This is a genomic window from Hominimerdicola alba 8 (assembly GCF_000178155.2).
GTDB lineage: Bacteria > Bacillota > Clostridia > Oscillospirales > Ruminococcaceae > Hominimerdicola > Hominimerdicola alba_C.
Genome location: NZ_ADKM02000110.1, coordinates 1 through 57,671, shown reverse-complemented (window position 1 = coordinate 57,671; position 57,671 = coordinate 1). Strand labels below are relative to the sequence as shown.

The following is a 57,671-nucleotide window of genomic DNA, read 5'->3' as shown; positions in this document are numbered from 1 at the left end:
TTCATCCTGATATGACAGGCGGTCATAAAAAAAGCGGCATGCCCCCCGAACAAAACAGCGCTCACTGCAAAACGCCGCTTCGATGCTGCGAAAACGCCCCGCAAACGCTTGAAAATTACCGACCATGCTTTAAATATGATGCTCCCCCGCCTCCCGCCATCGCCGTAATATATACCCGCTCCATGTCAGCACACCGCTGTGTCCGTGACGGTTTCCGCTTTGGTTTGCGGCTTATGGACGATAACGACAATACTTTTTCAGCCCCGTAAAACTCTTGACAACGTCACTTTAAAGGTATATAATTTCCATGTAGAGGATCATCATACCTATTTTGTTGGTAAGAGTGGAATACTATAGCAATCCAACTTTTTAAATTCACAAAATCCAGTCGCAAAAGCTGGGATTTAATGTCGATGGTTCGTTGTGGCATTGGAGTGGTTCAACAAATAAAGGCAAAAATTCGTTAGGTGGAAAACAAGTGCCAACTGATATAAGGAATATGTTTAATTTACCAAAGAAAGGATTGTAATCTGTGATAATTGGAGATCCTTACAGGTTTTCTGTAATATTTGACAGAGTAGAAGAATGGAACGAAATAGAAAATGTAAATAATGGTTTCTTTGCACTGTGTCTGGACGGAAAGATCTTTCCCAAATATATGATCAACGCCATAATTGAAACATCTTTGCATGATGTTTTGAGTGTTTTAAAAGCTATCCCGGAAGATGGGGATATGTTTTGCTTGGAAACGGAAGTGTGTTTTAAAACTATCTATGACAGAGTGTTTCCTGATGACTATGATGCAGATGATGACTATAGATATTTATTATCACCGTATGCTCTGACAGATGAAAATTGTTTTATCTTTATATTGAAAAACAGAGATAAAGTTCGCATTATGGGCGCAGAATTAAAGTATGATATCGAAAACTCCACACACATTTTCGACGATGCAGAGATCAGCGTGGTCGAGTTAACAGAGAACGATATTCAGCAGATAATAGATAAAATAGAAGTTTATACTCATTGATTAAAAATTAGCCGCTTTTACAGATAATAACGCCAATACCCTTGTTGCCTGACAGATATTCCGTGAAACACTGCATGATGAAACAGTCAAGGTGTATAACTTCCAGGTCGAGGATCATCATACCTATTTTGTTGGTAAGAGTGGAATACTATAGCAATCCAACTATTTAAATTCACAAAATCCAGTCGCAAAAGCTCGGATCTATGGATTTTGTGACTGGATTTTGTCTGAATTTTAAGGCGGATTGCTATAGTACATAATGCAGTAAAATATGAAGTTCAATTGTCTCGAAGCAAGTATCCTGAATCGGCTAAACATATTGAAGAAGCAATTGCAGATGGTCAGCCGTCAGAGTTAACACTTGATAGAAAAAATGCGCGAAAGCCGCAATAGTAATAGTTGATCGAGGAGCACTGTAATGAATAACCAACTTTGGAATGAACTGAATGAAATAATCGGTAACTCTAAGTTTGAGATAAGACGAATTGAGGGAGATCAGGCAGAAGGTCATAAAGTTGTCAAAGAACTGGGACTTAATGAAAACACAACTCTTGCAGCTGTAATTAGTTGTTTTTCGGGTCTTACAATAGGTAAACTCATAAGGATACTCGGACAAGGCAATAGTGAGTCTCAAAGCATATGCGAAATCAATAACGTTGTAAATGGGATACCAAATACAATTAGAGGAACTTTGATCGTAGCAACAGATATATTTGGCGGTATGTATGCAATGAATGTCGAAGCGTTTGATGCTCCTGCCGGTCAGATATTCTATTTCGCTCCCGATACATTGGATTGGGAGCCGTTAGACATGAAATATTCGCAGTTCCTGTATTGGGCATTAAACGGCGATACCGATAAATTCTATGATACAATGAAATGGAATGGTTGGGAACAATATGCAGATATGACCAAATTCGATCAAGGAATATTGATATACCCGTTTTTGTGGTCAAAAGAGGTAAAAATCGAAACTGCATCAAAAAATATAGTTCCATTTGTAGAATTGATAAATGTAAATATGGAATACAGAAAAAAGTTTTTTGAATGAAAGGCTGGATACAGAATATGGATCTATATGATTCAGGTCAAAAATTGACAAAAGACATTATAAAGCGGTTTGAAAATATACTGGGTCTTTCTTTCCCCGATGACTATAAAGAGTTCATGATGAAAAATAATGGCGGAACTCCCGAAGAAGATCTGGCATACGGCTTTATTGATGTTGTAACAAATAAAACAAACGATTCTGATCTGAGAGAATTATTTGTCTTTTATGAAGATGAAGAAAATGACAATTTCGATGATATTATGCGAATATACAAAAGTATGGTAAATGAAAAGCTGATCCCGCCGTTTTTCTTTCCTATCGGTGATGATTCAGGCGGAGATCCGTTATGTATGAATTTATCACAAGAAGAATACGGATCAATATGGTTTTGCGACCACGAACTTGAAAATTCAGAAACAGGCTATCTTGCCGCCAGCAAGATAGCAAATAGTTTTACCGAATTCTTGAATTTACTTTACGAAATGACTTTTGACGGTGACGAAGATGACTAAACAATTTGAAGACGAATTCATGGATATACAGATACGTATGGTGTCAACATGTATGGAAGGTCTTGAAGATTCAGATCAGGCTTCTCCGGAACGCATGTATATCTACGCATTTGACAGTTCATCACAATCTTTTTTCAACGTGTTCTTTGTACGTAAAGGAATGGTGCTGTCGTTTGAAGAACTCGGCGTTCCCGATGACATAGTAGAACAGGTCTTTGATCTTGGCATCGACGATGTTCAGGAACTGACCGAACTTTGTGACAGCAGAGAGAAAAAAGCCCCGAATCAGTATAAACTGGTATATGATCTCATAAATAAAAAGCTGGACACAGAATATGGGTACGATGATCTGAAAAAATCAAATTCAAGCCCCATAGAGGAATTTCTCGCATGGCAGGAAAGCATTGAAAAATCACTGAAAGGTCGATAAGTATGACAGAACTGATAGAAAATATCAGAGATAAGATAGATAAAAAGAAAGTGACGAGCTTATGCAATAAGATCTTAAAGAAGTGCAGTTTTAAGTCTGGGAAAGACCTCCAGAACATATCCGCACTGGCGACATGGCTTTACATATACGGGTATTACGATGAAATGCTCAAAGTGTGTGATCTGCTTAAAGATATGGAGTTTGCGGGGGATTACGATATCTGGTTCAATCCCGATATGGTGATGTGCTTAAAGTCAAGAGTTCTCAGGGAGCGCGGAGAAACCGAAGCGTCACAAGTTCTGATAGATAAGATCAATGAGCACCGCCACCCCGAATTATACGAAAATCTGGTCGAGTCATATGTCGTTGACATGGATATAAACATAGCTGAGGAACTGAAAAACCGTCCCCGCTCTCTGGCGGACGGCTGGCGCTTCTGCAAACTGCAATCTGCAATAAGATACAGAGAAGCAGGAAAATTCCCTGTTTCTGATGAAAAATTCGATAACGATATTGAGGAACTGACTGCCATTTTGCGGCAGGTCAAATAGGTGATAAATATGATAGAAGATTTCAAAACAATAAAAGAAGTTGACAAAGAAACCATAGAAAAATATCGCGGTAAACTGCCCGATGAATATCTTGACATCTGGCAGGAACACGGTTACTGCACATTCTATGGCGGTTATCTTAAAATAATAGACCCCGAAGAATATCAGGAACTGCTTGAAAAGTCCTATTTTCTAGGAAATGCTTCAATACCGATAATGGTAACTGCATTTGGCGATATTATAACATGGGAGAAAGACGAATATGTCGGTATAGTCATGTATAGGTATGGTGAAGATGATATTATCCAAGCAGGCTTCAAGTATCTTATGATGGATATTGAGTATGGTGAATTAGATGAAGAATATCTGAGTATCGAACAATACAATGCCGCAGTAAAGAAATACGGCGAACTCGAATATGATGAATGCTTCGGCTATGTTCCGCTCCTTGCACTGGGCGGCAAAGAGTTGGTCGATAATTTGAGAAAAGTGAAAATGAAAGAACATATCGAGCTTATCTACAACATGGTCGGCGGGATATGAAAATACTCTGAAAGGTCGAAAAGTATGACACAACTGATAGAAAGTATCAGAGATAAGATAGATAAAAAGAAATGAGGGACAGATATGTTTGATAATTTTTACGGATTTGTCGGAGTATCAAACGATAAAGATATATCTTCCATCGAAAAGTTCAAAGAAGATGTATCGGGAAAAACTTTTTGCAGCGGATTGTTCAGATTTTTTAAGTCTGATGAAACAGAAAAATGGAATGGGATAGTGTCGGATTATTATTCTGACTATCTTGATAATATAGAGGTAATATGTTATGACTGGCTTGGGCGAGTGTTCGCATTAAGCAAGTTTACGAATACGATCGTATTTTTTGAGCCGGGAACAGGAGAAGTATACAATACCGATGAAACGTTTGAAGATTTTTTTGATATTACCATAAAAGAGTATACTAACGACTGCTTTGCCTCAAATTTTTTTGAATTATGGTATAAATATGCTGACGAATATCAATTGTCGGCAAATGAATGTGCAGGTTATATCGTCCCTCTGTTCCTGAGCGGGGAGGATACAGTAGAAAATCTTGAAGTGTGTGATATGGAAGTATATTGGGAAATAATGAGAGTTGCACACAATAATGATTAGCTATAATGCTGCTATGAGGTGTTTTTATGACGGAACTGATAGAAAGGCTTGTGTCCTGATGTATTAAGTCATAAGTAAAACGTAAGAGAGTATATGCAAATGAGAGATAAATTAAGAAAAAAAGAATACTTCGATACATTCATAGAAGAGGAGATCGAAGACATTCAGATGTTTGAAGACAGCCTTGCCGATGGTGAGATCGAAGAAGATAGAATTGATTCAATAAAAGACGAGATACTCCTGATAAAACTTGGTGTCATTATTGCGAGATATTCAAGATGCGATCCTATAGACGATATCAAGTCGGGATTTGAAGACATGATCGATATGTTTTGCGAATCATGGGACGGTGGTATATATGAAGATAATCTATGGTTTGCATCATTGGCTTATCTTCTGGGGCTTGACAGCGCAAAACTTGAAAAAATAAGGAAAAAATTGATGGAAAGCGACACGTATGACTATCTTATTGATTTTATCCTATCGGGTACTGAAAGCAAGTTTGACAACAGTAAGATATCTTTCCCGCGTTCATATAAAAAACTGGTCAAAAGCATAAATGAGAATGACAAAGAGTCGTTATTAAAATATCTGCGCGGCTGGTATAAAGGCAGTCAGGAAAGTTCCTGGTATGATACGCACAAGATCACAGACGACAACCTTTATTACGGCTACTGGTGCTTTGATGCAGGTGCAGTTGCAAAAAGGCTTGGTCTTGAAGACAGTGACCTGCAAAATGAACAGTACTATCCTTATGATATCGTTCATTTCAGCTGAACAACACATACATATACGCACGATGTCAATATGTATGGAAATGTCTGAAAATTGCTGGGGCTGTAAAGTTCTGTAAAGGCAGTCAGAAAATAAAGGAGAATTGAAATGATAAATAGTGTTTTTGGTGAGTTAACATACGAATATGGGTGGAATGGTGAAACCACAATTGATTGGTTTGGAAAAATAATAAATGTTAATGTGGTCGTTTCAGGTGAAGAAGACGAGGAAATCGATCCTCTCCAATGTGAATCATATGAAAAATTTAAAAATGCTTGGAATGACATAAAAGAATCCATTCTTGAAAGTGTGCTTTCCTACTATATTGACTTGAGAAAGGAACTTGGCTATGACGATGACAGCAATGAGGATTATCCTGAATTATCAAGTATTGAGGAAATCAAGGAAAAAATAGCATTGGATTCTATTGTTGTACCACTTTCAGGAATATATGATGGCAGAAGTATAGCGCTGGCATTTAATTGTGAATGGGATACTGAAAATGGTCTTGGAATTATACTTGTAGATGAAGAAATACAAGATATCGGATATCAAGATATTGTATTTTAAAATCCGGTTATCCCGCTGACACACCACAATTTGAATTGGTCTTGAAGACAGTGACCTGCAAAATGAACAGTACTATCCTTATGATATCGTTCATTTCAGCTGAACAACACATACATATACGCACGATGTCAATATGTATGGAAATGTCTGAAAATTGCGGGGACTGTAAAGTTCTGTAGTTATTACGGTGATACTTGTGTATAACACATAAAATATCAAACCTGATAAAAATTATTTTTTAGGAGGAGTTTTAATGAAAAAGACAGGCGCAAGAGCGGCGGGTATAATGCTTGCCGCAGGTATGGTGTTCACCTCAGCCGCAGGTGTTCTGCCGCAGATGCAGAGCAGTATGGTAGCTTTTGCAGGTGAGAACGATTTTAAGTGGTCTTCCTACTCAAAGAAAGACCAGTCATGGTGGAAAGGCTCGGAGGCTGCCGCACTTGCAGATGAGATGATAGCCTATCAGCTGTCTGACGGCGGCTGGCGCAAGGATATGAAGACCGCTACCACAGGTTCGTGGAACAAGTCTACCATCGACAACAACGCCACATGGGGTCAGATACGTTTTCTCGCAAACGTCTACAACGCAACAGGCACCCAGAAGTACAAGACTGCCTGCCTTAAAGGTCTTGATCTGCTGATAAACGGTCAGTACTCCAACGGCGGCTGGCCGCAGGTGTTCAACGATGCAGGCACTTACCATGCTCACATCACCTATAATGACAGCGCTATGGTACAGGTGCTTAACATCATGCTGGAAGTTTCCCAGAAGAAAGGCGCTTTTGCATGGGTAGACAGCAATTATCAGAGCAAGGCGAACAACGCTGTTGACAAGGGCATCAAATGTATACTCAACACCCAGATAAAAATAAACGGCACACTGACAGCATGGGGTCAGCAGCACGATGAGAACACCCTCGCACCCGCAGGCGCAAGAGCGTATGAACTTCCGTCTGTATGCACATCTGAAAGTGCGGGCGTGGTCGATTTTCTGCGCGCACTGCCTGAGTCCAAACAGAGCGCTGATGTCATACGCAGCATAAATGCGGCTGTAAGATGGTTCGATGCGGTAAAGATAGAAAACAAAAAGTTTGACTGGAACTCGGACAAGACCGACAAGGTGCTGACCACCTCAAACGGTTCTACCATCTGGGCGAGATTTTACGATCTCCAGAACAGCAAACCGCTGTTCTCTGACCGCGACGGCAAGGCGTACACCGACGTTTCCCAGATAAGTCAGGAGCGCAGGACAGGCTATTCGTGGTACGGCAACTGGTGTGCTAACAACATAAAGCTGGGCACTCTGCCTGAGCCGAGCACACCGTCACAGCCACAGACACAGGGCACACACCTCTATGTGGGCTACAGCAACAAGTCGAACAACTACAATACCATTCAGGCGGCTGTAGATGCGGCGGCAGCTAAAAACCCGACCTCCGAGCAGACCCGCGTGAATATCCACATCGCACCTGGTACTTACCGCGAACAGGTGCGCATAAACACACCCTATATCAGCTTTATCAATGATGAACCCACTAAGGAAGTCAAGATAACATGGTACTACGGCATCGGCTACAAGTACTACAGCATGGGCAGTGACGGCTACTACAATTCTTCAAACGCAAACTCGAAGTCATCAAAGGGCGAGGCGACACGCTGGGGCAGTGCTGTGGCACTCCACACAAAAGCATCTAATTTCCGCGCTGAATACATCACTTTCGAGAACTCCTTCAACCGCTATGTCACCGATGAAGAGTTAAAGGACGGCGTTGAGCCTTCGGGCAGTGAAGCTATCACATTCCAGCGTACAAAAGGTGCTGATGTCAAGAGCAAGACCGCTACCGAGCGTGCAGCTGCCATCGCTATCGAGGGCGACAACAGCGAATTCTACAAGTGTACATTTCTCGGCAGTCAGGACACCCTGTTCACAAGAGGTGCGCACGAGTATTTCCGTGAGTGCCGCATAGAGGGCAACACCGACTACATCTTCGGTCAGGGCACCTGCATCTTCCAGAACTGTGACCTCGTGTGGGCAGGCTACACCGACAAGGCTGTAGGCGGCTACATCACTGCGGCTAAGAGCGACGGCAAATATCTTTTCGCTGACTGCAATATCTTCGGCGCGAGCGGCATGAAAGTCGGCGCGGGCAACTTCGGCAGACCATGGGGCGCTGATGCAGATGTTGCATTCGTAAATACCAAACTCTCCTCCGAAAGCATGATAAACTCGGCAGGCTGGGCAAGCATGAGCGGCAACGCACCCGAAAACGCAAAGTTCAAAGAGTACAACACCACCGTAAACGGCAAGGCTGTCAACACATCGGGTCGTGTATCGGGTACTGTGAAGAGTTCTGCGAACGGACTTGATGTCAATACATACCTCAACGGCTGGGTGCCTTACTACTATACCAATTCGGGCACACCTTCCCAGCCCGTAACAGTTGACCCAATAAACGGCACTCTTATAAAGGCTCTCACTCCGCAGGCTAATGACTATTCTTCGCTTTGGGCGATAGATTCTTCTCTGGCAGTGGGCGACCTGCTTTATACCGACCGCGATAACATGACTTACACTCAGATCCCCGATACTCTGCTGGGCGCTGAAACGATCGTTACACCCTGCGATGCCAAGAAAATAACGGGCGACCTTGCCTCTTTCACCGCCAACGGCAATATCACTGTATACATAGCACTCGATAACAGAGTGACTTCGATACCCTCATGGCTTTCGGGCTACACAAGGACTTATCAGACTGTCACCAGCAGTACCGATGTCGTATACGACATCTACAGCAAGGAATTCAAGTCGGGCGAAAACGTAACACTCGGCACAAACGGTCAGTCAAGCAGCTGCACAGGCTACACCGTATTCGTCAAGAAGAATATCCCTGCGCCCATCAGCGGCAGCAGAGTACTGGGTCTTGCCGCAAACGAGAACGCACTCCCCGACCTGTGGAAGATAGACACCGATATAAGAGTAGGCGACCTTATCTATACCGACCGCGATGGCGTTACCTACACTGAACTGCCCCAGCAGCTTGTCGGCGCAGAAGCGATAGTTACTCCCTGTGATGCTAAAAAGATAGACTCCGACCTCGCCGTTTTCACAGCAGGCAGAGATATAACAGTCTATGTTATCTATGACAGCAGAATAACTGCTTCTACCCCCGCATGGCTCGCAAGCTACAGCAAGACAGGCATGACTGTCAAGAATGTTCAGGATGTTGCTTACGATGTTTACAGCAGAGATTTCAAGGCAGGCGAGAGGATCACTCTCGGCACCAACGGACAGACAAGCGGCTGCACAGGCTATTCTGTACTTGTCACCGATATGCAGACCTATTCCTACGAACCTGTAACAGGCGATGTCAACATGGACGGCAAATTCGATATTCTCGATGTTATCGAATTCAAAAAGTGGCAGACAGGCTACAGCAGCAGCATAAACTTTGATGCGGCAGATGTCAACAAGGACTACGCACTCAACAATGCTGATGCCGACCTTATGATGAACGTTATCGTCGGCAAAGCGACCTTCTGATATTAAGATTTTATACCATGCAATCAAATTAAACTTCAATCATAAGCTGACAGCTTTTGCATCACGCGCGAAGCTGTCAGCTTTTTGTTTGTACATTCCGCAGATAATTCAGGCTTTGGGAAACTTATTATATTTTTGTAAAAAAATGCCGCATGTCATTACAAACTTGAAAACACCGACCAAATATCAAAATATTAATGCGAAATCCAGTATATTACGTTTCTATTTTTGCTATAAATTCTGTTATTTATAACAAAAATTGCGCATTTTCGCTAAAACTCTTGACAAATATTCTAAAGGTATGATAAAATGAAAGCGTGGTTATATTACGGGTACATCGCAGATAAGCAGATGTACTGAACGTAAATGCAACATTTTAGGGAGGTTATCAAACATGAGATCAGATCTTATAAAAAAGCTGTCACTCATTGCAGTATGCGCTGCCATGACCTGTTCAGCTGTACCGAGTACTGTATTTACAGTCAATGCTGACACAAGCACGACCGTAAAGCTGGCGGCTTCAAGTGATGCCGCATTCTCGACCGACTTTGAGGACGGCGATGCTTCTATGTTCTCAAAGCGCGGTGACAGCGATACATCTGTCATCAAGGTCGTTGAGGACTCCGCTGCGCCAAGCGGCAGCAAGGTCATGTCCGTAACAGGCAGAAGCAAGAACTGGAACGGTCCTTCACTGGCAGTGGAGGGGATACTTGAACCTTATGTCAAGTATGACATCACTGTAAAGGTAAAGGCACAGTGGTATAACACTATCTGCGTTTCGATGCAGCATACGCCCGCAGGCTCAGACTCGCCCCAGTATACAAACCTTGTAAAAGCCGTTTCACAGGGCGATTATGTTGAACTTACCGCCAGCTTCTCCTACGGCTCCGATGAAAAAGATGTTTCGCTCTATATTGAAACAACAGGCGATGCCAATGATCTGTATATAGACGATCTCACCATATGCGAGTCGCCCAACAATCTTGATCTGAATGCACCGTCACTCAAATATGTTTATGGTGACATGTTCAAGTTCGGCACTGCAACTACTGTTTCCGAACTTGCACCAAAGTCTACTAAAACACTTATCAAAAAACACTTCAACAGCCTTACAGCAGGCAACGAACTCAAGCCCGACAGCGTCCTCGACCAGCAGGCATGCCTCGCACTTGCGGCATCGGGCAATGACGAAGACCCACAGGTAACTCTCGACGCTGCAAAGCCCATACTCGAATTTGCCCGCGACAACAATATCCCCATGAGAGGTCACGTCCTTGTATGGCACCAGCAGACACCTATCTGGTTCTTCAAGGAGAACTATGACCCCAACGGCGAGTGGGTATCTAAGGAGAAAATGCTCAGACGTATGGAGAACTATATCAAGAACGTCTTCACCGCAGTCAAGACCGAATATCCCGATATCGACTTCTATGCGTGGGACGTTGTCAACGAGTGCTTCACCGATGCGGGTGCGCCCAGAAATCCCGGCGTTCCTGATTCTTCCAACGGTTATCAGTCATCTCCGTGGGTACAGATCTTCGGTGACAACTCTTTCATAAAGCCCGCTTTCGAGTTTGCCAAGAAGTACGCTCCTGAGGGCTGCAAACTCTACTACAATGACTACAATGAGTATATGCAGAAGAGCGATGCTATCGTAAAACTCTGCGAAGAGATAAATTCCGACGGTCACTATATCGACGGCATCGGCATGCAGTCACACCTCAACGTTACCAACAACGGCGGCTCTGACCCATTCCCGAGTGTCAGCACTTACAGAAAGGCTCTGGAAAAGTTCAGCAAGACAGGTCTTGACATTCAGGTAACTGAACTTGATGCCACTGTCAACGACAAGAGGTTCGATCTTCAGGCTAAGTACTACAGCGACATCATGGACGTTCTCGTTGACTACAAGGACTATATCTCAGCAGTTGTCGTTTGGGGTACCACCGATGACCTCAGCTGGAGAGCCGACCGCGATCCCCTTCTCTTCAATGCAGACTACTCTGTAAAGCCCTGCTTCGAGTCCATTGTTGACGGCATCGAATACACCGAGCCTTCAGAGCCCGAAGTTCCCGCAGGTCCTACAGTATTGTACGGTGATGCAAACGGCGATAACAAGATAGATATCCTCGATGCAATACTGGTACTTAAAGCGGTGCAGGATCCAAGCAAATACGGTGTCAACGGCACAAGCGCCGACCATCTCACCAAATATGGCGAGATCGCAGGCAATGTTGACGGCATATCGGGTCTTACCGAAGATGACGCACTTGCTATACAGAAGTACGTTGTCGGCGGTGTACAGGAATTCCCGATAGCTAAATAATGCGAAAATTTTGCTCATATAAAGTATCCCCCGAAACGGTCTGCCGATCGCTTTGGGGGATATTTTTCATTATTGTCAGACCAAACGTTCAATGCACTGTGCATTCTGCCATGCCGCACCACTCTCAGCACCTTTGTCACCAAGCGCGAAATTCAGCGCAGCACTGATGACCACAGCGCATATCAGCCATATCAGCGGTTTCGGAGAATATTTCTTATCCTTGTTTTTCTGTGTCAGTTCACCAAGAGTATTTCCCGCCAGCACCCAGAACATAAGCATTGCAAGATTTTGCAGAATTATCAGCCATTCTGCGGTCGTGTAGTCGAGAAACGCAAAGTGCGACCTGAAAGTGATGTAATTCACTATACCGCTCTTAATGAACTGCCACAGTCCCGCACCCGCAAATGCTGTCAGCACCGCCTTGAATATCAGCCCGCCCCTGTCGGACAGCTTTGCAGTCATAGCTTTCACATGCAGACCGATATGCACACCCATCAGAATGAACGACCAGTAGGACATCGCAAGGTGAAGCGTCCGCGCAGTCATCACATTTATCAGCCCGTACATGAACGGCACTGCATGACCGCTCATTGACATTCCGCTGACCGCCGTCAAAGCTATCGACAAAAGCAGAAGCGTGTTCACCGCCGTCATGACAATACGGTACGGCAAATACTTACCCTTGAACACCGCCTTGTACCATCTGCGGTTGAGTATGTGGTGAACGATAAGCACCACCGTCATGCCGATGCCCAGCCATTCATGAAGCACATCACCCGTCACCTGAAAAGCCATAATAAACAGCAAAAGGACTGTCAGCACCACATCGACTATCCTTTTGATGATATTGGTCGTCTTTGCCTGCATAACAGTCCTCCTTGTTTAATTCATGTCATTTATCCAATCCTGTAATTCGCTCTCAGATATATTCGCATCGAGCCTGCCGCCGGCCAGCCAGTTTCCGCCGCCTGCCTGTGAAGCAAGGTTCTCTCCGCTCCTGCCGATGGAACTTCCGCCCGATGTGCAGAACGGTATGACCGTCTTGCCGTCAAAGTCATGCGCCTCTACAAATGTACTCATGATGCGCGGCGCTTCGCCCCACCATATGGGATAACCGATATACACCGTTTCATAGCCATCAAGGTCAACAGTATCATTTGCGATGGCGGGTCGGACATCGGGGTCGTTCATTTCGAGGGTGGTGCGGCTGTTCTTGTCGTTCCAGTCAAGGTCAGCATCGCTGTACGGTTCGGCGGCTGACAGTTCAAAAATATCCGCATCGGTCACCGATGCTATCCGTTCAGCAACACCCTTTGTTGTACCCGTTGCCGAAAAATACACCACTATCGTATCTTTATCCGAGTCATTTTCAGCATTTGTTTCGGGGGAGTTTTCCTCAGCCTGTCCCGCAGCTGCCGCATCATCGGCGGTCTGTTCTGTTTCGGATTTTTCGGCAGACTCTTCTTCCCCGACCGACTGTTCAGCCGCGCTTTTCTCAGCAGATGCAGAAGCCGCCGAATTATCCGCACTGTCAGTATTTCCGCAGGCGGTCAAGCCTACCATGCACACCGCCGCCAGTATCGGAAGAAAAAACTTTTTCATGGTCATATCCTCCTTATTCCGTCTTGTTTTTAAAGCTAAGGCACTTGCCTATCACATCGCCTGTCCTGAGATACTGGTAATTCGGGAACTCAAAAAGCACAGGCTTTATCGCAGTGTAGTCGGGCTTGCCCTTGTCATTCAGACAGCTTTCCTCAACATATGTGTTGTCGATGGTGCATATGAAACTCTCAAAATTCGGAGTCTTATAAATGTCAGCCACCGAACATTCCAGCGTGAGATTAGCCGCCTTTATGACAGGTGTGCCGCCCTCGCCCATCTCATATTCAAACAGTTCGGATTTATCGCCTTTTGCACCGCTCAGCGAACCCGCGATATCAACTTCGGCAAGCATCTCCTCTGTCACAAGGCTTATCGACAGCCTGCCGCTTTCCTTGATAAGGCGGTTGATAAAATGCGGTTCAGCCAGACTCACCAGAATGCGGTCATGCCCGATTATGCCGATGTGCGCCACCAGCGTCCATGTGGGCTTGTCGCCGTTCATCGCACCCACTATAGTCACAGGTGTGGGGTAAAGTGCAAGTTTTGTATCAATGCTTTTTTTCATGGATATCACTCCTGGTATTTATTCTGACACTGTGTCACTATAGATATTATAGCACCATTCTGACACAGTGTCAATACTCTGGAGCGCACTTTTTTAAATTCATTATATTGTACAACACAAAAGCGGCAAATTTATTGAAAGCGACAAATGTCATCTTCCAACGCTTCCGAAGGATATCATGCCTTTCGGACAGTGTTCAGCCTGTCCTGTCAGCATCATCTTCTCACAGATATTTGTATCTGATACCCGCAGATCGCATCACAAAAACAAGCCCCGACTGTCGTGGTACAGTCGGGGTCGTTTTAAGGAGAACTGTTTTCACATGGAAAACATAATAGGAATTATCTTACTCGATAGTAACACCAAATGCTCTGGAATTCAGTGCTCTGGTATCCCACTTGCCGTTTACCTTAGCGCAAACTACCATCTTGTAGGTGCCTGCTGCTACTTCGGGCGAAGTGAAAGAAGTTACATCGCCGTTAACGGTAGCCTTTACTACCCACTTGCCGCCCTGATATACAGCTATGCCGTACTTCTCAGCGCCGTCAACTGCTGTCCAGTCGAGCTTGAACTTGCTGCCGCTTACCTGAGTTTCAACCTTCGGGAAGCCTGCAGGCATTTCCGAATTAGCCTGAACTTCGATAGCATGTGTGAAGTCTGAGCACCAGATGTTCTGTACCATCGGTATAACGGTAACGGTGTACTTGGTGTCGGGCTGGAGACCTGTCAGAGTGTATCTGGTCTTGTAACCCTCTTCTATCTTCTTCCACTGACCGTTTTCCATGATGCAAATGCCATACTTTTCAGCGCCGTCAACTGCATTCCAAGTCAAGTTTACAGACTTGTCGCCGGGTGTGTAGGTAACATCTATAGGATCAGGGCTGTAAATGGTAACTTCCTTGCTGTCGGTGTAAACTACGCCGTCAGCCTCAACAGAAGCGGTGTAAACGTACTTGCCGTTCTCGGTGTAAGTAGGTGCAGTCTTGACCAGTTCAACTTCTGCATCGCGGGACTCTTCATAACCGCAGTCATTGCATTTGAAAACTGCTGTAACGGTGTTATTCTCGCCCCATACGAATGTAGGTTCGCCAAATGTGTGAACATCGTTAACAGGGATAACTGTGTCTTCTATAGCGATCTCAACATATTTGCCGTCCTCAAGAACATAGAACTTGCCGTCTGAGCCTGCATAATACTCTATGTTGCCTTCTTCGGAGCATGTAGCGTCCTTAGCGGCTATCTTCTTGACGGTAGTTGCGGGCATCTTGGTTATCTTGTGGTTGGTGTACTTTCTGCCGTTGAACTCAACAGTTGCAACGATGATGTGCTCACCCTTTTCACCGATCTTGCCTGCTGTGGTGCTCTCGGTGATAATACCTTCAAGAACAACGGTGTGCTCACTGTCGTTAGCGCAAACGAATGTTGCGGTAGCTTCCGACCAGTCTTCGTTCCATTCCCAGATAGGTCTTACATTGTAGTTATGACCCTTAGCCTCGATTATCCATGAATTCTCATCTATCTTAGTGAAGTCAGTGCCGTCGTAGGTGTAATAGAAACCGTCATCGCCTGTGTAGTACTCGGTGTTGCCGTCTTCATCACAAGTTTCTTCCTTAGCATCAGTTCTGGTGTACTTCTTGAATGTTGCGTTGAGGGTAACATCTTCGGTAACTTCATCAATGTCCTTATCCCAGCCGCTGAATACGAATACTTCGTTATCTTCGCCTGTCATTGTGGGCTCTTCGCCGTCATAAGAAGGCACTGTGCCAAACTCTACCAGCTCATCGGTCTCGATGGTCTTATCGCCGTTCTTCCAGGTAACTGTGAATGTGTTGTCGATGTTGACAACGATCGGATCCGTATCCACTTCATTCCAGTTTTCAGCGTCATCACCGAAGTTTACTCTGCAGTAAACAAAGTGATCGCCTGCATCTGTTGCCTTAGGCAGATCAGCTGACCACTCGCCCTCGTCAACCCTATATTCCATTACGCCGCCGCTGGTAGAACCTGCTTCAACAAGTGTCTGCTCCTCACGGTTGTACTTAAGACCCTCGATAGCCTTAGGCGCTGTTACCTTTGCGGTAGCCTTAGCTATTTCGACATCAACATCACCTGAAACAGGAACATAGTTATCCTTATCATCACCAAAGTTTACTCTGTAGTAAACAATGTGCTTACCTGCATCTGTTGCCTTAGGCAGATCAGCTGACCACTCGCCCTCGTCAACCTTATATTCCATTACGCCGTCGCTGGTAGAACCTGCTTCAACAAGCTCCTGCCCAGTGCCGTTAAATACCAGATCATCGATAGCCTTAGGTGCTGTTACCTTTGCATTAGCCTCAGCTATGGTAACAAAGAATCTACCCTCTGCGGGTTCTACGTTCCAGTTGTTCTCGTCAGCATCGAAAACTTTCCACTCAACAACGTATTCACCTGCATTTGTTGCAGTAGGAATGATAGTCTGCCAGTCGTTTTCAACATTCGACTGCTCCTTATCAACTATACGATATTTTATCTCGCCACTCTTGGTAGAGCCTGCTTCAACAAGATCATGCACATTGCCGTCAAATACCAGATCTTCAACAGCCTTAGGCTCTGTTACATGTGCATCAGCCTTTACAATATTAAACGTACCAATATTGTCAAACGTTACTGCCTTGTATTCCTCGTTCTCACCGTAAACTACCTTTATTGTAAACTTGCCTGCATTTACAGGAGCGCTGTCCAGCTTTACGCCCTCAGCGTTGTAGTACTCAACAGTGGCTTCGGGCATATCGGTATTATTATTTACCACGCCGAAGACCTTAGCCTTACCGTCATATACTAACGAGTCAGGGAGAATGAACTCGTAATCATCACGAGTAATAGTCTTCTTGACCTTAAGGTTTATCTCCATGCCTGCGGTGAGGGGTGTTATCTTAAAGTCTGCGTAAGCTGTTCCGCCGTAATAACCCTCAGTTTCAGCGACTTCCGCCTTGACGGTATATGCGCCCTCTGCGGTAGGCTTTTCGGTAGTGTAAGCGGAATCCTCTGCGCCCTGCGGCTTGTAGTAATAAGTAACATCGCCGTTACCCGTGTTGCCTGTCAGAACAGGTTCGCTTGCTTCGCTCTTATACGCCCAGTCTGCCATCTCCAGACTCAGATCAAGTGTACCCTTAACGTTCAGCGTAAGTATCATCTGACCGCTGGTGTTCTCATTGTTTATGGTGACAGTGTTGGTGTTCTCGTTATTGGTGTTGCTGTCATCGTTGGTATCAGCTATTGCGGTAGGCATCATGCTCGCTGTCAGTGACAGTGCCAGCAGACCGCTTATAATTCTTTTATATGTCATAATTTGCACCTCTCTTACTTAACATTTATCGCAAGGTCTATCTCCGCGCCGTTAAGGGGAGTTTTATCCTGCATCGTAAAACATTCGTACTTTAATTTTGCGGCGTACTCGCCTGCATCTAACGCGCGGGTGAGTTCCATCTCACCGACCTGTTCGCCCGGCGCTATATCATCGCTCTGCCAGATGGCTTCACCGTCTATGGTGAGGGTCATGCGGAAATAACAGCTGTTCTCTGCGGGGTTGTGTAACCTCGAAGTCTGCTTTGTTTCGCCTGCCTTAAATTCGAGTGACTCAAAGCCGGGAATATTTATGTTGCCGCTGTCCTGCACAGCGGACTGTCCTGCGGGAGCAGTTGTTGTAGTTGCGGGCTGTTCAGCCGAACTGTTCTCAGCTGTGCCGCCGCACCCGCTCAATATACAAGCGCTGAGTGCCGCCGCCAGAAAAGCCGCAAACACCCTATTCAGTTTGTGCATTTGTTCACGACCTTTCTCAGTTCAGTGGTTTATGGCTGTGGGATAAGCAGATAATCACTTACATCAACACCGTTTACAAAGAATTTACATGTGCAATCAACTTCTGAATTATTTAAGTGATCGTAAACTTGGTAATGGCAAAAATCATCTTCGATACCGAACTCGAAAATATACTCTATTTCATCCCGAGGTTTTATTACATGCAAAGAAAGTTCTCTATTCTCATAAACTTTTGCACGACCATCAAAGTATGCCTCAGTTACATTGTCACCCTCAAATGTCACATCATATTCACCGTTATTGTTCTTTACAATGATGTTTATTGTTTCAAAAGCACCATTTGTGCCGCCTGCATCGTAAGAAGCATCATAATCATTTGCCTTATATGTGCATGCTATCTTCAGCTCACCGCCATTTTCAAGTATCGGTGAGAGATTGCTTGCCTGCACTGTACCACTGCCATTATCGCCTGAGCCGCCCTCTTCCACACTAGCCGTAAACACCACATTATCCGAATAATTTCCTGCGGGGGCTTCATCGTAGTTCTCAACTATCAAGCCCGCTGTCTGTGAAACTCCGTCAGCGGTGAGGGTATCAAACTCCCATGTGGGGGCTTCTGCATTTGCGTTGTAGTCAGCATCTTCTTTCGCCAGATTGTAGCCAATGCTGTTATCGCCCGATTTAAGCGCCCAGCCGTTGTCAGACTGTGCTGTAACTACCAGCTTCTTGCCGTCTGCAAGAGTACCGCTTGCCGTTACGCCGCCCTCTATCTCGTTCCAGCCTGCATTCGCAACTGTGAATGACGAGGGTATCGTCAGCGTGTAGTCGCTCACAGTGTTTGTGATCTCGGTCGCACTTGCTGTAAAAGCACTCATAGTCATCGGCACAGCCGCAACAGTCAGCGCACATAACATCGAAGTCGTTCTCTTAAGTTTGTTTTTCATAGCATTAAGCCTCCTTAAAAAGTTTTATTATATTAAAAAGTTTCATTATATTATGCAGTCACTCACGGACTTTCTCAGTTCAGCGGTTTATGGCTGATCGATATGCAGATAATCACTTACATCAACACCGTTTACAAAGAATTTACATGTGCTATCAACTTCTGAATTTTTTAAGTGATCGTAAACTCGGTAAAAGCAAAAATCTTCTTCGATACCGAAGTGGAACATATAATCTATCTCATCCAGAGGATTCAGTACATGCAAAGAAAGATCTCTATTATCATAAACATCTGCATAACCATCAAAGTATGTCTCAGTTACATTGTCACCCTTACATGTCACATTATATTCACCGTTATTGTTCTTTACAATGAAGTTTATTGTTTCAAAAGCACCAGTTGTGCCGCCTGCATCGGCAGAAGAATTATAATCATTTGCCCTATATGTGCATGCTATCTTCAGCTCACCGCCATTTTTAAGTATAGGTGAGAGCCTGCTTCCGGTTACCACATCTTCCACACCAGCCGTAAACGTAAGCACATCGGTATACTCACCTGCGGGCAAGTCCTTGCCCTTAAACGGTTCAACGTCAATGCCGATAGTCTGTGTAGCGGGTGTTTCGCTGAGTGAGGTGAACTCCCACGAAGTCGTTTCTTCACCCTCTGCACTGTTCTTTAATTCGTAGTTGACATATTTACCTGACTCTTCGTTTTTCATACCCCAGTGATTTGCCGAGTCAGCTGAAACCACCAGCTTCTTGCCCTCAGCCAGATGACCTACCGCCGAGATATCGCCTATCTCGTTCCAGCCCTCGTTCTGAATGTCAAACCTTGCAGGAATGGTGAGTATGTAGCCCTCAACATATGCTTCACCGATTTGCACAGCTTCATTAACTAAAACGCCTTTGTCACTATTTTCAGGAGCACCTGCACCTACATTAAGCGCCATCGGCACAGCCGCAACAGTCAGTGCGCATAGCAATGATGTGGTCTTTTTCCATTTACTGTTCATAAATTATCCTCCCTTGTCTTTTTTTTATTTTGCACAACTAAAGCGCGCCCGCAGGGGGTGCCGTTTCACCCCCGCCGACACGCATTTACCCCAATAAAGCCCACACAAAGCGCGCAGTCACCCCATGTACGTATATCAGATATGTGCATGCTACCCTCAAACTTATACATGGTACTGCGCCCCTTTCTTGTTAAAAGATTTTAAATAAATCCACAACTTTGTGAACTTTCTTTTATGTTGACATTATAGCACACTCTATTGTGAAAGTCAAGCAAATTTCATTATTTTTTTATTTTAATTAATTACATGTTGTACATCTTGTATAAAACCATATCTCAATACATGTTAAAAAGAACTTAAATTATTAAGTATCTGTTTTTTTGTCGTTTCTCCGCAACTTTCTGTAACCGTCCGAATAACCCCATTGTCACGAATTTGTCAATAATTTGTGACTTGATAAATGCCGCTTCACTATTTTCCTCCCCAAAACTCTCCCCTCCCGAACCCACACCTCAGCCCCCTCACACTTACACCGCCCCTCCCGCCGATCTCACCCGAAACAGCACTCCCCCCCTTGACTTCTGCCGAAAAATCATGTATAATAAAGCATAGTATTTTGATAGAATTACTATTTTATGGTGGTGTAATATGTTGAACCAATTTTCAAGAACACAGTTATTGCTCGGCAAAGACGGCATCGAGCGCCTGCAAAGCGCCCGCGTGGCGGTTTTCGGCATCGGCGGTGTCGGCGGATATGTCTGCGAAGCACTGGTGCGCAGTGGTGTCAGCAGATTTGACCTGATAGACGATGACAAAGTCTGCCTGACAAATCTCAACCGTCAGATAATCGCGACCCGCAAAACAGTCGGCAAATACAAAGCAGAAGTCATGCGCGACCGCATACTGGAGATAAACCCCGATGCTGTGGTAAATATCCACAAATGCTTTGTCCTGCCCGAAAACATCGATGATTTCCCGTTTGCCGAATACGATCATGTGGTCGATACGGTAGATACCGTTTCGGCAAAACTGGCACTTGTCACAAAATGTCAGTCGATGGGCGTGCCTGTAATAAGCTGTATGGGCGCAGGCAACAAGCTGGACGGCAGTCAGTTCCGCGTGGCTGATATTTATGATACCAAGGTCTGCCCCCTCGCGCGTGTGATGCGCTATGAGTGCCGCAAGCGCGGCGTAAAGTCGCTGAAAGTCGTCTATTCCGAAGAAAAGCCCACTCGCCCGCTGGAAGATATGTCGATAAGCTGCCGCACGCACTGCATCTGCCAGCCCGGTACAAAGCACAAATGCACCGAGCGAAGAGATATTCCGGGCAGTGTCGCATTCGTCCCGTCTGTCGCGGGTCTGCTGATAGCGGGAGAGGTCGTAAAAGACCTGATATCTTCCCCGAAAAATAAGGAGAAAAAAACATATGAACGATGATATCGGAATAAGCGCCGAAGAACTCCTGAAACTCCCCAAAGACAGTCATATCCTCATAGATCTGCGCAGTGAAGCATCATATCGGCAAGGTCATATCGACGGTGCTGTCCTCACCCACAAAGATATCAGGTCGGCAGGCAGTAAAAAGCTGATATTCTACTGTCAGTACGGGGTCGAGAGCATAGAAACTGCGGCGTATTTCAGAAAGTGCGGCTTTAATGCGTACAGTCTGAAAGGCGGCTATGCACAGTGGCTCAAAACGCAGGATACCGCTTTCGATACCCAAGAACTTGAACGCTATGACAGGCAGATAACTCTCCCGCAGATAGGTCTGACAGGTCAGCAAAAGCTGAAAAATGCCGCCGTCCTCATAATAGGTGCAGGCGGTCTGGGCTGTCCCTGCGGAATGTACCTCGCCGCCGCAGGTGTCGGCAAAATAGGCATCATCGACCATGACGAAGTATCCCTTTCCAACCTTAACAGGCAGGTCGCCCACCGAGAGGTCGGCATAAACAAAGCGCTGTCACTGAAAAACACCCTGGTCGGCATTAATGATAAAATAGATGTGACCGCATATCCTTTCCCATTCACCAACGAAAACGCCGCAGATATCCTGAAAGGCTACGATTATGTGGCAGACTGCACCGACAGCGCCGAAACTAAGTTCATGATAAACGACCTCTGCGTGCAGTACGGCATACCCTACTGCTACGGCGGTGTCATCGGTTTTGAAGGACAGGTCATGACAGTCATTCCCCGCAAAACAGCCTGCCTGAGATGTATCTTTGAAGTACCGCCCTCAGTCTGCGAAACCTGCGAAAGCGCAGGCATCATCGGTGCATCGGCAGGCATGATAGGCTGTATGCAGGCACTCGAAGCGATAAAATACATAACTTCATCGGGCGATATGCTGACAAACAAACTGTTCGTCTTCGACATGCTTCGCATGAAAGCACGCACAGTAAACTTCGGCGGCATAAGCAAGCACTGCATTGTCTGTAACTCAGCCACCGCCCGCCGCTGACCAAAACATCTATACTATTATAATAGTATAACCCACAAAAAAAACTCACACCCCATCTGTTTCGCGGGCGTGAGTTTTTCCTTTTTATAACGGCTGTCATTTCCCACACCAAACAAAAAAGCCGAACACCACAGCATGTCAGTATGCTGAAGAGTTCGGCACTGTTATCTTGTCGGACGCTGCAAAATGGGGTTGGAATAATTGAGAAACAGTTCGCTTCGCGCCCGACGGTGGGGTTAGATGAAATAATAACGATAAAGTATATTGATTTCACTGTATATATTATAACATATCTCAGTCACAAAAGAGTTACGCAGAGCACCTCTTTTCGGGGTGGATTTGTGAATTTTTTGTAAACTTCGCTAAAAATAACTTTCCACCGTTGCTAGGCGCTGATGTTGTCCTCACGCGAAAGTTTTTATAGATATTGTATTTAATATTGCGTAAAGGTTGACTTTTTTTATATAATATGTTACAATATGATATATCAAGATGTCAATATCCTACAAAACTGCATGCGGTTCTGTATATCCCGAGTGCTGTGTGCAATATCAATATCTGAAAGGGTGGTTTTATGATGTATAATGCGTTGAAAAGGCTGACAACCCTTGCTGCTGCGGCTGTGATGGGTGCTTCGCTGCCTTCAGGCAGCGTGCTGTGTGCAAAGGCTGATAGTCCCTACACTGTAAAAATGCTGAAAACACATCTGTACAGTATGGACAACACTGCCGAAACCAAATGCCTTTTTACCGATGAAATGCCGGAACTGCCTTATATCAGACCTGCCGATTTCATGAGCAGGGCGCATACAGTGGCGGCGCAGTGTATCCGCAATGATGACGGCACTTATACCGTTTCAAACGAGAACGGTTCAATGGTCATAGACCCATCGGCTGATACTATTTTTTTTGATAATTTTGAGCATTTTATGTTTGAAGACCCTTTCAATGAAGGCTCTGAGCTTGAAAGCGATTATCTGGTCGAACTGCCCCTCACCGTCGATGACCCAAAGCCCGTTACGCTTGATTTTTCCGAATACGGCATCGACATCATAGAAGCTGACGGCGAGGTCTACCTGCCGCTGACCACCATGAACGACCTCGAAAACAATACCTACAACTACGCCGCCTATCAGGACGGTGAACTGTATTTCGAGCATTCTTTCTCGATGGCGACGGGCAGCGGCTACTTTGACAGGTCACCTGTTTATCAGCAGATGGAGCGTTCGCAGGCTATCGCAGATTTCACTTACCGTGAACTCTGCTTTGTCACTGATAAGCTGTACGGCGCACCGCTGAAAGCTGAGTTTGCCCCGCTGATAGAAGAACAGGGGCTTGACAAGACCCTCGACACCTACAGCGATGAGAGCCGACTTGCAAAAGAACTTCTGCTTTCCACCAGCAGGTCAGACCAGGCGATCGGTATGAGCATGCTCAGTGACGAGTTTGATGACGGCGGTCATACCGTCATGTATATCGATTACAATAACAGCGGTATGCTCTACCCCGAATGCGAACTTCTTAACGACTGGCTCATCAGACTCACCGCACCGCAGACAGATGCCGAAAATATGGCTCGCGATTCGGTGATAAATACTCTGCTTAAAAACGAAAAAATGATGGAAACAAACGAGCAGAAAAATAATGCTTTTCAGAATATTGAACTCGTAAACAGCTGGAATGACGGTCAGATCTGCTACGCTGTCGAGGGCGACACAGCAGTGTTCAGCTTTGTTCAGTTTTTCAATGATGTCATCGAGCCGTTCAAATGGTCGCTTGACCACGCAAAAGAGCATGGTGTCAAAAACTTTATCATCGACATCTCAGCAAACACAGGCGGCTCAACAGCAGTCCTCAGCTACATGACTGCGATACTCGAAAACAGCGTCGGCACACCCGATGACCGCACAAATATCCGCATGCTCAGCACAGTCACAGGCTCATATGTCACTCAGGATATAGACATCGACCTCGACCTTGACGGCGATTTCGATGATGATGACAAAAACGTAGTCTACGACTTCAACTTTGGCGTGGTCACTTCAAAAATGTCCTTCTCCTGTGCAAACCTCATGGCAGTGATGGCTAAAGACATGGGTATTTGTCTGCTGGGCGAGCAGAGCGGCGGCGGTTCATGCACGCTGGCTATCTTTTCAGACCCTCTCGGCGGATTTTACTGCATGTCAGGCAGTAAAAAGCTGGTATCTGCCGACAATACCGATGCCGACTTCGGCGCGGCTGTCGATCATGAACTTGCCGAAAAAACTATGGTCGATGGCACTGAGGTGACAGATTACAGCAAACTGTACGATATCGCATCGCTGGGCGAAATGGTCAGGGAATTCTATGCCGCCAAATCCCCCGAAAGTTCAGCACCCGCGATAAGTTCCTCTTCCGCAGGCGAAAACAGATCTGAGAGCGAAAGTCAGGCAGGCAGTTCACAGGCTGATCCTTCAAGTCGTGCGACCGCCAACACCACCGCAAACCCAAGCACAGGCAATGCACCTGCGGCATTTGCGGCAATGTCACTGCTGTCAGCGATCGCTGTTGTAACAAAGAAAAAGTCATAACAGCCACAAAACGTTCTTGCAGATATTTAAAATAATCAAAAAACAGGTGCTTCATCAGTTTATAGTGAAGCACCTGCCTTGTTTGTCACAGCACAGTTTTTCATACCGCTGTGCGGCATTCGCGTATAAGGTCGTACATATGGAACTTTTCGCCGCAGTCACGCATTCTGTCCAGCTTCATGCCGAGATGTCGGTAGCGCTGACTTTTATCCATGTCGTCAGTATCAAGTATTATCGGCAGATGTTTCTTGTCTGCAAGCGCGCAGACACTTTCCAGCATTTTCCGCATATACCCCTGCCGCTGAAATTCGGGGCGCACCACAAGCACTTCTATCCTTATGAATTTTCGCTTCGCCTTTTTCATCCTCGTTTCGATGCTGCCGCCATTGCTAAAGCAGGCAGATACAAAGTCTTTCAGCTTTCCCCAGCCGCCCAGCGCCTTTTTTTCAGCGAATATCATCTTTATCCCGTCAACCACGCCGATACTGCCGACTCCCTCGCCCGACAGTATCAGATATCCCTCACGCCTGTCAGAAGTTGCATACAGCAGACCGCTTTTGTAAGCCGCCCTGACTATCGCACCGATATATGTGTACATGGCTTCGCGGTCGTGGATATATTTCAGCAGTCCCCTGTCCGCTTCATTGTATCTGTAATCATAGAAAGAATCCGCTATCTGGCGGGAGATATCCTCTACCTCACGTTCAGACAGCCCGCGCAATTTTTTCATTTTTACCCTCCCGCATCTGTCTGCGAATGCAGTCCTGAGTATTCTCAGCCTGCCCCGCACCTGTTTTCCTGTATTCAGTTAGTGTTATCTAACCGAATACCATTATACACCCGCTCGCTCAAAAAGTCAATATAGCAATCCGCCTTAAAATTCAGACAAGATCCGGTCACAAAACCCATAGATCCCAGCTTTTGCGACTGGATTTTGTGAATTTAAAAAGTTGGATCGCTATAGTTTTAAAGTACATCTGTATCCGTCTGTCAAAAAGGTGCTCCGCCTTGACAACGAAAAAAATAAAGTATATAATATCATAAGATGAACTATATATTATAGTAAACGACATATTTATTTCTACATTCAGCGCTCACTGACGCTGTTATTATTGTGGCTGTGAGCGCTGAATGTCATGAAATTAATGTCGTTTACTATAAGACAGGAGTGTACCCATGAACGAGATCTTACAGCGGATAGGCTTGCAGACATTCATTCGCCTTATGATAGAATGCTGGAACGAATTGTTCCTGCTGTTTCTGATATTCAATATGCAGTTAAGCATTCAACGCGACAAAAGCGATGAACTTATCAACAAAGTCAAGATCCCCCTCTCAAAAGAACTGCTTATCTTTTACTGTGCATCTTTCCTGTATAACTTATGCGAGATAACGATAATTCTTTTTATAAGATTTTCGCGCCCTCATATCACGGCGGCGATGTTCTTTTATTATCTTATCGGCGGCTTCCAGACGTTTTTCTTTTTACAGGTCATAAAGGACAACATAGCTGTCAAACATAAGATAGACCGTATGAAAAGAGCGCTTACCGCTTTCCAGCTTTTGCAGATACCAATGGCTGTGATGCTTGCGGTCACACCCTTTACAGATGCCATCTACCGCATAGACGAATGCGGCGGTTACTCCCGCAAATGGGGCTTCTATGTATGGCAGGGCGTTACTATACTGACATTTGTTTTCATCGCCGCCGAGATAGCTTTCCACTGGAAACAGACCGATGCGTTTATCAAAAAAATAATACTGACCGCTTCATTCTTCCCGATGCTTGGCTTTGTCAGCGGATTGTCAAATTCAGGCAGGTCGATGAACAACGAGATGATAGCTGTCGCGGCACTGGTGATGTTCTTACAGTACGAAAAAAACAAGACCGAAGTCACACTGAAATACGGCTATGACCTCGAAAAAGCCAAGACCGAACTCGCAGAAACCAAGCTGAACCTCATGCAGGCACAGATAAAGCCCCATTTTATCAACAATGCCATGATAGCTGTGCAGGAGGTCTGCTATACCGACCCCGAACGTGCGGCAGAACTGCTTGACCATTTCGCAAGATACCTGCGCAATAACATAGATGCCACCGAAAGCACCGAACCCATACCCTTTGAAGAAGAAGTGCAGGCAGTGAGGGAATACCTAGCCATAGAACATGCCGATACCAGCAAAAAGTTCAGCTTTGAGTTTGAACTTAACTGCACAGGCTTCACAGTGCCCGCACTCAGCATCGAACCGCTGGCAGAAAATGCAGTAAAACACGGCATCGACAGGTATTCACCCAACGGAAAGGTAGTGCTGTCTTCATATGAAACAGATGACGCTTTCTTCGTTGAGATACGCGATAACGGCGAGGGATTCGATATGAATTCCGAAACACTCGGCAAGGGCGGGATAGGTCTTAAAAACACAGAATTCCGACTGAAACAGATGTGCGGCGGCAGACTTGAGATCAAACGCCGCGATAACTGGACAGTGGCAGAGATCATGATACCAAAAGACAGGAGGCAGTAAAATGGTAACAGTTACACTCGATGATGAACAGCTGGCAGTCAATGCACTGATACGTAAATTGAAAAAAATAGACCCCAACGGCATACACGAAGGCTTCGTAAAAATGGCAGATATGATGGATTTTGCCGATAACAACCGAATAGACATCGTCTTTATCGATATTGATCTCGGCGGTACTCTCAACGGCATTGACCTGACAAAGCACCTTTACGAAAAGTACGGCGATATGAATATCATAATCTACACAGGTCACTCAGACCCCGAATATAAGGCAAGCGCCCTCGACCAGTATGTCTGCGGATATCTGGTCAAGCCCGTATCTGAAGAAGAACTCAGACAGGCTATATCCCATGTGCGCCTGCCCATAAGAGAACTGCGTGTGCAGTGCTTCGGCTATTTTGAAGTGTTCTACGGCACTTCACCCGTCAGGTTCGAGCGCAAGGACAGCAAGGAAGTACTCGCCTACCTTATAGACAAGCTGGGTGCTGAGGTCACTGAAGAGGAATTGAGATGCCTTGTCTTCAAAGAAGAAGAGGACGGCGATGAGAAGCGCACATATGTCAGGAACATTATTTATGACATTCGCAAGACCCTCAGCAAATACGGCGTTCCAAAGGAATTCATAGCCAATTCGCGCGGCGCTTACAGCGTTGACAAATCGCTTCTCAGGTGCGATTATTACGACCATCTTAACGGTATAAGAGTCCCCGCCGCAAGACTTTGCCAGTATATGGAACAGTATCCGTGGGCTTACGGGGTAAAATGTAAGCTATTCGGGCAGGATAGCCTGTAAAACTTTTTAACTTATTTAGCAACGGAATATTCACCATGAATGGCGGCGCGGTAAGCTGCAACGGCGGTGACGGTGCTGTGGCAGGCGAACTGACCCCCGATGCGCTGATAGGCGTGACCACACAGACTCAGCCCGATGCTGATTACAGCGAAACCATCACTGTTACTGATGTTTCTATGATAGCAGGTCATGTAAAGAACATCAAGCCCATCGTTCAGAAATATAAAAACGCACAGTAAATAAAACTATCACCCCCCTCAGCGCATGAGGGGGCTTTTTCAGGATATTGAAAAATATCCCATCTGCCCTATTGACAAACGGACAGCACTGTGATATAATATATCCATCTTCAGGGCAGGGTGTGATTCCTGACCGGCAGTTAAAGTCTGCGAGCCGCTTTTGGCGGTTGACCCGTTGAAATTACGGGACCGACGGTATAGTCCGGATGAGAGAAGATATATTGGCTGACATTTTTGTAATGTTGGCATATCATCGCGCATCATGAATATTTTTGCCCCCGAAGTGTTTATATCGGGGGCTTTTTTATGCCCTTAATAAGGAGTTGATGGTATGGACCGCGAAGACTTCATGCAGGCGGCGCTTGACAGTGCGGAGAACGGCATGGGGTTTGTAAATCCTAACCCGATGGTCGGGGCTGTGATAGTCCGTGACGGAAAGATAATTGCATCAGGCTTTCATGAGAGATACGGAAGTTTGCACGCCGAGCGCAGTGCTTTCGCACAATGCAATAAAAAAGGCATAAACTGCGCGGGCGCTGATATGTATGTCACCCTTGAACCCTGCTGTCATCACGGCAAACAGCCCCCCTGCACTGAGGCGATAGCCGCACACGGTATAAGGCATGTGTATATAGGTTCAAGTGATCCTAACCCCCTCGTTTCGGGTAAAGGCGCGGCTTTCCTGCGCAGTCGCGGCATCGGGGTGACTGAGGGTGTACTCAAAGAGAAGTGCGATAAACTCAACGAGATATTTTTCAAGTTCATCACAACAGGTCTGCCGTTCGTCACACTGAAATACGCCATGACCCTGGACGGAAAGACCGCCTGCTATACAGGCGAGTCAAAATGGATAACAGGCGAAACTGCCCGCAGACATGTCCACCGCGAAAGACTGAGACATGCCGCGATAATGGCAGGTATAGGCACTGTCCTTGCCGACGACCCTCTGCTTACCTGCCGCATCGAAAACGGTCGCGACCCTCTGCGGATGATATGCGACACTCATCTGCGTATACCGCTTGACAGCAATATCGTGCGCACCGCAGAAAAAGTGCCGACTATGATAGTCTGCGGCGAAGAAGATGCCCAAAAAGCCGATGCGCTGAAAAATGCAGGCTGTCAGATCGTCTGCCTGCCAAACGGTAACGGCGGCACCGATCTTTCGGCGCTGATGAAAATGCTGGGCGAAAAAAAGATCGACAGCGTGCTTATCGAGGGCGGCGGCACTCTTGCATGGTCAGCACTGGAATGCAGCATAGTCGATAAGGTCATGGCTTACACCGCACCAAAGATATTCGGCGGCAAGTCGCCGTTCACACCTGTCGGCGGAAAGGGCGCAAAGTCGCCTGCTAAGGCGTTCATGCTGGAGGACACCACCGTTACAGCACTTGACGGCGATATACTCATAGAGGGGCGGGTGAAAAAATGTTCACGGGACTGATAGAAGAAGTCGGCACTGTATGCGAGGTACACAAAAGCGGCAGTCAGTCGTTCATACGCATAGCGGCAAAAAAAGTGCTGGAGGGTACAAAAGTCGGTGACAGCATCGCCGTAAACGGTGTCTGCCTTACGGTGACCGAACATGATGGCAGTGTTTTCCGCGCAGATGTCATGAACGAAACGCTGATGCGCTCATCACTCGGTTCGCTGAAAGCGGGCAGTAAAACCGACCTTGAACGCGCCCTGCCCGCAGACGGTCGTTTCGGCGGACACATAGTTTCGGGGCACATAGACGGCACAGGCGTGATCTCTGCCATACAAAAGGACGGCATAGCTGTGAGATACACATTTTCCGCCGAAAGCAGACTGCTTAGATATATCGCGGAAAAAGGTTCGGTGGCAATAGACGGCATCAGCCTTACGGTGGCATCGGTAAATGACAGCAGTTTCAGCGTGTCGGTCATTCCCCACACTGCCGAAAACACAGTGCTCCCGCTGAGAAAAGTCGGTGACACTGTCAATATCGAAACTGATGTCATAGCAAAGTACATAGAAAAACTGCTCCGTCCCGCGCCGCAAAAGAACAGCGGTGTCACGATGGAACAGCTTGCAAAAAACGGGTTTATCTGAGAAAGGCGGTAAAAATGTACAGATATGATAGTATAGACGATGCTCTCGAAGCGCTGAGAAACGGCGGGATAATAATCGTCACAGATGATGAAGACCGCGAAAACGAGGGCGATATGATATGCGCCGCACAGTTCGCGACTACCGAAAATGTTAACTTCATGGCAAGTCAGGCAAAAGGTCTTATATGTATGCCCATGACTGAGGAGATATGCAAAAGGCTGAAACTTCCGCAAATGACCGAACTGAACACCGATAATCACTCAACGGCGTTCACCGTGTCGGTAGACCACGTAAGCACCACCACAGGCATCTCCGCACAGGAGAGGGGCTTCACCGCAAGGGCGGCGGCAGACCCCGAGTCACAGCCGCAGGATTTCCGCCGTCCGGGTCACATGTTCCCGCTGACCGCCAAAAAGAACGGCGTTCTTGAACGCGAGGGTCACACCGAAGCAACGGTAGACCTCATGCGCCTTGCAGGTCTTGAACAGTGCGGACTGTGCTGTGAGATAATGCGCGAGGACGGCACTATGATGCGCTCGGAAGAACTCCACCAAAAAGCCGAAGAATGGGGCATGAAGTTCATAACCATCTCACAGCTGAAAGAATACCGCAAGGTGCATGACAGGCTGACAAAGCGTGTGGCAGACACGAAACTCCCCACAAAGTACGGCGATTTCCGCGCAGTCGGATTTATAAATATACTGAACGGCGAACATCATGTGGCGCTGGTAAAGGGCGATATCGGTGACGGCGAGGACATTCTCTGCCGCGTACACTCGGAATGCCTGACAGGAGATGCTTTCGGCTCGCTTAAATGCGACTGCGGTCAGCAGCTTGCCGCCGCCATGACCGCCATAGAAAAAGAGGGCAGGGGCATACTGCTCTACATGCGGCAGGAGGGCAGAGGCATCGGTCTGATAAACAAACTCCGCGCCTACGAATTGCAGGACGGCGGCATGGATACGCTCGATGCAAATATCGCACTGGGTTTCCCTGCCGATATGCGTGAATACTACATCGGCGCACAGATACTCCGCGAACTCGGCTGTAAGACCCTCCGCCTGCTGACCAACAATCCCGACAAAGTGTACGGTCTGAGCGGTTTCGGTCTTGAGATAAAAGAGCGTGTACCGATACAGGTATCCGCTACCGCATACGATATGAAATATCTGAAAACCAAGCGTGACAGAATGGGTCACCTGCTTGATATATAAAAAGGAGAGTTTATAATGAATACTTTTGTAGGAAAACTGACACCGAAAAATGTGCGCATCGGCATAACAGTCGCGCGATTTAACGAGTTCATCACATCAAAACTGCTGGGCGGCGCTGAAGATACGCTTATCCGTCACGGAGTATCGCCCGATATGATAGATGTTGCATGGGTACCGGGTGCTTTTGAGATACCTCTCATCGCAAAGAAAATGGCACAGTCGGGCAAGTACGATGCCGTTATATGTCTGGGCGCTGTCATAAGGGGAAGCACCTCCCATTACGACCTTGTATGTAACGAAGCCGCAAAAGGCATAGCGCAGGTATCCCTTGAAACAGGCGTGCCTGTCATGTTCGGCGTGATAACCACCGAGAATATCGAGCAGGCGATAGAACGCGCAGGCTCAAAAGCAGGCAACAAGGGCAGCGAGTGTGCTGAGGGCGCTATCGAGATGATAGACCTTATCCGTGAGATAGAGCGCTGAAAACCGATATATATATATAAGAAAAAGCGGTCACCCGTCAGGATGACCGCCTTTTCGTCTATGGAAATCTTTTTACAGCGCTCCAACTCTTTAAATTCACAAGATCAGGTCGTTAAACCTTTGATATCTGGTCTGTGTGACCTGATCCTGTCTGAATTTTAATGCTTAACGCTGTAAAACAACAGCATCACTCAGCCAGCAGTTCTTCTACCGTCATATCAGGCTTTTCAGCCATTCTCTCCAGCAGAGCCACATACAGGTCACGTACCTTAAGTGCCGTCGCATCTGTTATCACGCTCTCGTTGTACTGGAAGATGCCGTACATGCCGCGTGCATTCTCGCTGACAGCCAGCTGCAACTTCGTCATGCAGCCGTCCTTGCTTATGGGTTCAAGCGAAAGTTTCAGATCTTCAAATGACAGTTCCTCGCTCTTGTAATTCTGGAATGCCATGAAGAATTCGCCCCAGTCGTTCATGCTTCTCGGTGCTTCACCGCGTATCTCTTCCAGCAGCGGGGTAAGGTGGTATTCCTGATTATCCTGTATATTTCGGATATCTTCATTCAGCCTGTGCATCTCGTCACCCAGCTTTGCACCTCTGTCGAGTTTTGTGCGCACTATCACCAGCTTTGCAAGGCAGCCCATTATCTGCTGATATGCAGGTTCTCGCCTGTTGGCAAGCACCGACAGACTGAACAGGTCATCGCGCTGTATCAGCTTTGCCACCATCACCTGGAATGCGTAAAGAGTAAAGATGTACGGCGTTACCTTGAACTGACGGCTGACTGTGCGGATCTTCTGTGCCAGTTCTTCGCTTATGGGGAACACCAGATTTTTACCGACAGCCTTTTCAGTCGTCACACCTGTGTCGCCGTCAGGGAAATAGCGAGGGGTGAAGTCGATGCCCTTAAGGTATCTCTCCCAGAAAGCACGCTGCTGCAAGCCCTTTTCCGAAGTCGGAAAAGCCGCCTGATAAAGCGAGTTCTCACGGAAATCGTGCGGCATCTTTATCAGTTCGCCGCCGCGATAATAGTGGTTTATCTGCCCCAGCATCACACCCAGCGATGAACCATCGGAATTTATGTGGTTGAGCGCCAGATACAGTATCGAATACTTATCGGTCACACGCAGCAGACGGAAGTCAACAGCGGGCTTATCCTTTATCGGCACTGTAACATTAGCCGCCTTGTTCACCAGTTCGCGGCAGTATGCAAGCCGTTCCTCGTCAGACTCCCCTTCCGCTTCTATCACAGGCAGTTTATAGTCTGTGTGCGGCAGAACTCTCTGTGTAAGACCGTCATCGCTTATGACAGTCCTCAGACTGTCGTTGGTGCGTATCAGCATATCCAGCGCCTTTTCAAGACGGCTTATATCCACATCGCCCTCCAAGCCTATCGCCATGCAGAGATTCCAGCCTGAATTGTTCGGATATTCCTTTATGCCATCAAATATCATGCGCTGGGTTTGGTTTGTTTCAAACGGCGCATCTTCGGGTATGTCCTGTATCTCGACCTTTTCAGCCTCTTCCGATGCTTCGTCTGCGGCAGAAGGCTGTGCTTCTGCGGCTATCTCCATAAGGTATTCGCAGAATTCCTCAACGGTAGCATGGTCGTAAACATCATCAAAGTCAACTTCTATACCCCATCTGTTCTTTACCTCTTCTATCATCATCATGCCTGTCAGAGAATTACCTCCGCAGTCAAAGAAATCGTCCTGCGCAGTTATCTCCTCTTCCAGCACTTCTGTCCACAGCGCCAGCATCTTCTCACGGAATTCCTCTATGCTGCCTGTCGCTTCTTTCTGCTGTGCTTCTTCCTCTTCTATATTGTCAACTATGCCCAGCATAGAGAACTTGTGCTTAGGATATATCCAGTGCTTTACCTTGCTGAAAACATATGTGGGCGCACTGGTCTTGTAGTATTCATTCGCATCAAACAGCATATCCCATTTTACATTGCCGCCTGCAGCGTAGTATTCGCAGATAAAACTCTCAGCGCTCTTTGATACATATCCAAGCGCGATACAAGCATCATTTTCGGGCATTCCTGCGGGTATCTCCCCCATAAATACCGCTGTCAGCTTTTCGCTGCCGCTCAGTTCAGTCAGCTTGTTTACCGCTGCGGCTGACTTGTCTGCATACGCAGATGCAAATTTTTCAGCAGTTTCAGCGAAGTCTGCGCCGCTGTCATTCTGCGCCTGTGCCGCCACAAATTTGCCGAAGTCATCTGCGATAAGGTAATCATAGCTGAATCCCGCCTTCAAAAGCCTCCACAGTGCCTCTGTCTTTTCTGCCAGCATCTCAGCTGTAAGACCCTCAGGCTGCATCAGCACAAGGGCAGTCTTACGTTCATCAGTCTGCTTCACAGCGGCTTTTTCCAGTGAGGAAGCTATCTCATCAGCCGAGTTTCCGCTGACACAGATACGGTATACATAGTCGTCGCGCCCTGTGTCCATAGTATAAACAATGTTGCCGATATTGTCACTGTGCCGGCGAATGAATGCCGCTGTCTGCGCCGCCATCTCTTTCAGCGAATTTTCGTCCTTAGCGCTGAGTTTCAGCACCATTTCTCCCTTTTCTCCCAGAATATGTTCTTCTCTGTCATTTTCCATAACGACATGCGCATTAGTGCCGCTGAAACCGAATGAATTTATGCCGACGATACGGCGCTTGCCTTTCTCCCAGTGATGTACCTCCTGCAAAGGCTGTAAGCGCATGTGCTCAAAATCTATGTAGGGATTTGGTGTTTCAAAATTCGCCAGCGGATATGTAACGCCCTTGTCGAACTGCACAGCGCATTTCAGCACCGCCGCGATGCCTGCCGAAGCCGCCAGATGTCCTGTGCTGGATTTCATTGCCGAAAGCCATACCTTTTCGCCGCCGTCAGCCGATGTTTTCAGACTGTTCTCAATGCTCTCCGCCTCTATCGGGTCACCTATCAGCGTACCTGTGCCGTGTGCTTCAAACTCTGTTATATCACTGCCGCTCACATTACCTCTGCGCCACGCTTCAAGTATAGCGTCCTGCTGACCCGCCACACTGGGCGCTGTCAGACTGCTTCCGCGCGAGCCGTCACAGTTAATGGCACTGCCGCGCACGATACCGTATATGTGGTCGTGATCTCTGCGTGCCGCGTCCAGCGATTTGAGCAGTACAAAACCGCCGCCTTCACCCATGCCTGTGCCCTGTGCCCTCGCATCAAATGAATAACTCCTGCCGCCGCCCGATATTACACCGAGATTGTTGAAATCCTTGTCATCAAAGCAAGGAATATAGATGTTTACAGTAAGTCCGCCTATCAGCGCAAGTTCGCACTCGCCCGATACTATCTTCATGCAGGCTTCGTGCATGCCCACCAGCGATGACGAGCAAGCCGAGTCCACCGTAACATTCGGACCGCGCAGGTCGAGATAATAACATATCTTGCCCGCAGTCAGCGATTTCAGATTTCCTGTGTATGCCGCCGCCGACTCCTGACCGCACAGCAGTTTGTACTCGTTTTCACTGCTTGAATAATAAACACAGCAGTTCTTGCCGCGAAAACTCTCCAGCGAATAACCTGCATCGAGTATGGCTTCTGCCGCCATTTCAAGGCTCATGCGCTGTTCTATGCACATTACATCAGCTTCCATCGAAGATATGTTGAAGAAGCGGTGGTCAAAATACTCAATATCGTCTATATAACCGACCTCAAGGTAATTGGTGTCAGGGTCGAGTTTGAGCAGTTCCATACGGCTCTGCGGAACTTTGCGTATGCAGTCCCTTTTTTCACTGAGATTACGATGCAGTTCATCAGCATTTTTCGCCTGCGGTAAACGCATGCTCATTCCGATTACAGCAATATCTTTATAATTCATCTACTAACTCCTTTACAAATAATATACAGTCGAACGTAACCACCATGTCGGGCACACATGTGTGCATCTTATAGCGATCCAACTATTTAAATTCACAAGATCCGGTCGCTAAAGCTCGGATCTATGGGTTTTGTGACCGGATCTTGTCTGAATTTTAAGGCGGATCGCTATAGATCTCTTCCCGCTTTTACGGCAGAAGAAATACCGAGCCACAGCGTTTACGTTCGTCCGAAAAGATCAAATGTCGAATGTCTTTGCCGAAACAGCGGGTCTTGCCGCCGCGCTGTTCTCGCTTATTATTCTTGACAGCTGACGAACTGTCGGGTTCTCGAACAGGTCAACGACCGTCAGTTCTGTCTTGAATTTCTCATTTATTCGGCTTACAAGGTTTATGCTCTTGAGCGAGTTGCCGCCAACCTCAAAGAACCTGTCATCGTCAGACAGCTTGTCGATCTTCAGCGTCTTTATCCATATGTGTTTCAGTTCTTCACATATACCCGACATATCGTCCGCATCACCGCCGCCGACTGCCGCACCTTTCTCGATGGCTTTGTCAGTCAGCTGACGAACTGTGGGGTTCTCGAACAGGTCAACAACTGTCAGGTCTGTGCCGAACTCCTCATTTATGCGGCTGACAAGGTTTATGCTCTTAAGCGAATTTCCGCCGACCTCAAAGAACCTGTCATCGTCTGCAAGCGCATCTATCTTCAGCGTCTTTATCCATATATTGCGCATTTTCTCCGCAGCCGACGCTCTGCCGCCCGAAACTGCCGCTGCATCTACCTTTCCCGACAGAACAGCGCCCTTGCTGTCTGCGCGGAAACCGCTCGTGCCTGTGTGTACATTTACCGACTTTAGTATCTGATAGTTGTGGTCGTTAAGTCCGTACATCACCGCCGATGGTTTGACAGAAAACAGCTTCACCAGATATTCCGCGCTCTTTTCGCCCCTCAGTGTGTCAAATCCCAGCCTTTCACTGAGCAGGTAGTTCTCTTCGGGTTCGCCGCTGCTCATGCCGATGTCATGCCACTTGCTGCTTGCCGCGACCGTGAACTGCGGGTCGCTTGCAAATCGGTAGAACTGTGCCGATGATACCGCGCTGTAACCTCCGAATGAATATCCGCCGAACACCGCTGTTATGCTGGAAAGTATGAAAATATGCGTTTCCTTGCTGTGCGAAGCATATCCCGCCAGTTCATCAACAGCGTTGCGGCGCACCGTCATCGACTGCTTTATGCTCTCTTTGTTCTGATTGCGTATCAGATGCTTTTCGGGGCTTTCCCAGTGTGATACCGCACCTGCATCGCCAGTAAAGTTCACGATATTGTCTATCGTGCCCGACTCGGCTTCTATCGCATCAAGCACCTCCGTCAGCCTGCCGCTGACAGATATATCACAGCTGAGATATTTTGCAGGGCGTATCGCCGTCAGCTTTTCATAGACAGCCGCTTTAGCGCTGTTTGCCGAAAGTTCTCCCCTTCCCAGCAGATAGTAATCACCGCCGCAGTTTTTCATCAGATATTCGCAGAACAGCGAGCCGACACCGCCCAGTGCGCCCAAAATAACAGTGGTCTTTCCCTCCCATGTCTTTTTCCAGTCGCTCTGAGTATCGGGCATGTATGCCGAAAGCTGTTCTGTCTTACGCACACCGCCGTCAAAAAATACCGTCCTGTTCTGCTGATAGCGGTTCTCGCGTGCGCTGAACTCGGATACTATCTGTTCTTCCGCAGTTTTCTCATCTGCCACAGCCAGCACAGTATGTACCCACGCTTCCTCCAGCGGCAGTGCCGCCAGATATCCTTTGACAAGCGCCCACTTTTCGGTATCATATGAGGGCATTCTCACCAACAGCACTGTGTCCCTGCGGTCATCGCAGAGTTTCTTTGCTATGGCTGAGATCTCTGCCATAATATCCTCTGCGGAAACGTCATCAGACGGCACGAAATACAGCTTTTCAGGCAGTTCTTCGGGCAGTTCGCCGCTCTGTGTGAACTTAAGATACGACTCCGCTCCCGATATTCCCGCAGGCGCAGACTTTCGTTCCAGCGTGAACATGCAAGCCTTGATACCTGCCCCCGATACCGAACGCTGACCCGATATCTCATGCGCCTGATACTTCTTGACCAGCAGTTTCTTGTCTATCTTTCCGATGGCGGTACGCGGCATCTGCTCTTCTTCCAGCGCCACATATTCATCTGCAAATATGCTGAACTGACGCATCAGCACGTTCTGCATCTGCTTTGTTATCCCGTCAAGGTCATCTCTGACGGCATCAGTTTTTGTAAAGCATATCAGCACTCTGTCGTTGACATTCTCTTCGTCACGCACACCACAGCACGCAACACCGCCCGACATTATGCCGTCCAGCTCCTCAAGCGCTTTTTCGACCTCAAGGCAGGTTATGTTCACACCGTTTACTATGACGATATCCTTGTTTCGTCCTGTAATGACTATCTCGCCGTCAATGACAGATGCAAAGTCGCCCGTATCGAACCAGCCGCCATCAACAAAGCATTTGCGGTTCTCTTCCTCGTTTCGGAAATATCCTCGATTTATAGTTTCACCCGCAACTAACAGCCTGCCTATCGCTCCCTGCGGCACAGCGTTTCCCTTTTCATCGGCTATGATGGCTTTCACGCCGTCATTCGGCGTACCCACAGTTACAGAATTTCGGTAGACTATCTGCCCGAAACGGTCTGAGAAAAGTATGCCCGAACTTGTTTCGGTCATGCCCCACGAAGGCTTCATGGCACTGTATGCAAGACCTTTCTGTTCCAGCGTTTTCAGGAAAAGGTCGCAGGCTGTGAAGTTTATAGCCTCGCCGCCGTTGAGTATGAATTTGCAGCAGCTCAGGTCAACATCAAGTGCGGGTATCTTATCCTGTTCTTCCATCACCAGACCGTATGCGAAGTTAGGTGCCCATGTGCGGCTCACGCGGTAGCGGTCGATGAGTTTCAGCCATTTCAGCGGGTCGGTCAGTATCTCGGCAGTTTCCACCTGTATCTGCGATGCGTGGTCGTATACATCAAGTATGTGGTACATTACCAGTCCGCCCACATGGTCAAGGGGCATCCAGTTGAGTGAAACTTCCTTATCATCAAAACCGTATCGCTGTGAAGTTCCCTGTGAACGCTTGATGATATTGTGGTGATCCAGCATTACTCCCTTAGGTACACCCGTACTGCCCGATGTGAACAGCATCACCGCAATGTCATGTTCGTCCACATCTTCACATATGTACGAACCCTTTTTGCCGCCGCCGTAAAGTTCAGAGGGTCTGAGCATCTTTCTCACGCACAGCGGTTCGGTCTGTGCCGCAAACTTCTCCATGCCTGCTGTTTCCTTGTCGCCCGCGATGATGTAAGCATCTTCCAGCAGTCTGCAAACGTTCCATACCTTGTTGGTTGCGGCATCGTTCAGACGGTATTCAAGCCCCTGAGGAAGTCCCAGCGGTATCGCCACTATTCCTGCCAGCTGACAACCCCAGAATATCGTGATGCAGTCATACAGGTCTGACATCTGCAACACCGCAAAACTGCCCTTTTTCAAGCCCATCGCATTGAGAGATGCGGCGGCAGTACGCGCATTTTCAAGCAGCTGTGCATATGTCATCTCGCGCTCAGCACCGCCGTACTGCACTGTGCGTATCGTGTTCTTCATCAGTTCAGCAGGCGCTTTCAGCAGAATGTCAGCAAGGGTGTGATATGGTATTTCCGCCAGCGGCGCACCCTCCATGTATGAAGGCGGCGCATCGTTATCGACCGCTTCGCTCTTCTCTGCCGAACTCTTCTTTTCAGTGTCCTGCCATATCCATTTCTGACGGTGTTCCTCGCTTCTTGCAAACTGTACAGCGCCGTTTTTGCGGAATGCTTCTTCCTGCTGTGCCATCACAGCAAACTGTCTGCGCACCTGCGCATCATCTATAAATCCCACTGAGAACGCATGTATGAATATCACAGGGCTGTCAGTGTACGCACTCACTGTTTCGAGCATATCCTCAGTCGGTATGCTGTCACTGCTCACATATGATATCATCAGGCAGTTATCTTCGATATCAGCATCAAAACAAGCATGACTGAACCGTTCTTCCAGCTTTTTGGAAATTTTCTTCGCATAAGCCGAAGACCTCTCCGCGAACCATGCCTTATGTTCTGCGGCGGCGCTTTCAGCAGACATCTGCACATCAGCCAGCATCGCATCTATCACATCTAAGAATGTGTCCCTGACAGCATTTGCAGTTTCTTCCGAGAACAGTTCTTTCCTGTATACAAATCCCGCCTGATATATATGCTCCCTTTCCATTACACCGCATATCAGGTCAAACTGTACCTTCCTGCTCTCATCAGGTATCTCCATGCTTATATCATCGCCCGCATACTGCGCCTGATTGCCGAATACGCTCTCGCTCTCAAGGTTGAACATCACCTGATAAAGCGGCGTTATGCGGGGATCTCTGTCTTCGCACACCATGTCCACCACGCGGTTGAACGGCAATGACTGATGCGCCAGCCCCTCCCTGACAGTCTTGTGTGTACCGCGCAGATGTGTCAGCATATACTCGTCATTAAACGACATGCGCACCGCTATGGTGTTGGCAAAACAGCCTACCGTCCTCTGGAATTCTTCCTTTACACGGTTGAAAACAGGCGTGCCTACCACTACTTCACTCTGACCGCTCGCCGCAGACATCGCCAGCCCGAAAGCAGTCAGCAGATAGCTGAACACCGATACCTGCGCCTGCTTTGCAGCATTGCGTATCTTCTCACTGCGCTCAGCCCCCAGATCAGCCACAGCAGTCGCGCTGTCGTTAGAACCGTTTTTCGCATCTTTGCCGTCCTTTGGCAGATGTATGCGCTGTACACAGCCGTTCAGCTGTTCTTTCCAGTAATCGCGGTCAGCCGAAAAGACTGCCGCTTTCTGCCAGCGGATAAAATCATAATAACTGCCGCCGCTCTGTTCCGTGAAACTGCCGCGCTCACATATCTCGGCACACAGCGTCCTCAGCCTGCCGCATATCAGTCCCACCGACCAGTTATCCGCAAACATATGGTGTACAGCTGTTATCAGCTTTTTGCGTTTGCCATCGCTTATCAGCGTAAAGCGCACAGGCACCGCGCGGTTCAGGTCAAATGGTGTCACCTGCTGATGCGCCAGCTGTTCAGCACAGCTTTTCTCCCAGATGGCACCGTCCGTTTCAACAGTCGTCAGCGGAAGTTCGTCCTGCTTCATTATGCACTGATATATCCTGTCCCCTGCTTCCATTACCACCGCACGCAGCATAGTCTGCTCGCTGTAAAGCTGTCTTAACGCTTTTATAATGACCTCATCGCTGTACTTTTCGCCAAATCCCATAGCAAATACGATATTGTAATAAGGGTCATTCGGTGAACTGCGGTAGAGAAAATACATTCTCTCCTGCTCTTCCGACAGCGGATATATCTGATACTTCTCCGCGTCCTGCTCTATCAATGCCATGAACCTCTGACGCTTTTCGGGTGTCAGATCTTTTATTTTATCAAGGATCTCATTCATAGTCAACAACCTCCTTATCGTCTTTTACGATATAAGATCCAACAGATCTTCTACAGTCATATCCTGCTTTGGTCCGTTATCTTCACCGACCGTATCAGACTTCACTTCTCCGATGCGTTCGGTGATATCATTCAAAAGTTCGCCTGTGGTGTCGTAGGCAAACAGGTCGATAGATGCACAGCTGACACCGTACCTTGCTTCTATCTTCGAGCAAACTATCACAAATGTCAGCGAGTCAAGCCCTGTTGCCTCAATGTCATCTTCGGGTGAGAAACTGCATCCCGTCACCTCTGTGATGATGTCCGTCACAGCCTGCATCGGCGTTACATTTTCCGCACTCTCCGATGAAGCCTGCGCCGTTTCGGAAGTTTCCTCTTCGCCTGCAAACAGGTCGTATTCGGTGTCTGCAAAACAGTATTTCGGCAGAGATATGATGTGCACATCAGCATCGGTCGCCCTCTCAGCCGTTATCACGCCCCCCGCAAGGAACGTGTCTGCCGCCTTTTCAAGTTCGTCAGCCGTGAAAGCCGTGAGCGTGTACTCCTTTTCATCTGCCTCTCCGACAGCCTCATACGGCTTGACCGTTATACTGCCGCCCTTGTTTTCAGCAACAAGTATGCTCCTGCAAGCCATCGCTCTCCTGCCCGCACAAAGGGTGTACGCCGCATTCTGCCACTGTTCGGGGTGTCCGCCTGCCCATTCTGCAAACTTTTCTTCATACGTTTTAAGCGAATTTTCAGTCATCGCTGACAGGAAGAACAGCATCTTCTCCTGCGGTTCACCGACTTTTTCTTCTTTTGGGCAAGCCTGCAATACCATGTGTACATTGTTCCCGCCGATGCCGAAACTGCTTACCCCCGCCGTCAGAGGATATTCAGGGTGTCTGCCCTCAAGTGATATGCACTCGCGGTTAAGCACAAATCCGCCTTCTTCAGCCGCTTTGCTGACATGTTCACTGTTCACCACAGGCGGAACTGTCCTGTTTTTCAGCACCAGTGCCGTCTTTACCAGCCCCGCAATGCCTGCCGCATAGTTCAGGTGTCCGATGTTGTTCTTCACCGCCCCCAGTATCAGCTTTTGTTCAGGCTTGAAAATGCGCCGCAAAGCACCAAGTTCCACCATGTCGCCCAGCTTTGTGGCAGTGCCGTGTGTTTCCACCATGTCTACCTGTTCGGGCTTTATCTCGGCTGACTGCAAAGCATCGCTTACCGTTCTGAACTCTGCTGTGCGGCTCGGTGCTGAAAATCCCATCTTCACACTGCCGTCATTCCTAAGCGCACTGCCCTTTATTACAGCATATATGCGGTCATGGTCGCGCACCGCATCTTCATAGCGTTTCAGCACCACCACAGCCGCTCCGTCACCGGGTATACAGCCGCTCGCGTCCTCCGAAAAAGCCCTGCCGCGACCGTCAGCAGATGTTATGCCGCCGTCCATGTAAGCGTAATACCTGTTCTGCGGCGAAAGATTCACCGCCCCCGCCAGCATCACATCAGCTTCGCCGCTTTCAAGGAAACCGCAAGCCAGATGCGCCGCCGCCAGACCCGTTGCACATGTGGCGCGAAGCTGTACGACAGGTCCCTGAAAGTTCAGCTTGTAAGCCGTTCTGGTGGCAAGTGATGCACCGAGATACATCTTTGCCGTTTCCCTCTCTATGCCCGTAAGCCCCGTCTGATAATAGCGGCGATAAGCATACTCGTTTTCCTTAGCACCGCACACCAGTCCTATCCGGTCATCATTCTCACCCACCGTGATGCCCGCGTCCTCCATCGCATGGTGCGCCATCATCATCATGTATCTCTCCTGAGGGTCGGTTTCCATAGCATCGCGCTCACCCATGCCGAAAAATTCCGCATCGAACCGATACATGCCGTCAATACTGCCGAATGCGTTTATCTTCATGTATCCCTCACACTGCACAGGTCCTCCTGTCCTTGTGATAGTATCTTTGCCCGCACAGAGATTCTCCCAGTATTTTTCCACGCTGTCCGCACCCGGAAAAACACCCGCCATACCTACGATAGCAATATTCATTTTACCGCTCCTTTCAGCCCTGAGATGTACTCAGCCGTCTTTTTCGCACTGGATAGTTCCATAAGATCCATCGGGTCTATTGGCACACCGAATTCTCTCTCCATCAGCTTTCCCATCTTGTAAAGTTTCAGCGAATTACCGCCAACATCAAAGAAATTGTCCGCAGGCTTTATATCCTGCCGCCCCAGCAGACGCGCCCATATCCCGATGACCTGTGAAGTCATGTCCTGCGCCGCATTTTCCTGCTGAGGTCTTTCCTGCACACCGCCCTCAGCTTTGCCGAAATGCTCGCGGCATATCTCTTTCAGCTTTGCAAGATCGGTCTTGCCCCTCTCGGTAACAGGCAGTTTTTCAAGTTCAAGATACTGCGCGGGAAGCATGTATGTCGGCAGAGTTCCCGCAAGTACTTCCTTTATCTTCGATACCTCAGTTTCGCCCTCTGCGGTGTAGCAGAGTGTCAGCTTTTCATCTTCAAATATCACCGCCGCCGACTTTATGCCGCTGACAGCTTCTGCCGCCGCCGCTATCTCACCTGTTTCGATGCGGTAGCCGTTCAGCTTTATCTGCGTGTCTATCCTGCCGAAATAGTGTACCGCACCGTCAGCATCTATGCTGCACAGATCACCGCTTCGGTAGTATCTTTCATTCTCATACATCACGAATTTTTCCGCCGTAAGTTCGGGGCGGTCAAGATACCCCTCAGCTGTGCCGATACCGCCGATGTACAGTTCACCTTGTTCGCCTGCCGCACATCTTCTGCCATCGTTGCCCACAGTCAGCACCTTTTTGCCGCCGATGGGTCTGCCAATGGGCACAGCCGCCGCGCTGTCTGCCAGTTCATCAGCCGTGACCTGATGGCAGGTGGTCACACTGGTGCATTCTGTCGGACCGTATACGTTCAGCACACGTATGCCCTTCACCGCACCGCAAAGCGCAGCCAGCGGCTTTTTGCGGAATGCCTCACCGCCCGACATGATACAGCGCAAAGTTTTCATCCCGCTGTAATTATCAGCGGCGGCTTCTTCTGCAAGCAGTTCAAGCAGAGCGGGTGTCGCGTTTATATGTGTCGGCTGATGCTTTGAGATATAGCTGTAAAGCGCAGCTATATCCATCGGGCGCTCAATGTTCATAAGCAGCCCCGCACCCACCATCATCGGTGAAAAGATGTTCTTCACCGACGCATCAAAGCACAGCGCGTTCAGCGAAAGCACTCTGCTGTCCGCTGTAAGCCCCGTTACCTCAATGTTCCAGCGGCAGAGGTTCATCAGCCACTTCTGACGTATCATCACGCCCTTAGGCTTGCCTGTCGTGCCCGATGTGTATATGACATAACAGGGGCTTTCGGGATCGTCTGAAACTTCACCGCTGTATGCGGCGTTCTCATCGCCGCATATCCTTTCTATCTCTTCCCGCGTAAAGCGATACACAGCCTTGCTGTCACTCAGCATGAAGTTTTTTCTCTCTTCGGGGTACTGCGGCGGCAGCGGCAGATAAGCACAGCCGCTTGTGACTATCGCCATCACAGCCACCCAGAAGTCGGCGCAGTTGAAGGTATCTATCCCGACGACCTGCCCCGCCTTTATCCCCTCAGCTTTCAGATAAGCACGCAGCCTGCCCATGCGGACATCTGCCTGCTGATATGTCAGACTGCACACCTCGTCCGATACAGCACAGCTTGTGCTGTATCGGCTGACAGCTTCCTGCCAGTGTGCGCCAACGGTCGAATTTTCTGTTATTTTCATATTATCCCTCTGTTTCGTTATCAATAAAGCCAAGCAGATAACTCCTGAACTCTTCTGCAAGTTTCTCTGCACTCTCAGCTGTCATGTACGAACTCTTGTAAGTAAGCTGCAACAACGGCTTTGAGTTTATAAGTTCGGCATAAAGTCCGAAGTTGTGCTGCATCCTGTTCTTGACATAATCAAGCGCACCGAATTTCGGCTCCTTGTCCTCCTGCGCCTCTTCCTCGTTCTCTTCAATGTAATTGAAATGCAGGTCAAACGGCAGATGCTTTTTCGTGCTGTCTACCTTCTCCGTTATCAGTTCAAAGGGCAGTACCGAATGTGTCATCGTTTCGGGTATCATGTGCTTGTCATGAGCGAATGCCTCGCTTATATCCTCCGCCTTTTCACTGACAAATACCGTTTCGTGTACCAGCAGACCCGCCGTGTCGTCCATGCCCATGAAATTGCGCACCGACACAGGACTGCCTACCGCTATCCGCTGTTTGCCCGTTATCTTGTGCAAGAACTGCGTCAGCAGTGTAAAGAAGCCCACATACCTCGTTACATGGTGCTTGTCAAAACTGCGCATCAACCGTCCGAACTCTTCGCTGTCAAGCCTGACATCTGCCGTCATGCCCACTTCCGAATGTGTGTCTGCCTTCACAGAACCCGGCATCGCAGTTTCCGTCACACCCTCAAGTGCATCTCTCCAGAACTTTTCGCTCTCTTCGGGCAGTTCGTGACTGCTCTCCCAAGCCGCATAGTCGCAGAAGCGTATCGGATTTGCCTCCTCTGCCTTTTCGCCTGCTGTCAGCCTGAAATATTCTTCACGCACCGTATGCAGTATCAGCCTGAACGTTGCCTGGTCGCATATTATGTGGTGCATCGAGATGATGAACAGATACCTGTCCTCACCTGTCACCCACAGCCTGAACTGCGCTAAATGCTTGTCCTCCAGCGTGATGTGCAGTGCTTTCAGCTTTTCAAGTTCGTTTCCAAGCTGTTCCTCTGCCACCACCTGCGTCATCAGCGGTATACTTCCATCAGTCCTCACATTCATCACAGGGTCAAAATTGTCGTCCTCACCGAACTCTGTCCTCAGTACATCATAGCGCTTCACCGCACGCTGTACCGCTTCACCAAACATTTCAGTGTTCAGCTTTCCTGTTATCTCACACATGCCCGTCAGCGTGAACAGGTTGTCTTTCTCAAACATCTCGTGCAGCCAGATGCCCTCCTGCGCACAGGATATCCTGCCTGTATACTCAGTGCCTTCCGGCAGACCCTCCTGATGCTGACGTTCTATCTGCGGCATTGCGGAAACCTTTTCTCCGCCGTTACCCAGCTTTTGCAGTATAGCCAAGAATTCGGGCGCTTCAAATATATCCGTCAGACTGAACGCACAGCCGAACTCCGCTTCAACACGCTTGCAGAACACTATCGCAGACAGCGAATCGCCGCCCGCCAAAAAGAAACTGTCCTCCATCGTTATGTCATCATGCCCCAGCACCTCGCCCGCCAGACTAAGCAGTTTACGCGCCTGCGGGGTCAGCACCCTGTTTTTGCTCTCCCTGTTACGTTCAGGTTCGGGCAGCTGTTTTCGGTCTATCTTGCCCGTCCTGCTGAGGGGCAGTGCTTCCAGCCGCATGAACGCCTTCGGTATCATGTAAACGGGCAGTGAGTCTGCCAGCACTGCACGCAGTTCGGCATCATCATATTCCCTGTCACAAACATAGTAGCCCCATATCTGTGTCCTGTCGGGCGATACTGCCGCCGCTGCCGCCGTAACACCCTCCATCTCACAGAGAGCGCGTTCTATCTCCGCCAGTTCTATTCGCTTGCCGTTTATCTTTATCTGCAAGTCATCTCTGCCCATGAATTCGATCTCGCCGTCGGGCATATACCGTCCCAGATCGCCTGTGCAGTACATGCGCCTGCCCTGTTCGTCATAAGTGTATTTCTGTGAAGTTGCTTTCATATCGTTGCAGTAACCTGCTGTCACGCCCACACCTGTGCAGTACATCATGCCCGTAACACCCGCAGGAACTATCCGCATATTCTCGTCACGGATAGTGTACCTGTTGTTCGCGATCGGTCTGCCGTAAGGTATCTTGCCCTTTGAAAAGTCCTCAGGCTTGATGATGTGGTATATGTTCCACAGAGTAGTTTCTGTAGGACCTCCCACCGATACCGGCATCGCTTTCGGCATCTTCTCGGATAATTTCTGCATCAGCGGCACAGGCAGATAATCACCGCCCGTGAACAGCCTGCGTATACTGCTTATTTTATCGACTTTCTCCTGTTCCATCACCTTGTCCAGCATTTGCAGCATTGCAGGCACCGAATTCCATACCGTCACCTTCTCACGCTTTATGCAGTCCAGCCAGCAAACAGGGTCTTTTATATTCTTCTCCGCAGGCATCACTATCCTGCCGCCTGCCAGTATCATGCCGAACAGGTCGAACATCGACATGTCATGCGCCAGATTTGTCAGCGCCAGCACCGCATCATCACTGCCTATCTCAAACTTTTTCAGCGTGTAGTCGATGGCGTTGCGCACACCTCTCTGCGGCACCATCACTGCCTTAGGCTGCCCCGTTGAACCCGATGTGTGTATGATGGTCAGCAGGTCATCACCCGCAAAGTCACAGTATGTTATCTCACTGTCATCTGCTTCTCTGTCAAGTTCTGACGGCAATTCCACTGCATCTTCATACACATCTCCGCGCCCGCTCTCAGCAAATATGAACCTGCATCCTGTGTTCTTCATGCAGTATGCCAGCCTTTGCGCAGGCACCTCAGCTTCAAAAGGCACATATACTGCACCCAGCATCACAGCCGCCAGTGTGCATATCACCTGTTCAGCCGACTTGCCCAGCGCCACCGCGATGCGGTCACCTGCTTTAACGCCCGCTTTGCACATCATGTCCATCTTAGCCCGCACCATAGCCGCTGTCTGAGAGTATGTGAAATGCTCACCGTCTGCGGCAAGCAGTTCGCGTTCTTTGTTTTTGGTGAACGACTCAGCTATCCTCGCCTGAATGCTCTTTGAAGCTATGGGCATCTCATCGATGACTGCCCGCGACATTATCTTTCTGTCCCTCTCAGGAAGTTCTATCTCCTGACGCTTGTCCCATACCGAATAGTCAGCCGCCAGTCTTTCAAGCATCTCACTCTCGATACTTGTCATGTCGTCTATCATATCCTCATCGAACAAGCCTTTGGGTATGTTCCAGTTCATGGTCATCTCACCGTTGAGTATACGCACATCTATGTCTATCCATATCTGACTGGTCAGCGTTTCATCAAACAGTGTCACAAAATGCTTTCGCTCAGTCTGCTCATAGTCTGTCAGTGTCGAGAATACCACAGGCACCAGCGCACTTCCGTAATTGTTCTTCGACTTGTAGACCTCTCTCAGCACCTCCACACCGCTGAACGCACTGTTCTCGCTGGCTTCTATTATCTGTTCATAATTTCTCATGCAGGTCTGTATGAATGTTTCTTCGGGACGGCTCTCCACCTCTACCAGCATGAAAGTCGCGCATTCGCCCAGCGTTTTCTCTATGCCTTTCAGTCCGGCAGGTCTGTCAGTCTGCGGTATGCTCAGCAGGAAGCGCTTTTTGCGGTCCCAGCGTGCTATGACCTCCGAGAATACCGTGAACAGCACTGCAAATCCCGTGACGCCCCTGCGCTCAGCCTCCGCCTTGATGCGGTACCAGCTTTCCATGCTTATTTTGCAGGGTTTTACCACGCCCTGCGCAAGCCCCAGTTTGTCGGGATCCTGTTTCAGCGGCAGTTCGACCGCATCAGGCATGTTCTCTATCCTCTTCTGCCAGTAACGCTTTGCCTTTTCATATTCTGATGTTGTCTTCTGATGCACCTTGTACATCACATAATCTCTGAATGTCACATCTATCTCAGGCAGAACAGTGTCCTCGTCCTCATACAGCGCTTCCAGTTCATTATAAAGCAGAGTGTATCCCGCGCCGTCGATTATCAGCGTGTCAAAATATATCTGCAAAAGCGCATGGCTGTCGCCCAGCAGGTCAACATGTATCCTCACCAGCGGTATCTCGTCAAGGTCGAGTTTCCACAGCATCATCGTCCTCCTGACATAACTCAGATAGCGCTGTCTGAATTTCTCCGACCTCCCCCGCAGGTCAATGACGGGTATCTCGAAATCAGGCACATCAGGTTCTATATGCTGTGTGTTGTCGTAAGATATCACATCTCTCAGCACTCCATGACGCTTTATCAGTCTGCGTACCACTCTAAGCAGTTTTTCATGGTCGTAATCCCTGCACTCCGCTTCGATATAGCCGTGTGTCACAACGTTCAGCGACATCGTGTTCTTTCTGCCCACAAGGTACGCCTGCTGTAATTCTGTCAGCGGGAAAGGTTCGCTCTCGTCCGCACCGTTTTTCGATGGCAGAACAAATCCGTCCCCATCTTCCTCAGCCGCCGCTGTACCGCCCTGACCTTTCAGATACTCTGCCAGTTCCCTGAGCGATGAATGTTTGAAGAACTCCGCCAGCCCAATGTCAACACCATACTGTTCTTTCAGCGCAAATGTGAACTGTATCGCTTTCAGCGAATTTCCGCCCGCTATCAGGAACGGATCATCGGGGTCGTAACTGCTGTTTGAAGTATACTGATCGTATAACTCTTTCAGCTTTCTCTCCTCAGCCGTCAGCCCTGCCGACTGCACACCGCTCTCCTCACGCATCTCGCGTGCCTTTTCAAGCAGTGCGCGGCGGTCGGTCTTGCCGTTTGCTGTCAGCGGAAGTCTGTCCATCTTCACGAATGCCGCAGGCATCATGTATTCGGGCAATTCACGCAGTATCGCATCGCGCATGACCTCTCTCGATACCTCGCCCGATGCACAGTAAAATGCAGTTATCCTCTTCTCCTGAATGTCACCTATCACTTCGCAGGCGGTCACTTTCTCACAGCGCTGTATAACTGCGGCTATCTCCTCAGTTTCTATGCGCTTGCCGTTTATCTTTATCTGCGCATCATCTCTGCCCATGAACTTAATGCTTCCGTCAGGCAGATAACAGCCCAAGTCACCCGTGTTGTAAAGCCTTTCGCCTGTTATCGGGTCAGCCGCAAATTTCTCAGCCGTCAGCGCTTCATCACCAAGATACCCCTGCGATACACCGATGCCGCCCGCGTACAGATATCCCGTCACACCCACAGCTACAGACTGTCTGTCCTTGTCAAATATATAGTACCTGTTTCCGTCGATAGGCTTTCCGTAGGGTATAAAGCCCGCTTCGATATCTTCTTCGGTGATGTCGTGGTATATGTTCCAGAGTGTCGTTTCGGTAGGTCCGCCCACGCTGACAGCCCTGCACCCGCTGAAAGTGCCAAACAGGAACTTCACCAGCGTCGGGCGCACATAGTCACCGCCGTGAAAGAACAGCCTCAGCGGAAGTTCGGGCTTTATCCCCCTCTGCTGAACATATATCATGAACATCTCCATCAGCGCAGGTACAGAGTTCCATACAGTCACTCTCTCCTGTTCCATAAGCGCCAGCCAGTGCATGGGGTCTTTGCGCTTCTCATGGGTGGGCATGACTATCTTGCCGCCTGTGAACAGCATTCCGAATACATCGAACATCGACATATCATGTGCCAGATTTGTAACAGCCATCGCCGCATCTGCCGCTGTTACATCATACCTCTTCACCGTGAACATCACAGCATTCTGTAAAGAGCCGTGTTCTATGCACACAGCTTTCGGCATGCCTGTTGAACCCGATGTGTGTATCACTGCTATGCGGTCGTGTTCACCGCGTCTGACAGGCTCGAAAACTTCCGCGCTGTCAGCTGTCTCAGCAGGGCGTATGACCGTAATGCCCGCAGGTATCTGCGCATCGGTGTCACAGAAAACTATCTTCGCACCGCTGTTCTCAAGGCATCTGCGAAGCCTTTCTGCGGGTATGTCCTCCTCCAGCGGCATGTAGGGTATCCCGCTGTATACGCACGCGACGACTGCTGTTATCTGCTCGATGCTCTTGCGCATAAGTATGCAGACAGGTCTTTCGCCATCAGCACCCGCCGACTTCAACGCGGCACAGTAAGAATACATCTTCTTCATCAGTTCAGCATAAGTGATGCTTCTGTCCTCCTGCGCAACAGCTGTGCGCTCCGCATTTTTCAGCATGCTGTCCCTCAGCAGAGTCGCAGTGTCACAGTACTCCTGCGGCGCTCCTGTATCGGAAACTTTTCTGAAAAATTCCTGCTCCCTTACAGGTACGGGAGCGTACTGCACTTCCTCCCAGCCGCAGTTTTCTTCTGTCAGCTTCCTCACAAACGCCCCGACAGTTTCGGTCAGCCCGTCGATCATCTCAGCATCGAACAGTTCGCTTATGTAGTTTACCAGCAGGCTGACTTCGCCGCCCACACGGTCAAGTACCAGTTCAAGCGGTATATTGCTCGAATGTGACTCCATATAAACTTTCTTAAAGGCGGTAAGCTGTGTTTCACTGCCCAGCAGTGATGTCATCACCACCGATACCACTCCGCTTCCCAGCGTACTGCTCTCTTTTGCAGAATCATGCAGTATCTCAGTTCCCTTGTAAAGCGAATGGCTCTTCTTTTCGAGAAGCTGTTTCTGATTTTCGCGAAGCATCTGCAAAAACGGACGCGGCGTGCCGTCAAATGCAAAATAGATAAAGTTTGAGAACACTCCCGCAGTCTGTGCAAACTCACCGCTTTCAGGCCGTATCGACTCAGGCAGACAAAGCAGATATCTGCTGTTCCTAGTCAGTCGTTTCAGCGCCAGCCCAACGACCGTCAGCATGACCGTAAATGCTGTCACACCGTTTCTCTTTGCGCGTTCTTCCAGCCTGTGCCACTCTTCTTCCGTGAAAGCGGCGCGTCGCTGTTCAGCCGTAACTCTTCCGCTGTAATCTTTCAGCGGAAGTTCCAGCACGTTCGGGAGCGCCTTGCGCTCTTTCTCCCAGTAAGCCGCATCTTCCGCATATGCCTCAGTATCGGTCAGCTTTTGCAGATATTTCACATAACTGCCAAAATGCGCCTTTTCTTCGTCAGGCAGTGTGCGCCTGCCGCTGTAGATATCATCAAGCTCACCCAGCATCAGCGCTATGCTGTGTCCGTCCGCTGTCATGGCATCGAAATACAGCTGTATCCTCGCTGAACCGTCACCGCGCAACAGCGCACGCACTTTCAGCTGCGGCGGACAATTGGGGTCGAACTGTTCTGCCAGCATTTTCTTTCTTGATGTTTCTATCCCGCTTTCATCTTCAAGAACTTCTTCGTCCACGACCACCTCCGCACTGTCCATGACAGTCTGCGTGCCGTCCTCATTGAAAACTGTGCGCAGTATATCGTGATACCTTACTATCTCCTTCACCGCCGATGCGAACTTCGCGCTGTCATATCCGCCGCATTCCAGTTCAACATAACCCGCCGTAGGCAGTATAGAACCGTCCTCAGCATACTTCCTGTCAAAGAAATATGAAAGCTGCATCTCGGTCATTTCATAGTGCTTGTCATTAGTTTCCTCGATCAGCACAGAAGTACTGTTCCCTCGCTTTTCTTCCACAGCCATTGCAAGCCCTCTTACGGTAGATGCCGAAATAAATTCCGCCGCCGAAAGCTGTATACCGCATATCTCAGCTATCTGCTGTATCATCATAGTCATACCGAATGAGTCGCCGCCCTGATCGTAAAAATCAGCATCAGGTTCGGCAGACTGCCCCAGCTGTTCCGACATGATATTCAATATGCACTTTTCAAGTGCGTCCAGACCATAGCTGTCTTCCTGCTGTTCTTTTGTACTTGTCATTTCCTGATATTCTCTTATCTGCGTGGGACGGTCTTTCTTGCCGTTCGGCAGTCGGTGGAGTTCTTCCACAACACATATGACCGCAGGCACCATGTACGCAGGCAGATGCTTTTTCAGATGCCCCCTCAGTACCTCAGCGACTTCTTCGGGCGCACCGCTGCTTTCCGCAAACAGCATTATGGAATTTTGCTTGTACAGCCCCGCTATGGCGGCACTGACCTCTTCCAGTTTTTCAGCCTGATTTTCTATCTCTTCCAGTTCCACACGGTTGCCGTGTATCTTCACCATGTTGTCATTGCGCCCGCAGAACCATAACTCACCATCCACGCGCTTTACGATATCCCCTGTGCAGAACGCTATGCGCCCGTCTGCCAGCACCACTCTCCTTGACTGCGATATGTCCTGATATTCATTTATCATCGGCGCTTCAAACAGATACAGCATACCTGCCGTACCGTCATTCACTTCAGCCATATCCTCGTCCAGAATAACATACTCGATACCGTCTATCGGCGTGCCGACAGAGTTCACTTCGCTCCTGTCCTCAGTCCCGCACAGATGCGCTGTGATGTATCCCGTTGTTTCAGTCATGCCGTAAATGTTCCAGATCTGTGCCTTATACCGCGAAATAAAACTGTCTGACAGCTTTCTGCTCAGCACCTCACCGCCGCACATCACCACGCGCACAGCCGCAAAAACTTCGTCTGCATCTCTTCTTTTCATAAGTGCTTCCAGCACCGATGGCACAGCAGGCAGTACCGTGATACCGTAACGCTTCATATATCCCGCCAGACTTGCGATGTCGCGGCTTTCATCTTCACCGACTGCCACCACAGTGCCGCCGTTCAGCAAAGGCATGTATATCTCGTATATCGAGAACGCAAAGTTTACCGCCGCCTTGAAAAGCACCCTGTCATTTTCACGGTAGGCTATCTTATGCTGACAGCTCTCAAGTTCTGCCAGCAAAGCGTTCCCGCTTGTCACCACGCCCTTAGGTGTCCCGGTTGAACCCGATGTGAACAGCATATAAGCCGCATCTTTGTGTTCGCCGGCTTCTATGCCCGTTTTTTCAACACCGCTGTCTGTTATAAGATAACTGCACCCCGCAGTCTTTATGATGCTGTCTACCCTTTCGCGCGGGTATGATGCACTCTGCGGCACATAGACCGCACCTGTTTTCAGCAGTGCCAGCAGAGTTATTATAAGCCTGTCACTGCGCTCACGGTATACCGCCACCGTGTCCTTATCGGATATGCCCTGTTCTGCCAGTTCGGCTGCATATCCCTCTGCGGCGGCTATCAGTTCACCGTAAGTATAGCTTCGCCCCTCTGCGATGACAGCAGTCTTTTCCCTGTGCTTTTCTGCTGACAAACGTATAGCTTCGTAAATACCTGACATGTTAATTATCCTCTACTTTCATGCAGTTGTTTATTATCTCGCATATCTCTTCGATATGCTCTTTCAGGAAGAAATGATTGCCGCTGTATGTGATTATCTGCGGCTCTTTCTCACAGAAACGCCCCCACTGTCCCAGCGCCGCTGCGGGTACATACGGGTCTTCCGTCCCCGAAAATATCGTAACAGGGCAGGGCATCTTCCAGTCACCGCCGAAACGGTAAGTTTCTATAAGTTCAAAATCCGCCTTTATTACTGGCAGGAAGAATTTGTAGAATTCGGGATACTTCATCAGTTCAGATGTTATGCTCTCATATCCTTTCAGCTTCTCACAGAATTCATCGTCCGAAAGCATGTGTATCTTCTCGCACTCGCCTATCATATCGGGCGGAACAGCACCGCACAAAAAGATGTGCTTCGGCATCTGCATGTTTTTCTCTGCCAGCTTTTTTGCGACCTCGTAGGCTATCATACTGCCCATGCTGTGCCCGATGAACGCCGTGTTCTCAGTCAGCAGAGGTGCTATCTCTTCAACTATCTTGTCTATCACAACGCTCATAACACGCTGTAAAGGCTCATCTATCCTGCTTTCGCGTCCCGGAAGCTGTATAGGGAATACCTCCGCATCTTCTTCAAGATATTTGAACCACCTCGAATAAAACAGCGCACTTCCTCCCGCATACGGAAAACAAAACAGCCTCATCGACGGCGTGTCTGATGTCTTCTGATACTGTATCCACCGCGTATTCAGCGCCGTACCTGCATTCTTGTTATATCCCATAATTCTTTTACCTCCTCATTTGACTTAATTGATAATATGTCATAGTTAGTGTATGCTAACCAATATACGTAACATTAGTATATTCCAAATTTTTCTAGTGTTTATCTTCCGTGAACGCCGCACTGAAAATCACTTCTGAAAACGATACCATCACTTGAACCGACCTCAGCACATCGTCACATCGACCAAATATCACCTCCACCGTTCGTACAATCATATGATTTTTATTTTGATTTAGACATATTTTATTAAAAGTTGTACAAAAACGTACAACTTTTGCCCGCTTTTGACTGTTTGTAGGAGAGTATGCACGCTGTTCACCGCCCTTATCGGAACTACGGTACGACTATCTGCGGGAATACTCCTGTACTCCCCGCAGCAGCTTGAAAACGTACCTGCCACATCAGACGAAGAACTCTCGCACCCCACCGCCTCCGCCCACGCCAAAGTGCATAAGAGGGACAGACGCCGAAACGCGGTGTAATGACGAAGTTTAAAAGCGCAAGACCCTGTACGGGCACTTCCCGACCGTTCCGACATCTGCCGTGAACGGTACTTCATATCAATGTTCCAAACAGATATTCAGCCCGCATAGTCATACGGATAATTTCCTCTCATTTTACATATTTTACTTCCTGAAAATGGTTATTTCCACCCTGTATAGGCTAAAAAAGGTATAAAAACAGGCGGCGCTCATCTTCCCGCGCATAAAGCGCCGAAAGATAACGTCACCACTATATTTCCGTTTCACCCGCAAAGCAGTTTTGTGACTACCCTGCTGTAACCGTCATCGGCGTATATCTCGCTGATACCCCCATCATGCACGAAAAAACATCTGCTGCACAGCATATCAAGCAGTTCCATATCGTGTGTGATGACGAATACCGCCTTGCCCCGCTGTGAAAGTTCGCGTATCCTGTCGCGCACCTGTATCATCGACTGATAGTCAAGCCCGCTGGTGGGTTCATCAAATAAATACACCGACTTATCCTGCATCAGCCCCGCCGCGATCGCCAACCGCTGCTTCTGCCCGCCCGAAAGCGCCATCGGGTGACTTTCACGCCACTTTGTCAGCTGCATATCAGCAAGCACCTTTTCGGCTTTTGCTTCATCTGCATCATCGGATGATATCATACATTCATCGATCACGCTCTCGCCAAAAAGCTGAAAATTCACATCCTGCATGACTATGCACGAATGCTGCCGCAGCTGCTTGTCAGAACAGTTCTTACCGCCTGTCAGAAATCTCCCGCCCGATGGTCTTTGCAGCCCGCATATCAGCCTGAACAGTGTCGATTTTCCCGCACCGTTCCTGCCTGTTACGCCGATGATGTCACCCGCATATGCCCTGAAAAACAGCCCGCTGAGTACCTTGTGTTTTCCGTAAGCGGCTGATATATTTTTCGCGCATAGCAGTTCTTCGCCCCGCGCAGGCTTCTGTGATGCCGTCAGAGGTCTGCTTGCAAGCTGACGCAGTCCCAGTGATATGCGAGTATCTTCATTCATCGCGAAGAAATCTTTTCCCGACATTCGCTGTACTATCCTGCCGCTTTGCATTATACATACTGTGTCCGCAAGTTCCCGCAGGAAAGACAGTCGGTGTTCTGCAATGACAATGGTCTTGCCCTGTGATCTTAGTACAGCAAGTATCTTCTGCATGGTGACTATCGCAGCAGGGTCAAGGTTCGCGGTGGGTTCGTCCAAAACCAGAACATCGGGGTCATTCATGCAGGCAGATGCTATGGCAAGTATCTGCTTTTCACCGCCCGACATTTCGTAAATGCTTCGCCCGCGCAAATGTTCTATCCCGAAAAGTTCGGTCAGTTGTTCCATGCGCGCACGTATCTCAGCTGACGGGCGACCTGCGTTCTCCATAGCGAATGCCAGTTCGCTGTCCGAGTCAAGGTTGAAAAACTGCGACTTAGGATTCTGGAAAACACTGCCTGTCCGCCTTGATAGTTCGTACATCGGCGTGTCATCAACAGCAGCTCCCCCGACAGTGACCACGCCCGAGATCTTGCCGTCTGTTACATGTGGTATCATGCCGTTTATCGTCCTTAGGAGCGTTGATTTTCCGCACCCGCTTACACCGCACAGCAACACTGTTTCGCCCTGCCCGATTTCAAGCGTGATATCTTTCAGCACCGCTTCTCCCTGTTCGGGGTAGCTGAATTTCAGCCCTTGAATTCTTATCATGCCACCGCCGCCTTTCGGGGATATATTATGAAAGCATTTTGCGAAAGAAATTTCGGACTGCCCGAAAATTCATCATCGGCAGCATGTGGTATCATGCCGTTTATCGTCCTTAGGAG

At 48.3% G+C, this 57,671-nt stretch carries 38 protein-coding genes and 1 riboswitch; of the genes, 23 read left to right on the top strand and 15 right to left on the bottom strand.

From position 1 onward, the window contains the following. Window positions 1-198 precede the first annotated feature (198 nt). The 13 genes from CUS_RS20805 to CUS_RS13170 all read left to right on the top strand — a co-directional run bounded on the left by CUS_RS20805 (window position 199) and on the right by CUS_RS13170 (window position 11,943). Window positions 199-357, top strand: a complete 159-nt coding sequence (locus tag CUS_RS20805; protein WP_207635698.1) for a hypothetical protein — start codon at window positions 199-201, stop codon at window positions 355-357. A gap of 175 nt (window positions 358-532) precedes the next feature. Continuing rightward, a complete protein-coding gene (locus CUS_RS13220) occupies window positions 533-1,030 on the top strand; it encodes an immunity 42 family protein (RefSeq protein WP_002851488.1) in 498 nt (165 codons plus the stop codon). 55 nt (window positions 1,031-1,085) lie between these two features. After that, complete coding sequence (locus CUS_RS20475; RefSeq protein ID WP_080559571.1) at window positions 1,086-1,184, top strand: polymorphic toxin-type HINT domain-containing protein; 99 nt, start codon at window positions 1,086-1,088, stop codon at window positions 1,182-1,184. A gap of 264 nt (window positions 1,185-1,448) precedes the next feature. Further along, window positions 1,449-2,081 (top strand): DUF2625 family protein, encoded by a 633-nt coding sequence (locus CUS_RS13215; protein WP_002851522.1) that lies wholly within the window; start codon window positions 1,449-1,451, stop codon window positions 2,079-2,081. Beyond that, the gene (locus CUS_RS13210) at window positions 2,078-2,593 is read left to right on the top strand and encodes an SMI1/KNR4 family protein (RefSeq protein WP_002851538.1); all 516 of its coding nucleotides are present in this window, start codon (window positions 2,078-2,080) and stop codon (window positions 2,591-2,593) included. The genes CUS_RS13215 and CUS_RS13210 overlap by 4 nt, the downstream gene beginning before the upstream one ends. Next, complete coding sequence (locus tag CUS_RS13205; RefSeq protein ID WP_002851514.1) at window positions 2,586-3,023, top strand: hypothetical protein; 438 nt, start codon at window positions 2,586-2,588, stop codon at window positions 3,021-3,023. Before CUS_RS13210 ends, CUS_RS13205 begins: the two co-directional genes overlap by 8 nt. A 2-nt stretch (window positions 3,024-3,025) precedes the next feature. Further along, a complete protein-coding gene (locus CUS_RS13200) occupies window positions 3,026-3,574 on the top strand; it encodes a DUF6707 family protein (RefSeq protein WP_002851516.1) in 549 nt (182 codons plus the stop codon). Window positions 3,575-3,583: 9 nt separating this feature from the next. Beyond that, entirely contained in the window at window positions 3,584-4,117 is a 534-nt protein-coding gene (locus CUS_RS13195; protein ID WP_002851500.1) for a T6SS immunity protein Tdi1 domain-containing protein, read from the top strand. An 84-nt stretch (window positions 4,118-4,201) separates the two neighbouring features. Further along, window positions 4,202-4,732: a T6SS immunity protein Tdi1 domain-containing protein gene (locus CUS_RS18740; RefSeq protein ID WP_002851473.1), complete on the top strand. Its 531-nt coding sequence runs from the start codon at window positions 4,202-4,204 to the stop codon at window positions 4,730-4,732. Between the two features lie 99 nt (window positions 4,733-4,831). Continuing rightward, on the top strand, window positions 4,832-5,509 hold the full coding sequence (locus CUS_RS13185) for a PoNe immunity protein domain-containing protein (protein ID WP_100084590.1): 678 nt from the start codon (window positions 4,832-4,834) through the stop codon (window positions 5,507-5,509). A 105-nt stretch (window positions 5,510-5,614) separates the two neighbouring features. After that, window positions 5,615-6,076, top strand: coding sequence for a DUF6985 domain-containing protein (locus CUS_RS13180; RefSeq protein WP_002851504.1), 462 nt, complete (start codon window positions 5,615-5,617; stop codon window positions 6,074-6,076). A gap of 253 nt (window positions 6,077-6,329) precedes the next feature. Beyond that, complete coding sequence (pelA, locus tag CUS_RS13175) at window positions 6,330-9,617, top strand: pectate lyase (protein ID WP_002851524.1); 3,288 nt, start codon at window positions 6,330-6,332, stop codon at window positions 9,615-9,617. A gap of 394 nt (window positions 9,618-10,011) precedes the next feature. After that, window positions 10,012-11,943: an endo-1,4-beta-xylanase gene (locus CUS_RS13170; RefSeq protein ID WP_002851493.1), complete on the top strand. Its 1,932-nt coding sequence runs from the start codon at window positions 10,012-10,014 to the stop codon at window positions 11,941-11,943. Between the two features lie 75 nt (window positions 11,944-12,018). Here the strand turns inward: CUS_RS13170 and CUS_RS13165 are convergent, their stop codons facing one another. The 7 genes from CUS_RS13165 to CUS_RS13135 all read right to left on the bottom strand — a co-directional run bounded on the left by CUS_RS13165 (window position 12,019) and on the right by CUS_RS13135 (window position 19,866). Next, window positions 12,019-12,810: a DUF4405 domain-containing protein gene (locus CUS_RS13165; protein ID WP_002851491.1), complete on the bottom strand. Its 792-nt coding sequence runs from the start codon at window positions 12,808-12,810 to the stop codon at window positions 12,019-12,021. Window positions 12,811-12,825: 15 nt separating this feature from the next. After that, window positions 12,826-13,545 (bottom strand): flavodoxin, encoded by a 720-nt coding sequence (locus tag CUS_RS13160; protein WP_002851477.1) that lies wholly within the window; start codon window positions 13,543-13,545, stop codon window positions 12,826-12,828. Window positions 13,546-13,558: 13 nt separating this feature from the next. Further along, complete coding sequence (locus CUS_RS13155) at window positions 13,559-14,110, bottom strand: flavin reductase family protein (RefSeq protein WP_002851501.1); 552 nt, start codon at window positions 14,108-14,110, stop codon at window positions 13,559-13,561. A gap of 346 nt (window positions 14,111-14,456) precedes the next feature. After that, window positions 14,457-17,438, bottom strand: coding sequence for a fibronectin type III domain-containing protein (locus tag CUS_RS13150; protein ID WP_002851506.1), 2,982 nt, complete (start codon window positions 17,436-17,438; stop codon window positions 14,457-14,459). 14 nt (window positions 17,439-17,452) lie between these two features. Then, the gene (locus CUS_RS18735) at window positions 17,453-17,911 is read right to left on the bottom strand and encodes a hypothetical protein (protein WP_002851466.1); all 459 of its coding nucleotides are present in this window, start codon (window positions 17,909-17,911) and stop codon (window positions 17,453-17,455) included. Window positions 17,912-17,940: 29 nt separating this feature from the next. Beyond that, window positions 17,941-18,855, bottom strand: a complete 915-nt coding sequence (locus tag CUS_RS13140; protein ID WP_002851479.1) for a hypothetical protein — start codon at window positions 18,853-18,855, stop codon at window positions 17,941-17,943. Window positions 18,856-18,942: 87 nt separating this feature from the next. Continuing rightward, on the bottom strand, window positions 18,943-19,866 hold the full coding sequence (locus CUS_RS13135; RefSeq protein WP_002851517.1) for a hypothetical protein: 924 nt from the start codon (window positions 19,864-19,866) through the stop codon (window positions 18,943-18,945). Between the two features lie 648 nt (window positions 19,867-20,514). Here CUS_RS13135 and CUS_RS13130 point away from each other — a divergent pair. From CUS_RS13130 to CUS_RS13120, 3 genes are all read left to right on the top strand, one after another. Further along, window positions 20,515-21,303 carry a tRNA threonylcarbamoyladenosine dehydratase gene (locus CUS_RS13130; protein WP_002851480.1) on the top strand — a complete coding sequence of 263 codons (789 nt, stop codon included), beginning with the start codon at window positions 20,515-20,517 and terminating at the stop codon, window positions 21,301-21,303. Beyond that, window positions 21,293-22,327, top strand: a complete 1,035-nt coding sequence (locus tag CUS_RS13125; protein WP_002851531.1) for a ThiF family adenylyltransferase — start codon at window positions 21,293-21,295, stop codon at window positions 22,325-22,327. The genes CUS_RS13130 and CUS_RS13125 overlap by 11 nt, the downstream gene beginning before the upstream one ends. A 574-nt stretch (window positions 22,328-22,901) precedes the next feature. After that, window positions 22,902-24,896, top strand: coding sequence for a S41 family peptidase (locus CUS_RS13120; protein WP_002851540.1), 1,995 nt, complete (start codon window positions 22,902-22,904; stop codon window positions 24,894-24,896). Between the two features lie 100 nt (window positions 24,897-24,996). Here the strand turns inward: CUS_RS13120 and CUS_RS13115 are convergent, their stop codons facing one another. Continuing rightward, window positions 24,997-25,626 (bottom strand): GNAT family N-acetyltransferase, encoded by a 630-nt coding sequence (locus tag CUS_RS13115; protein ID WP_037277441.1) that lies wholly within the window; start codon window positions 25,624-25,626, stop codon window positions 24,997-24,999. 446 nt (window positions 25,627-26,072) lie between these two features. Here CUS_RS13115 and CUS_RS13110 point away from each other — a divergent pair, with 446 nt between their 5' ends. From CUS_RS13110 to ribH, 7 genes are all read left to right on the top strand, one after another. Beyond that, a complete protein-coding gene (locus CUS_RS13110) occupies window positions 26,073-27,422 on the top strand; it encodes a sensor histidine kinase (RefSeq protein WP_002851508.1) in 1,350 nt (449 codons plus the stop codon). A 1-nt stretch (window position 27,423) separates the two neighbouring features. After that, window positions 27,424-28,215 (top strand): response regulator, encoded by a 792-nt coding sequence (locus tag CUS_RS13105; protein ID WP_037277437.1) that lies wholly within the window; start codon window positions 27,424-27,426, stop codon window positions 28,213-28,215. Window positions 28,216-28,250: 35 nt separating this feature from the next. Beyond that, window positions 28,251-28,454 (top strand): hypothetical protein, encoded by a 204-nt coding sequence (locus tag CUS_RS13100; protein ID WP_002851532.1) that lies wholly within the window; start codon window positions 28,251-28,253, stop codon window positions 28,452-28,454. Between the two features lie 102 nt (window positions 28,455-28,556). Continuing rightward, window positions 28,557-28,676: riboswitch (FMN riboswitch) on the top strand. Window positions 28,677-28,785: 109 nt separating this feature from the next. Beyond that, window positions 28,786-29,895, top strand: a complete 1,110-nt coding sequence (ribD, locus tag CUS_RS13095; RefSeq protein WP_002851495.1) for a bifunctional diaminohydroxyphosphoribosylaminopyrimidine deaminase/5-amino-6-(5-phosphoribosylamino)uracil reductase RibD — start codon at window positions 28,786-28,788, stop codon at window positions 29,893-29,895. Continuing rightward, window positions 29,880-30,524: a riboflavin synthase gene (locus CUS_RS13090; protein WP_002851518.1), complete on the top strand. Its 645-nt coding sequence runs from the start codon at window positions 29,880-29,882 to the stop codon at window positions 30,522-30,524. The genes ribD and CUS_RS13090 overlap by 16 nt, the downstream gene beginning before the upstream one ends. Before the next feature lie 14 nt (window positions 30,525-30,538). After that, on the top strand, window positions 30,539-31,738 hold the full coding sequence (locus CUS_RS13085; RefSeq protein WP_002851474.1) for a bifunctional 3,4-dihydroxy-2-butanone-4-phosphate synthase/GTP cyclohydrolase II: 1,200 nt from the start codon (window positions 30,539-30,541) through the stop codon (window positions 31,736-31,738). 15 nt (window positions 31,739-31,753) lie between these two features. After that, window positions 31,754-32,221, top strand: coding sequence for a 6,7-dimethyl-8-ribityllumazine synthase (ribH, locus tag CUS_RS13080; RefSeq protein ID WP_002851472.1), 468 nt, complete (start codon window positions 31,754-31,756; stop codon window positions 32,219-32,221). A 187-nt stretch (window positions 32,222-32,408) separates the two neighbouring features. Here ribH and CUS_RS18730 read toward each other — a convergent pair whose 3' ends face one another. The 7 genes from CUS_RS18730 to CUS_RS13045 form a co-directional block, all read right to left on the bottom strand. Continuing rightward, window positions 32,409-36,074 carry a beta-ketoacyl synthase N-terminal-like domain-containing protein gene (locus tag CUS_RS18730; protein ID WP_002851534.1) on the bottom strand — a complete coding sequence of 1,222 codons (3,666 nt, stop codon included), beginning with the start codon at window positions 36,072-36,074 and terminating at the stop codon, window positions 32,409-32,411. A gap of 237 nt (window positions 36,075-36,311) precedes the next feature. Beyond that, on the bottom strand, window positions 36,312-41,606 hold the full coding sequence (locus CUS_RS13070; protein WP_002851476.1) for an SDR family NAD(P)-dependent oxidoreductase: 5,295 nt from the start codon (window positions 41,604-41,606) through the stop codon (window positions 36,312-36,314). A 24-nt stretch (window positions 41,607-41,630) separates the two neighbouring features. Further along, complete coding sequence (locus CUS_RS13065; protein ID WP_002851515.1) at window positions 41,631-43,640, bottom strand: type I polyketide synthase; 2,010 nt, start codon at window positions 43,638-43,640, stop codon at window positions 41,631-41,633. Continuing rightward, on the bottom strand, window positions 43,637-45,382 hold the full coding sequence (locus tag CUS_RS13060) for a non-ribosomal peptide synthetase (RefSeq protein WP_002851533.1): 1,746 nt from the start codon (window positions 45,380-45,382) through the stop codon (window positions 43,637-43,639). Before CUS_RS13060 ends, CUS_RS13065 begins: the two co-directional genes overlap by 4 nt. 1 nt (window position 45,383) lies before the next feature. After that, window positions 45,384-54,581: a non-ribosomal peptide synthetase gene (locus tag CUS_RS13055; RefSeq protein ID WP_002851544.1), complete on the bottom strand. Its 9,198-nt coding sequence runs from the start codon at window positions 54,579-54,581 to the stop codon at window positions 45,384-45,386. A 1-nt stretch (window position 54,582) separates the two neighbouring features. Further along, window positions 54,583-55,359 carry a thioesterase II family protein gene (locus tag CUS_RS13050; protein WP_002851536.1) on the bottom strand — a complete coding sequence of 259 codons (777 nt, stop codon included), beginning with the start codon at window positions 55,357-55,359 and terminating at the stop codon, window positions 54,583-54,585. A gap of 747 nt (window positions 55,360-56,106) precedes the next feature. Further along, window positions 56,107-57,555 (bottom strand): ABC transporter ATP-binding protein, encoded by a 1,449-nt coding sequence (locus CUS_RS13045; protein ID WP_002851487.1) that lies wholly within the window; start codon window positions 57,553-57,555, stop codon window positions 56,107-56,109. Window positions 57,556-57,671 lie beyond the last annotated feature (116 nt).

What these genes read in the sequence shown, in the direction of transcription:
- CUS_RS13215 (WP_002851522.1), top strand. Translation starts at nt 1,449, where the DNA reads ATGAATAACCAACTTTGGAATGAACTGAATGAAATAATCGGTAACTCT.
- CUS_RS13210 (WP_002851538.1), top strand. Translation starts at nt 2,078, where the DNA reads ATGAAAGGCTGGATACAGAATATGGATCTATATGATTCAGGTCAAAAA.
- CUS_RS13205 (WP_002851514.1), top strand. Translation starts at nt 2,586, where the DNA reads ATGACTAAACAATTTGAAGACGAATTCATGGATATACAGATACGTATG.
- CUS_RS13200 (WP_002851516.1), top strand. Translation starts at nt 3,026, where the DNA reads ATGACAGAACTGATAGAAAATATCAGAGATAAGATAGATAAAAAGAAA.
- CUS_RS13195 (WP_002851500.1), top strand. Translation starts at nt 3,584, where the DNA reads ATGATAGAAGATTTCAAAACAATAAAAGAAGTTGACAAAGAAACCATA.
- CUS_RS18740 (WP_002851473.1), top strand. Translation starts at nt 4,202, where the DNA reads ATGTTTGATAATTTTTACGGATTTGTCGGAGTATCAAACGATAAAGAT.
- CUS_RS13185 (WP_100084590.1), top strand. Translation starts at nt 4,832, where the DNA reads ATGAGAGATAAATTAAGAAAAAAAGAATACTTCGATACATTCATAGAA.
- CUS_RS13180 (WP_002851504.1), top strand. Translation starts at nt 5,615, where the DNA reads ATGATAAATAGTGTTTTTGGTGAGTTAACATACGAATATGGGTGGAAT.
- pelA (WP_002851524.1), top strand. Translation starts at nt 6,330, where the DNA reads ATGAAAAAGACAGGCGCAAGAGCGGCGGGTATAATGCTTGCCGCAGGT.
- CUS_RS13170 (WP_002851493.1), top strand. Translation starts at nt 10,012, where the DNA reads ATGAGATCAGATCTTATAAAAAAGCTGTCACTCATTGCAGTATGCGCT.
- CUS_RS13165 (WP_002851491.1), bottom strand. Translation starts at nt 12,810, where the DNA reads ATGCAGGCAAAGACGACCAATATCATCAAAAGGATAGTCGATGTGGTG.
- CUS_RS13160 (WP_002851477.1), bottom strand. Translation starts at nt 13,545, where the DNA reads ATGAAAAAGTTTTTTCTTCCGATACTGGCGGCGGTGTGCATGGTAGGC.
- CUS_RS13155 (WP_002851501.1), bottom strand. Translation starts at nt 14,110, where the DNA reads ATGAAAAAAAGCATTGATACAAAACTTGCACTTTACCCCACACCTGTG.
- CUS_RS13150 (WP_002851506.1), bottom strand. Translation starts at nt 17,438, where the DNA reads ATGACATATAAAAGAATTATAAGCGGTCTGCTGGCACTGTCACTGACA.
- CUS_RS18735 (WP_002851466.1), bottom strand. Translation starts at nt 17,911, where the DNA reads ATGCACAAACTGAATAGGGTGTTTGCGGCTTTTCTGGCGGCGGCACTC.
- CUS_RS13140 (WP_002851479.1), bottom strand. Translation starts at nt 18,855, where the DNA reads ATGAAAAACAAACTTAAGAGAACGACTTCGATGTTATGTGCGCTGACT.
- CUS_RS13135 (WP_002851517.1), bottom strand. Translation starts at nt 19,866, where the DNA reads ATGAACAGTAAATGGAAAAAGACCACATCATTGCTATGCGCACTGACT.
- CUS_RS13130 (WP_002851480.1), top strand. Translation starts at nt 20,515, where the DNA reads ATGTTGAACCAATTTTCAAGAACACAGTTATTGCTCGGCAAAGACGGC.
- CUS_RS13125 (WP_002851531.1), top strand. Translation starts at nt 21,293, where the DNA reads ATGAACGATGATATCGGAATAAGCGCCGAAGAACTCCTGAAACTCCCC.
- CUS_RS13120 (WP_002851540.1), top strand. Translation starts at nt 22,902, where the DNA reads ATGATGTATAATGCGTTGAAAAGGCTGACAACCCTTGCTGCTGCGGCT.
- CUS_RS13115 (WP_037277441.1), bottom strand. Translation starts at nt 25,626, where the DNA reads ATGAAAAAATTGCGCGGGCTGTCTGAACGTGAGGTAGAGGATATCTCC.
- CUS_RS13110 (WP_002851508.1), top strand. Translation starts at nt 26,073, where the DNA reads ATGAACGAGATCTTACAGCGGATAGGCTTGCAGACATTCATTCGCCTT.
- CUS_RS13105 (WP_037277437.1), top strand. Translation starts at nt 27,424, where the DNA reads ATGGTAACAGTTACACTCGATGATGAACAGCTGGCAGTCAATGCACTG.
- CUS_RS13100 (WP_002851532.1), top strand. Translation starts at nt 28,251, where the DNA reads ATGAATGGCGGCGCGGTAAGCTGCAACGGCGGTGACGGTGCTGTGGCA.
- ribD (WP_002851495.1), top strand. Translation starts at nt 28,786, where the DNA reads ATGGACCGCGAAGACTTCATGCAGGCGGCGCTTGACAGTGCGGAGAAC.
- CUS_RS13090 (WP_002851518.1), top strand. Translation starts at nt 29,880, where the DNA reads ATGTTCACGGGACTGATAGAAGAAGTCGGCACTGTATGCGAGGTACAC.
- CUS_RS13085 (WP_002851474.1), top strand. Translation starts at nt 30,539, where the DNA reads ATGTACAGATATGATAGTATAGACGATGCTCTCGAAGCGCTGAGAAAC.
- ribH (WP_002851472.1), top strand. Translation starts at nt 31,754, where the DNA reads ATGAATACTTTTGTAGGAAAACTGACACCGAAAAATGTGCGCATCGGC.
- CUS_RS18730 (WP_002851534.1), bottom strand. Translation starts at nt 36,074, where the DNA reads ATGAATTATAAAGATATTGCTGTAATCGGAATGAGCATGCGTTTACCG.
- CUS_RS13070 (WP_002851476.1), bottom strand. Translation starts at nt 41,606, where the DNA reads ATGAATGAGATCCTTGATAAAATAAAAGATCTGACACCCGAAAAGCGT.
- CUS_RS13065 (WP_002851515.1), bottom strand. Translation starts at nt 43,640, where the DNA reads ATGAATATTGCTATCGTAGGTATGGCGGGTGTTTTTCCGGGTGCGGAC.
- CUS_RS13060 (WP_002851533.1), bottom strand. Translation starts at nt 45,382, where the DNA reads ATGAAAATAACAGAAAATTCGACCGTTGGCGCACACTGGCAGGAAGCT.
- CUS_RS13055 (WP_002851544.1), bottom strand. Translation starts at nt 54,581, where the DNA reads ATGTCAGGTATTTACGAAGCTATACGTTTGTCAGCAGAAAAGCACAGG.
- CUS_RS13050 (WP_002851536.1), bottom strand. Translation starts at nt 55,359, where the DNA reads ATGGGATATAACAAGAATGCAGGTACGGCGCTGAATACGCGGTGGATA.
- CUS_RS13045 (WP_002851487.1), bottom strand. Translation starts at nt 57,555, where the DNA reads ATGATAAGAATTCAAGGGCTGAAATTCAGCTACCCCGAACAGGGAGAA.